This is a genomic window from Larkinella bovis (genome assembly GCF_042655385.1).
Taxonomy (GTDB): Bacteria; Bacteroidota; Bacteroidia; order Cytophagales; family Spirosomataceae; genus Larkinella; species Larkinella bovis.
The window spans coordinates 115344-170901 of record NZ_JBHSMA010000012.1 but is presented as its reverse complement, the minus strand read 5'-3'; the positions used below and the strand labels follow the sequence as shown (position 1 = coordinate 170901).

45 protein-coding genes (1 of these 45 running past the window's edge) are annotated in these 55558 nt (G+C 54.6%); 17 read left to right on the top strand and 28 right to left on the bottom strand.

What is annotated here, in order from left to right:
• Positions 1–69: 69 nt before the first annotated feature.
• On the bottom strand, positions 70–1257 hold the full coding sequence (locus ACFPMF_RS24210) for a pyridoxal phosphate-dependent aminotransferase (protein ID WP_379849977.1): 1188 nt from the start codon (positions 1255–1257) through the stop codon (positions 70–72).
• A 394-nt stretch (positions 1258–1651) separates the two neighbouring features.
• Here ACFPMF_RS24210 and ACFPMF_RS24205 point away from each other — a divergent pair, with 394 nt between their 5' ends.
• Both ACFPMF_RS24205 and ACFPMF_RS24200 read left to right on the top strand, forming a co-directional pair.
• The gene (locus ACFPMF_RS24205; RefSeq protein ID WP_379849974.1) at positions 1652–2554 is read left to right on the top strand and encodes an ABC transporter ATP-binding protein; all 903 of its coding nucleotides are present in this window, start codon (positions 1652–1654) and stop codon (positions 2552–2554) included.
• A 100-nt stretch (positions 2555–2654) separates the two neighbouring features.
• Positions 2655–6287, top strand: a complete 3633-nt coding sequence (locus ACFPMF_RS24200; RefSeq protein WP_379849972.1) for an ABC transporter permease/M1 family aminopeptidase — start codon at positions 2655–2657, stop codon at positions 6285–6287.
• Between the two features lie 158 nt (positions 6288–6445).
• Here the strand turns inward: ACFPMF_RS24200 and ACFPMF_RS24195 are convergent, their stop codons facing one another.
• The 4 genes from ACFPMF_RS24195 to ACFPMF_RS24180 all read right to left on the bottom strand — a co-directional run bounded on the left by ACFPMF_RS24195 (position 6446) and on the right by ACFPMF_RS24180 (position 9323).
• On the bottom strand, positions 6446–6910 hold the full coding sequence (locus ACFPMF_RS24195; RefSeq protein ID WP_379849970.1) for a hypothetical protein: 465 nt from the start codon (positions 6908–6910) through the stop codon (positions 6446–6448).
• Between the two features lie 203 nt (positions 6911–7113).
• Positions 7114–8481 carry a M28 family metallopeptidase gene (locus tag ACFPMF_RS24190; RefSeq protein WP_379849968.1) on the bottom strand — a complete coding sequence of 456 codons (1368 nt, stop codon included), beginning with the start codon at positions 8479–8481 and terminating at the stop codon, positions 7114–7116.
• Positions 8482–8502: 21 nt separating this feature from the next.
• The gene (locus ACFPMF_RS24185) at positions 8503–8805 is read right to left on the bottom strand and encodes a hypothetical protein (RefSeq protein WP_379849966.1); all 303 of its coding nucleotides are present in this window, start codon (positions 8803–8805) and stop codon (positions 8503–8505) included.
• Positions 8802–9323, bottom strand: a complete 522-nt coding sequence (locus ACFPMF_RS24180) for a hypothetical protein (RefSeq protein ID WP_379849964.1) — start codon at positions 9321–9323, stop codon at positions 8802–8804. The genes ACFPMF_RS24185 and ACFPMF_RS24180 overlap by 4 nt, the downstream gene beginning before the upstream one ends.
• A 143-nt stretch (positions 9324–9466) precedes the next feature.
• Here ACFPMF_RS24180 and ACFPMF_RS24175 point away from each other — a divergent pair, with 143 nt between their 5' ends.
• Positions 9467–10090, top strand: coding sequence for a hypothetical protein (locus tag ACFPMF_RS24175; protein ID WP_379849962.1), 624 nt, complete (start codon positions 9467–9469; stop codon positions 10088–10090).
• Here ACFPMF_RS24175 and ACFPMF_RS24170 read toward each other — a convergent pair.
• The 5 genes from ACFPMF_RS24170 to ACFPMF_RS24150 form a co-directional block, all read right to left on the bottom strand.
• Positions 10085–11605 (bottom strand): GH3 family acyl-acid amido synthetase, encoded by a 1521-nt coding sequence (locus tag ACFPMF_RS24170; protein ID WP_379849960.1) that lies wholly within the window; start codon positions 11603–11605, stop codon positions 10085–10087. The two genes, ACFPMF_RS24175 and ACFPMF_RS24170, sit on opposite strands and share 6 nt — an antisense overlap.
• A gap of 187 nt (positions 11606–11792) precedes the next feature.
• Complete coding sequence (locus ACFPMF_RS24165; RefSeq protein ID WP_379849958.1) at positions 11793–13019, bottom strand: sensor histidine kinase; 1227 nt, start codon at positions 13017–13019, stop codon at positions 11793–11795.
• A 161-nt stretch (positions 13020–13180) separates the two neighbouring features.
• Positions 13181–15181, bottom strand: a complete 2001-nt coding sequence (locus tag ACFPMF_RS24160; RefSeq protein ID WP_379849956.1) for a plastocyanin/azurin family copper-binding protein — start codon at positions 15179–15181, stop codon at positions 13181–13183.
• 9 nt (positions 15182–15190) lie between these two features.
• Entirely contained in the window at positions 15191–15529 is a 339-nt protein-coding gene (locus ACFPMF_RS24155) for a tRNA-binding protein (protein WP_379849954.1), read from the bottom strand.
• A 3-nt stretch (positions 15530–15532) separates the two neighbouring features.
• The gene (locus ACFPMF_RS24150; protein WP_379849952.1) at positions 15533–17293 is read right to left on the bottom strand and encodes a PA14 domain-containing protein; all 1761 of its coding nucleotides are present in this window, start codon (positions 17291–17293) and stop codon (positions 15533–15535) included.
• A 203-nt stretch (positions 17294–17496) separates the two neighbouring features.
• Here ACFPMF_RS24150 and ACFPMF_RS24145 point away from each other — a divergent pair, with 203 nt between their 5' ends.
• Together ACFPMF_RS24145 and ACFPMF_RS24140 are read left to right on the top strand one after the other, a co-directional pair.
• Complete coding sequence (locus ACFPMF_RS24145; RefSeq protein WP_379849950.1) at positions 17497–18861, top strand: PQQ-dependent sugar dehydrogenase; 1365 nt, start codon at positions 17497–17499, stop codon at positions 18859–18861.
• Positions 18862–19048: 187 nt separating this feature from the next.
• Positions 19049–19375: an HI0074 family nucleotidyltransferase substrate-binding subunit gene (locus ACFPMF_RS24140; protein WP_379849948.1), complete on the top strand. Its 327-nt coding sequence runs from the start codon at positions 19049–19051 to the stop codon at positions 19373–19375.
• Here ACFPMF_RS24140 and ACFPMF_RS24135 read toward each other — a convergent pair.
• The gene (locus ACFPMF_RS24135) at positions 19364–20128 is read right to left on the bottom strand and encodes a creatininase family protein (RefSeq protein ID WP_379849946.1); all 765 of its coding nucleotides are present in this window, start codon (positions 20126–20128) and stop codon (positions 19364–19366) included. The two genes, ACFPMF_RS24140 and ACFPMF_RS24135, sit on opposite strands and share 12 nt — an antisense overlap.
• A 253-nt stretch (positions 20129–20381) precedes the next feature.
• Between ACFPMF_RS24135 and ACFPMF_RS24130 the strand changes: the two genes are divergently transcribed.
• A complete protein-coding gene (locus ACFPMF_RS24130; protein WP_379849944.1) occupies positions 20382–21755 on the top strand; it encodes a cytochrome ubiquinol oxidase subunit I in 1374 nt (457 codons plus the stop codon).
• Between the two features lie 89 nt (positions 21756–21844).
• The gene (cydB, locus tag ACFPMF_RS24125; RefSeq protein WP_379849942.1) at positions 21845–22879 is read left to right on the top strand and encodes a cytochrome d ubiquinol oxidase subunit II; all 1035 of its coding nucleotides are present in this window, start codon (positions 21845–21847) and stop codon (positions 22877–22879) included.
• Between the two features lie 79 nt (positions 22880–22958).
• Here cydB and ACFPMF_RS24120 read toward each other — a convergent pair whose 3' ends face one another.
• From ACFPMF_RS24120 to nfi, 5 genes are all read right to left on the bottom strand, one after another.
• Entirely contained in the window at positions 22959–24404 is a 1446-nt protein-coding gene (locus ACFPMF_RS24120) for a S41 family peptidase (protein ID WP_379849940.1), read from the bottom strand.
• Between the two features lie 105 nt (positions 24405–24509).
• Positions 24510–25319 (bottom strand): LytR/AlgR family response regulator transcription factor, encoded by an 810-nt coding sequence (locus ACFPMF_RS24115; RefSeq protein ID WP_379849938.1) that lies wholly within the window; start codon positions 25317–25319, stop codon positions 24510–24512.
• Positions 25300–26346 carry a sensor histidine kinase gene (locus ACFPMF_RS24110; RefSeq protein ID WP_379849937.1) on the bottom strand — a complete coding sequence of 349 codons (1047 nt, stop codon included), beginning with the start codon at positions 26344–26346 and terminating at the stop codon, positions 25300–25302. The genes ACFPMF_RS24115 and ACFPMF_RS24110 overlap by 20 nt, the downstream gene beginning before the upstream one ends.
• Before the next feature lie 171 nt (positions 26347–26517).
• Positions 26518–26862 carry a DUF6567 family protein gene (locus tag ACFPMF_RS24105; protein ID WP_379849935.1) on the bottom strand — a complete coding sequence of 115 codons (345 nt, stop codon included), beginning with the start codon at positions 26860–26862 and terminating at the stop codon, positions 26518–26520.
• Between the two features lie 268 nt (positions 26863–27130).
• Positions 27131–27835, bottom strand: coding sequence for a deoxyribonuclease V (nfi, locus tag ACFPMF_RS24100; RefSeq protein WP_379849933.1), 705 nt, complete (start codon positions 27833–27835; stop codon positions 27131–27133).
• Between the two features lie 129 nt (positions 27836–27964).
• Between nfi and ACFPMF_RS24095 the strand changes: the two genes are divergently transcribed.
• On the top strand, positions 27965–28675 hold the full coding sequence (locus ACFPMF_RS24095) for a hypothetical protein (RefSeq protein WP_379849931.1): 711 nt from the start codon (positions 27965–27967) through the stop codon (positions 28673–28675).
• 9 nt (positions 28676–28684) lie between these two features.
• Here ACFPMF_RS24095 and ACFPMF_RS24090 read toward each other — a convergent pair whose 3' ends face one another.
• From ACFPMF_RS24090 to ACFPMF_RS24080, 3 genes are all read right to left on the bottom strand, one after another.
• A complete protein-coding gene (locus tag ACFPMF_RS24090; RefSeq protein ID WP_379849929.1) occupies positions 28685–31654 on the bottom strand; it encodes a M1 family metallopeptidase in 2970 nt (989 codons plus the stop codon).
• Between the two features lie 111 nt (positions 31655–31765).
• Entirely contained in the window at positions 31766–32905 is a 1140-nt protein-coding gene (locus ACFPMF_RS24085) for a helix-turn-helix domain-containing protein (RefSeq protein ID WP_379849927.1), read from the bottom strand.
• 117 nt (positions 32906–33022) lie between these two features.
• Complete coding sequence (locus ACFPMF_RS24080; RefSeq protein ID WP_379849925.1) at positions 33023–33430, bottom strand: hypothetical protein; 408 nt, start codon at positions 33428–33430, stop codon at positions 33023–33025.
• Between the two features lie 328 nt (positions 33431–33758).
• Between ACFPMF_RS24080 and ACFPMF_RS24075 the strand changes: the two genes are divergently transcribed.
• Positions 33759–36251: a DUF2339 domain-containing protein gene (locus ACFPMF_RS24075; RefSeq protein ID WP_379849923.1), complete on the top strand. Its 2493-nt coding sequence runs from the start codon at positions 33759–33761 to the stop codon at positions 36249–36251.
• Positions 36226–37464, top strand: a complete 1239-nt coding sequence (locus ACFPMF_RS24070; protein WP_379849921.1) for a hypothetical protein — start codon at positions 36226–36228, stop codon at positions 37462–37464. The genes ACFPMF_RS24075 and ACFPMF_RS24070 overlap by 26 nt, the downstream gene beginning before the upstream one ends.
• Before the next feature lie 36 nt (positions 37465–37500).
• Here the strand turns inward: ACFPMF_RS24070 and ACFPMF_RS24065 are convergent, their stop codons facing one another.
• Positions 37501–37968 carry a hypothetical protein gene (locus tag ACFPMF_RS24065; RefSeq protein ID WP_379849919.1) on the bottom strand — a complete coding sequence of 156 codons (468 nt, stop codon included), beginning with the start codon at positions 37966–37968 and terminating at the stop codon, positions 37501–37503.
• A gap of 122 nt (positions 37969–38090) precedes the next feature.
• Between ACFPMF_RS24065 and ACFPMF_RS24060 the strand changes: the two genes are divergently transcribed.
• The 7 genes from ACFPMF_RS24060 (at position 38091) to ACFPMF_RS24030 (ending at position 47339) form a co-directional block, all read left to right on the top strand.
• Positions 38091–38885, top strand: a complete 795-nt coding sequence (locus ACFPMF_RS24060) for a sialate O-acetylesterase (RefSeq protein ID WP_379849917.1) — start codon at positions 38091–38093, stop codon at positions 38883–38885.
• Positions 38886–38904: 19 nt separating this feature from the next.
• Positions 38905–39771: a CE1 family esterase gene (locus ACFPMF_RS24055; protein ID WP_379849915.1), complete on the top strand. Its 867-nt coding sequence runs from the start codon at positions 38905–38907 to the stop codon at positions 39769–39771.
• Between the two features lie 268 nt (positions 39772–40039).
• A complete protein-coding gene (locus ACFPMF_RS24050) occupies positions 40040–40972 on the top strand; it encodes a bile acid:sodium symporter family protein (RefSeq protein ID WP_379849981.1) in 933 nt (310 codons plus the stop codon).
• Between the two features lie 76 nt (positions 40973–41048).
• Positions 41049–42731, top strand: coding sequence for an arylsulfatase (locus ACFPMF_RS24045; protein WP_379849913.1), 1683 nt, complete (start codon positions 41049–41051; stop codon positions 42729–42731).
• Between the two features lie 388 nt (positions 42732–43119).
• Positions 43120–44631, top strand: a complete 1512-nt coding sequence (locus tag ACFPMF_RS24040; RefSeq protein WP_379849911.1) for an ankyrin repeat domain-containing protein — start codon at positions 43120–43122, stop codon at positions 44629–44631.
• Between the two features lie 3 nt (positions 44632–44634).
• Entirely contained in the window at positions 44635–45126 is a 492-nt protein-coding gene (locus tag ACFPMF_RS24035) for a DUF2271 domain-containing protein (RefSeq protein ID WP_379849909.1), read from the top strand.
• A gap of 50 nt (positions 45127–45176) precedes the next feature.
• Positions 45177–47339 carry a PepSY domain-containing protein gene (locus tag ACFPMF_RS24030; RefSeq protein WP_379849907.1) on the top strand — a complete coding sequence of 721 codons (2163 nt, stop codon included), beginning with the start codon at positions 45177–45179 and terminating at the stop codon, positions 47337–47339.
• Positions 47340–47351: 12 nt separating this feature from the next.
• On the opposite strand, the gene ACFPMF_RS24025 is transcribed toward ACFPMF_RS24030, so the two are convergent.
• The 8 genes from ACFPMF_RS24025 to ACFPMF_RS23990 all read right to left on the bottom strand — a co-directional run.
• Positions 47352–48338, bottom strand: a complete 987-nt coding sequence (locus ACFPMF_RS24025) for an FAD:protein FMN transferase (RefSeq protein ID WP_379849905.1) — start codon at positions 48336–48338, stop codon at positions 47352–47354.
• Positions 48339–48546: 208 nt separating this feature from the next.
• Complete coding sequence (locus tag ACFPMF_RS24020; RefSeq protein WP_379849979.1) at positions 48547–49398, bottom strand: DUF2306 domain-containing protein; 852 nt, start codon at positions 49396–49398, stop codon at positions 48547–48549.
• Positions 49399–49403: 5 nt separating this feature from the next.
• Complete coding sequence (locus ACFPMF_RS24015; RefSeq protein WP_379849903.1) at positions 49404–49784, bottom strand: hypothetical protein; 381 nt, start codon at positions 49782–49784, stop codon at positions 49404–49406.
• A gap of 227 nt (positions 49785–50011) precedes the next feature.
• The gene (locus tag ACFPMF_RS24010; RefSeq protein ID WP_379849901.1) at positions 50012–50851 is read right to left on the bottom strand and encodes a zinc metalloprotease; all 840 of its coding nucleotides are present in this window, start codon (positions 50849–50851) and stop codon (positions 50012–50014) included.
• A gap of 206 nt (positions 50852–51057) precedes the next feature.
• Positions 51058–51942: an SDR family oxidoreductase gene (locus ACFPMF_RS24005; protein WP_379849899.1), complete on the bottom strand. Its 885-nt coding sequence runs from the start codon at positions 51940–51942 to the stop codon at positions 51058–51060.
• 99 nt (positions 51943–52041) lie between these two features.
• Positions 52042–52632, bottom strand: a complete 591-nt coding sequence (locus ACFPMF_RS24000) for a Crp/Fnr family transcriptional regulator (RefSeq protein WP_379849897.1) — start codon at positions 52630–52632, stop codon at positions 52042–52044.
• Positions 52633–52696: 64 nt separating this feature from the next.
• Entirely contained in the window at positions 52697–53572 is an 876-nt protein-coding gene (locus ACFPMF_RS23995) for an FHA domain-containing protein (RefSeq protein WP_379849895.1), read from the bottom strand.
• Between the two features lie 16 nt (positions 53573–53588).
• Positions 53589–55558 carry the 3' portion of an FtsW/RodA/SpoVE family cell cycle protein gene (locus ACFPMF_RS23990; RefSeq protein ID WP_379849893.1) on the bottom strand. The gene runs 2008 nt beyond the window's last position, so 1970 of the gene's 3978 nt are visible here — the last part of the coding sequence; its start codon lies beyond the right edge, outside the window; the stop codon is at positions 53589–53591.

Sequence of the window (55558 nt, the reverse complement as noted above, 5' to 3'; positions counted from 1 at the left end):
GAAAAAGGGTGCGTCAGCCAACCGCCGGGCGGCCCCGTCATCACTCTTAACTCTTAACTCATAATTCCTTTAAACTATTTTCTTGAACACATCCATGAACAGGCCCATTTCGTCGACGGTGCCGATGCTGACGCGGCAGAAGGGCTGGTTGTTGTATTCACGGGTGGAGGTCAGAATACCGTTGCTGAACATTTCCTTTTCAAACTGTTTCGTTTTCATCCGAATCGGAAATAAAACGAAGTTCGCGTAGGAAGGCACGTAGTCGTAACCCTTGTCTTTCAGTCCTTTGTAGAGAAGGTTGCTGGCTTTTGTGTTTTCGGTGCGGCAGAAATTCTGCCATTCTTCATCCTGATAGCTGGCAATACCGGCTTTCAGCGTGGTCACGCTTGGGTTCCATTCGCCCCGCGAGTAGTCCTGCAAACTCTCCAGGAATTTTTCGGGACCGATGGCGTAGCCTAGCCGCAAGCCCGCAAAACCGTGTATTTTAGAGAACGTACGGGTCAAAAACAGGTTGTATCCTTCGGCCACCAGTTTGGGCAGGGCCGGGCGGTCTTTCGGTTCCAGAAAATCGATGTACGCTTCGTCGATAAAAACCGGAACCTTCGCCGACACTTCCTTACAAAACGCCACCAGTTCAGCCGCCGGAACAATGGTGCCCGTCGGGTTATTGGGGTTGCAGATGTACACCAGTTTGGTATCCGGCCCAACCTTGCCTTTCATGGCCGCCAGATCAAAACGGTACTCCTTTGTCAGCGGAACCGCGTCGATTTTGGCCCCGAATTTCTTCGCGCAACCGAGCAGATCGTCGTAGGTAAACTGGCTGGTCAGAACCGTCCCTCCCCCGCCTTTGGCCGCACTGCCCGTAAAATAAACCGCCATCGCCGTCAGCAATTCCGACGATCCGGCCGAAAGCATGATGTTTTCGGGCTTGACGCCCTCCTTATCCGCAATCAGTTTTTTCAATTCCTGCCCTTCGAACATGGCGTAGCGGTTTCCGCTTTCAACCGCTTTCAGGATGGCGTCTTTGGCTTTGGGCGACAGACCGTGCGGATTCTCATTGAACGCGATCCGGGCCTTGATCTGGGGCATTGGCTCGCCCAGACGGGCGAATTCGTTAACTAAAGCTTGTTCATGAAGTGCATGGGCAGCAGCCGGATTGAGAAAACCGCTACCGAACGTAGACCGATCAATGGTTAAACCCGCGGTTAACAAAGCGCCGGTTCGTAACCAATTTCTGCGGGTAAGAGGGTGGTCCATGTTGTCGTTCGTTTTTTGTACTAAACTACGATGGTATTTTGTTATATCCGAATTAAACCAAATTCAATTTGGCCATTTCAAAAATATGAAAATTCCACAAAGTAGGTGCCGAATAAAATTACATTTATATTCTTTTCTATATTACTCCAATAAATCACCTCAAACGCAACGTAATTTTCTAAAATTCTGCAAAAATCCTAAAAATCGGCTGTAAATACTACCCTCCCGTTCAGACCAGCGGGCCAATTGAAGATGCGTATTTCCCCGCGAAAAATGCGTAGAAAGATTTACACCCTCTGGCTGAATACTTGCGAATATTTAATATACTTACTTCTTGCACGGACAACACCCTCACCGAACTAGTTTTTAGCGACTTAACCTCCCGAAAATTGAAATGAAACTGACTATTCAGGGTTTGAACAAAACCTATTCCAATGGTGTCCGGGCGCTGCACGATGTCAGCCTGACCATCCCCCAGGGCATGTTTGGCCTGCTCGGTCCGAACGGGGCCGGTAAATCGTCGCTCATGCGGACCATCGCCACCTTGCAGGAAGCCGATAGCGGCCAGATTCTGCTGGAAGATACCGCCCAGGGCACCATCGATGTGCTGCGCCAGAAAGACGCCATCCGGCGGGTGCTGGGGTATCTGCCCCAGGAGTTTGGCGTGTACCCGAAAGTATCGGCCGAAACCATGCTCGACCACATTGCCGGTTTGAAAGGCATCGGCAACAGCCGTGAACGCAAACTCCTTGTGGATGCCCTGCTCGAAAAGGTCAATCTGGCACACGTCAAGAAGAAAAATCTCGGCACGTTTTCGGGCGGGATGAAACAGCGGTTTGGCATCGCCCAGGCACTGATTGGCAACCCCAGCCTGATTATTGTCGACGAACCCACCGCCGGTCTGGACCCCGCCGAGCGCAACCGGTTTCATAACCTGCTGTCGGAGATCGGCGAAAATACCGTCGTGATTCTATCCACCCACATCGTGGAAGATGTCACCAACCTCTGCTCCGACATGGCCATTATCAGCCTGGGGAACGTCATTGCCCAGGGCCATCCCGCCGATCTGGTCGCCAGCATTCAGGGAAAAATCTGGCGCAAAATCATCGAAAAGCCCGAACTGGACACCTACCGCGCCAGCCACCAGGTTATTTCCACCCAACTCAAAGGCGGCAAAACCCAGATTCACATCTACAGCGACAGCCCGCAACTCGGTTTTGAACCCGTCGAAGCCGACCTCGAAGACGTCTACTTCTCCAAAATTACCAGCCACCAGGCAGTAGGAGTTATGAGTTAAGAGTGAAAAATTAAAAGTTAAAAATTAAAAGTATGACGTGTCTGTTAACTGCCCCCGGTGACTCCGTCTTCACTCATCACTCTTAACTCATCACTCCCGTATGTTTTGGAACATCTTTACCTTTGAACTGAAATACCGGCTGAAACGCCCGGCCACCTACCTGTACGGCCTGCTGCTGTTTCTGTATTCGTTCCTGATTCTGATTTACGGCAACGGCCCCGCGTCTGAGAAAGCGAATGTCAACTCACCGTATGCGATTGCCTACCTGCTGATTCTGACCAGCATTTTTGCCACCATGCTGTGTTCGGCGGTGATGGGCGTACCGGTTTACCGCGACATCGAACACAACACCCGCTCCTACTTTTTCTCCTACCCGATCAGCGAGCGCGGCTACCTGCTGGGGCGGTACCTGGGTTCGTTCGTCATCCTGATCGGGATCATGAGTTGCGCCTGCCTCGGTATTGCGCTCGGATCGCTGCTCGGACCGGTTTTTAACCTCGCCGATAACATCGAACGCTACGGCCCCATCCGGTTGTGGGATTACGTACAGCCGATGCTGGTTTACGTGATTCCGACGGTTTTCTTCACCGGAAGCCTCTTTTTCAGCCTCGTCGCCCTGACCCGCAACGTGTTTGTGACGTATGCCGGAAGTCTGCTGCTGTTCATCGGATATCTGCTGGGCGTCACGCTGGCATCGGATCTGGAGAACAAAGACCTGGTCGATCTGCTCGATCCGTTTGCGTTCAATACCTTTACGAATGCAACCAAATACTGGACGCCCGCCGAGCAAAACGAACTCCACGCCGGTCTGACCGGCAATGTGCTGCTAAACCGGCTTTTGTGGAGCGGGATCGGCCTGGCTACGTTACTATACACCCTCTTCCGGTTTGATTTCCAGCGGTTTTTGGCCATCAAACTGGGCAGAAAATCGAAAGCCGCAAAAACCGTCGAGAAAAAAGTCCAACCCGTAAGCACACTGCCTGTTGCCGAGAAAATCTTTTCGACCAGCGCCTATTTCGGCCACCTGCTCCGGCTTACGAAACTCGAATTCGGTAACATCATCAGGGACGTGTATTTTCTGGTGATTCTGATGGGAGGTGTGCTCTTTTTGTTCCTCGACGGCTGGTTTGCCGACCAGATCATGGGAACGCGCTCCCTGCCGACGACCTACTACATGATCGAGGTCAAAGACTACGACTACATCCTGTTCGTTTTTATTCTCATCATTTTCTACACCGGCGAGAGCGTCCACCGCGACAAAGCCGTGCGCTTCGACAACATTGCCGACGCCCTGCCGATTCCGAACTGGGTCTCCTACGGCTCGAAGTTTCTGGCCCTGACGGTCATCTGTTTTCTGCTGGTCAATCTGGTCATTGTCAGCGGGGTGCTGAACCAGACCCTCAAGGGCTATTTTGAATACGATTTTGGTCAATACTTCACCGACCTCTATCTGATCGAGTTTCCCGAATACCTGCAACTGTTGATGCTGGCCTTTTTTGTGCACATTCTGGTCAACAGCAAGTTTACGGGCCACATTATCACGGTGGGTATCTGGGTGGTAATGGTGGCCCTGCGGAATTTTGCGGAGATAGACTACAACCTGTTCTTTTACAGCTACACGCCCGCTTACCGAATTTCGGACATGAACGGTTTCGGGCACTTTCTGAAACCGCTGCTGTGGTTCAACCTGTACTGGCTGGCGTTCGGTTTTGCCCTGCTCGTGATCGGCAATCTGTTCTGGAACCGGGGCAGCGAAGGCGATCTGAAAACCCGCTGGCGGCTGGCCAAACTCCGGCTAAACCGACCGTCGATCACCGCCTTAACGGTCTTTCTGCTCATCTGGGTCGCTTCGGGAGCCTGGATTTATTACAACGTCAGCGTGCTGAACAAATACCAGACCGCCGACGAAACCCGGGAATTGCAGGCCGAATACGAAAAAAAATACAGCCGCTACGAACGCGTCCGCCATCCGAAAATCACCGATCTGAACGTAACGATGGACCTCGTACCGGAAGAACGGAAAGTGACCGCCACCGGTCTTTTCACGCTGGTGAACAAAACCGCCCAACCGCTGGATTCGCTGCATCTGCTGTTCAGTTCCCCGGAGTACAACCACCCCAAAACCCAAAAATTGCTGATCGACGGCCAGAGTCCGGCGATGCTGATGAAGGATACGGTTTTCCGGTATTATATCTACAAACTGCCCCGCACGCTCCAGCCCGGCGACACGGCCCGCATGGAAATCACGATCGCGTCCCAGCCGAAAGGGTTCACCAACGGCGGTTTTAACCGCGAACTGGTCTACAACGGGACATTTTTCGACACCAGCATTTTTCCGTCGTTCGGCTACAATCCCGGCGGTGAACTCAGCAGCGACAAATACCGCAAAAAATACAGCCTGCCTATCAAACAATACCAGCAACCGCCCTATACCGACCCCTGGGGCCGGAGCAACTTCCTCTTTACGCAGGACGGCGACTGGATTACGTTTGAAGGCACCGTCAGCACCGCCCCCGACCAGATTGCCATCATGCCGGGGTATCTGCAAAAAGAGTGGACCGCCAACGGTCGCAAGTATTACCACTACAAAATGGACGCGCCCATTGCCTACTTCATGAACGTCAGCTCGGCCCGGTACGCAGTCCAGCGCGACGTCTGGAAAGGCCCCGACGGCAAAACCGTCAACATCGAGGTCTACCACCACCCCACCCACGGGCGCAACATCGACCGGTACGTGAATTCGGTGAAAGCGTCGATGGACTATTACCATCAGCATTTCAGTCCCTACCAGTTCCGGCAAATGCGCATCATGGAGTTTCCGCGCTACGCCGGTTTTGCGCAGTCGTTCCCGAACACGGTGCCCTACGCCGAGAGTTTCGGCTGGGTGGGCGACTTCCGCGATCCCGACAAAACCGACTATGCCTATTACGTAACCGCCCACGAAGTAGCGCACCAGTGGTGGGGTCATCAGGTCATGCCGAGCAACACGCGGGGTGCCAACCAGATTTCGGAATCGATGGCCGAATATGCCTCGCTGATGGTGCTGAAAAAGACCTACGGCGACAACATCATGCAATCGCGCCTGAAATACAGCCTCGACCGGTATTTGCGCGGGCGTTCGTCGGAAGACAAGTTTGAGGAAACGCTGCTCGACAACGACACGCGGTCCTACGTCTGGTACGACAAAGGGTCGCTGGTGCTGTTTGCCTTGCAGGATTACATCGGCGAAGAGCGGCTGAACCGGGCGTTTAAAGCGTATCTCGAGCGGGATGCGTTCCAGCAGAAAGCGCCGTTTACGACCAGCCGCGAGTGGTACCGCTACATCAAAGCCGCCACGCCCGATTCGTTGCAGTATTTCCTGACGGATAATTTCGAGAAGATCACACTCTACGAAAACCGCATCCTCGAAGCCAAAGCCGAACCATTGAAAAACGATCAGTACAAAGTCACGATGACTGTGCAGACGAAGAAGCTGTACTACGACAAGTCCGGGAAGGAAACCGGCGCGGGCCAGGGAAAAGACCTGATCGAAATCGGGATTTTTGCGGAAGATGCCAAAAACCAGAAGGGCATGACAGAAAAAGTACCGCTGTACCTGAAAAAACAGTGGCTCAGGCCGGGCACGCACAAGCTGGAATTCGTCGTGAAAGGCAAACCCGCCAAAGCCGGTATCGATCCGTACAACAAGCTGATCGACCGGGTGTCGGATGACAATGTAAAGCCGGTGGAGTAAAGTAAGTTGTATCGCAAAGTTTAGAGGAGTTAAAAAGAGTTAATCAGAGGCACCGCTAAATTCTGCGATACAACTTTTTATAGTTTCGGAAGCAACAAAAAACCTCCGATACAAGCTGTGGTTGTGCCGGAGGTTCGAGAAGATCCTAGAAACAGTTTTTATTGCTTGCTAAAGATAATTTGCAACTTATAAGTAACTGGTGTTGCAACGTTCGTTTTTGGATTGATAAGCGTGTCTGGTACAGTAAATTGCTCACCCAGCAATTGAGATTTAGCTGCATCATAAGTTAACTTCTCTTCCCCTCCAGCATCGTACTTAAAGGTTAAATCTGTCCCAGAGTACGTCCACGTTCCATTGAAAGGATCAACTACACCACCTGAACGATCCGTTCCAGCAAACGTATTATCCGTTTTTACCTCAAAATTCACATCAAGTCCATACACCTTTAGGGCATCAATATCCACATTTCCAACCGCAAAATCCCCCGTTAAACCACTACGGCGGATAATGTCAGATTTCCATTTTCCGACAACGGGAGCCGGCTCCGGATCGCTATCCTTGTTACAGGAACTCAGGCCAGCTGCAAACACCACTACGCAAACTAAATAAAGTAATCGCTTCATAATTTTCAGGTTTTTGTGAGTAACAGGTTTCGTGTGAATGGATGAGATGACCGTTGGAAACGAAAGCTACAAAAAAAAAGGTCAGGTTGTAACGTTTCAGGACAAAAGCCGGAATTTTCTCTTCAATTATACGGCAAAAACCGCCATAACGTTGCGCAAAAACCGTATTTTCGCCGAATTCCTATTCACCACCCCAGGAAAAATTACCGCAGGCTGGGCTTCGGAATCACGGGCAAACTCTCGTTGCCGTCTTCGCTAACGGCCTGAACCGCAAAGAAGTAATTATCCTTGGAATACGGCAGCGTCAGCCCGAGCTTCTCGGCGAAAAATTTCTTCTGCCAGAACGGCCAGTGCGTTTCGCGCATCAGCACGTAATAGCCTTTGATCTTCCGGCCCGCCGACGCCCCGGCTTTGGGGGCCTGCCAGAACAGCATCGTCGAATTGGTCAGGCTCCGGGCTTCGACCGTCACGTTCTGGGGCATCGAAGGGGCTTTGGCCAGATTCGCCAGAACCGCCAGATTCATCGCGGTATTTTTACGGAGGTAATCAAAATCCATGAACTTCACATAGTCGCCGTATTCCACGCCGTCCTGCGTCCGCAGATCCTGGTGCTGGTGCGCGAAATTCTCGTTCATTTCCGTAATCCGAACCGCCGGAAAACCGCGTGTCACAAACGGCGTGTGATCGCCCCCGCGCAAAAACCGGTCGTTGCGGTAAATCATCACCACTTCGAGCTGATCGACGTAGCGTTCACCAATCTCTTTGGTGTAGCGGGCCAGCTGCCGCGATTTTCCGTCGTTTTCCTGCCCGTAAAACCGGATGTTGGTCGCCACCGAATCCGTCTGATAGCCCGGCAACCCTTCGCTGAATACCCGGACACGCGTGTTGTCGATAATTCGGGTGTCGGGGCTGTGGTTCGAGCCCACAATGTCGTTGTTCAGCAGGGCTTCCAGGTTCCACTTTTCGTCTTTGGCCCGCTGCGCCAGGTGATTGGCCCCCTGCAAGCCCTGCTCCTCCCCGCTTACGGCCACGAAAATGATGGTAGCCGGAAAGGCGACCTTGCTCATCACGCGGCACAGTTCAATGACGGCGGCCGTTCCCGAACCATCGTCGTTGGCCCCGGGCGCATCGGCCGTGCGGTTCATCACATCGGTTACGCGGCTGTCGATATGGCCGCTGACCAGAAAAATCCGGTCGTCGTTGGGGTCGGTGCCTTTGAGCGTCGCCATCACGTTACCCATTTGCGTCACCTGATCGATCCGCCGGCCGTCGGGTTGCAGCGTCCAGGTATCGATCCGGGCCGTTAGCCGCCCGCCCGATTGTTTGGCAAACTGCTGAAACTTCTTTAAAGTCCATTGCCGGGCCGCATTAATTCCCCGTTTGGGGTCGTTGGGGTTGCTGAGCGTATGCCGGGTTCCGAAACTGACAAGATTCGTGACGTGCGACCGCAGGCTATCGGCCGATACCTCACCGACTAGTTGGGCAATCACCGGGTCGCGGTTAACGGTGGTCTGGGCCTGCAGGCCCAAGGAAGCCAGCAAAAGCGTGATCGGCAAGAAAATGTGTTTCATGCAGGTTGTTGAAGAAGGATGTTAACGGGTTGGCTGACGAAGATACTGCGTCGTGTCGGTTTTACGGTATTCGGCTGGCCGGAAATGCAAATTTTTCCGATAATCGGGAACCGGTTTGGGATGCCCAACCGGGCGCTTGGGCGCATTCAGCGACGAAACGACCAGCGCGACGGACAACACCACCGACAAACCGATTGACCCGAACGCAATCCGGCGCGTGGGCAACTGGAAAACCGGACGAATGAAATCGCGGGTTTCGTCTTCGGAAAACAGGTCCCGAAACGGCAAACCGCGCTGGTCGTCTTCCGGCTCCGAATCGTTCATAACCGTTGGGTTAAGCTCAGGCCAAAGGCGGTCTGGGTGGTTCCCGGGAGCGGTTGTGCCGAAAAACCGAAGCGGGCATTCGCCAGCGACCGGTTGTATTGGGTAACGGCTTTCCGCACCTGCGTATTGCCGACAATGCTCAACCCGAGCGTTACGCCGATGGAGCCAAAATAAACCGCCCAGTATTCGCCGGAACGGGTGTAGGTGCCACGCGGCCGGGTCAGCACGTAGACCAGCGGCACGATAGCCACCGCCTGACCAATGGTCGTCAGCGTCCGGAAACTGCGAAAATGCCGGTTGACGGTGGGATCGTTGAGTTCGTTGAAAGGTATTTCCAGCGAATGCGACGACCGCAGCCGCTTGCCCCCGTAGAAATAGGCCCCATACGACCGCTCGATGGGCTTCAGGTGAACCGGAACGGGACTACCGGGCCGGTAAAACGTAGAATCGGCGGGGCGCTGGGCGCAGGCTATTCCCAGAATACTACAACAAAACAGGAATGAAAGGAGCGATCGCATACCGGATTAACGAACAATTTGTGTATTCTAGCCAATGTTAGGAAAAAGGAGCGAAAAAATGGCAAAACCTTCCATCAAACCAATTGCCATCGGATGGGTTACGTTAAAAGGATCCCGAATCAAAACGGGTTTCCTTCCCTGTTATGCAGACAAGCCCAGACCGTGAAATCCCGCCCGAACTGGCCGAATTTGGTACGCATAAAACCATTCCGGCCGTCATAAAAAAAAATGTGTTAACGGCCCTGTCGTTCTACCCGGAATTGAAAAATACGACCATCCGGTTTTGTTTCAAACAACGTATCCGGTCGTCGGTCATGCAGGCGCAGCCGGTTTTTCGGAGTTTGCTGAACCGGCGCAAAAACCGTGCGTACCGGATTTACATCAGTGCCCTGTTCAAACTAACCCATAGCGCCGTGCCGATTCACCAGCTTCCCGATGCCATCATGATCGGCTGGATCGGGCACGAGCTGGGGCATATCATGGATTACGAACGCCGGAGTACGCTCGGAATGGCCGGTTTTGGCCTCTCCTACCTGTTTTCGCCAGCGTATGTCAAAAAAGTGGAGCGGATTGCCGACCACTTCGCGGTGGAGCGCGGACTGGGCCATTACCTCGTTGAAACCAAGCGGTTTATCCTGAATCATGCCGAGCTTCCCCAGGCGTATAAAGACAAGATTGCCCGCCTGTACGTGTCGCCGGAAGAAATTGTGGAACAGGTGAAAAAGCTGGAAGAAGCCCGGCTGGCCCGGCAAAAATCGGCCTTATGAAAGCCCGTTGACGAAGGTTTCGAAGGCCAGAAAATCCTCCTCTTTCATCACCCGCGGAATTTTCGTCTGTCCGCCGAGTTTCTTGTATTCTTCGCTCCAGCGGTAAAACTTCTCGACCGGAATCACCTCAGTTTCCACCACTTTCAGGGATTTGCTCCGGGCCACCTTGTAGTTTTTGTTGGCTTCGCACAGCGCGCGATCCAGCGAAGCCGCCATCTGCGCCGGGTCCACTGTGCGGTTCGAACCGATGAACCATTTATTGATGTATTCACCATTTTTCTGGATGGCCGCCACCACAAACTCCTTGATTTCCACGTCGAACTGCTGCTGCATTTGCTCCATCGCCTGGTTCATCTGAAACACCGACAGCTGCTCGCCCACGACATTCAGAAAATGCTTTGTCCGGCCGGTGATTTTGATTTCCGAGCGGTGTTTGTCCGTAATCATCACGGTATCGCCGATCATGTACCGCCAGGCGCCCGAAACGGTCGAAATCAGCAGGACATAATTCACGTTTTCTTCGGCTTCTTCCAGCGTCAGCACCTCGGCACCCGGTTTTACCCGGCCTTCCTCATCCATGTTGTCGTCCGTAAAGGGCACAAATTCGAAGAAAATGCCATTGTCCAGAATGAGCGCCATCGACGAGGTATCGGGGCGTTTCTGCGTGGCGAGGTAGCCTTCCGACGTCAGGTACGTATCGATATACGTCAGCGGGCGGGCAAATAATTTTTCGAGGCTTTTCCGGTAGGGTTCAAAGGCCACTCCGCCGGTGGTGTACACCTGCAGATTCGGCCAGATGTCGTGGATGGTGTTCAGGCGGTTGTGCGCAATGATCTCTTTCAGCATCATTTCCACCCAGGACGGAATCCCGGTCAGGCTGCCAATATCCCACTGGGGCGCTTCTTCGGCAATTCTCCGTACTTTTTCGTCCCAGTCTTTGATCGACGCAATTTCAATGCCCGGTTTGTAATACATTCGAAACCAGGCCGGTATATTTCCGGCGCTGATCCCGCTGATTTCGCCTTCCTGATGATCGCCCTGATCGATCAGGTTGACGCTGCTCCCGAGCATCATGATCTGCTTTTCAAAAAAATCGGCGGGGAGGTCGAAATTTTTCAGGCTCATAATCTGCTGAATTCCGGATTTCCGGATCGCATCCAGCATATCGTCGGTTACCGGAATGGCTTTGCTATTGCTGGTGGTACCGCTACTGAGGGCAAAAAACGACTGTCCGCCCGGCCAGGTCACGTTCTGATGCCCTTCCAGCAGGTAATGCCACCAGTCGGCATGCAGTTGATCGTAGTCGTGAACGGGCACCTCCTGCTGAAACGCTTTGACGAAATCCGGGCGGTCCAGCAGGGCACCGAACTGGTACTTTTTGCCAAAAGCGGTCCATTTGGCCTTTTCCAGCAGGTTCTGCAAAACCGTGCGCTGCGCCTTCGCCGGATCGGGTTCCGACGTTATAAAACCGTATACATCGATCGCCTTGCGGATCAATTCACCAATTACTGCCATAAAGTCCCGGTATCGGATAGGATATTTCCCAATAAACCCGATTCTGTGGACTTTGTTCGGCCGATTTAACCGCGATGAAAATGGCCGGCGAGGGTGAATTACCTTTGAAACCAAGAACCGGGGCCGTTGGCCCCTGCCCCGAAAACCGGCTTTTGGTCCGGAATTTCCGGGGTACTTTTCGCTCTTCTCAAACCGCCAGGGGCAACGCTAAATAGAAGCTTGTCCCCACGCCATGCTCGCTTTCAAACCAGAGCCTTCCCTGCTGCACTTCCGCGTACTCCTTGCAGAGAAAAAGGCCCAGCCCAACGCCCTTCTCCTGGTTTGTCCCAAAGGTGGAGCGCGATTTCAGCGAAAAAAGGTCTTCCTGATCAGCCGCTAGAATGCCGATCCCATTATCCTGTACGATGATCAGGCCCTGTTGATTGGAAACCCGGACGACAACCGAAACAACCCCGCCTGAGGCCGTAAACTTAATGGCATTTCCAATCAGGTTCCGGACAATCAATTGTAACATATTGCTATCTGCAATGACGGTTAGCGCAGGATCGACGGAAAAGTCTATCTGTACGCCTTTTTTGGCCGCCAGGGGTTTATAAATTTCAACGATGGGCTTCAGCAAACTGGCCATAGGGATGCGAACGAGCCTGACATTCATGCCATTCATCTGGGTAGCGGACCATGACAATAAATTAGTCAGCATATCCTGCGTATGATTGACCACTACCAGCAGGTCCGACTCGGTTTTTCGCTTCTGCTCCGGGTCCAGCTCGGTTTCCAGAATCACTTCGAGATATTGCTGAACCGAAGCGAGCGGAGATCTCAAATCGTGCGAAATAATCGAAAAAAGCCGGTTTTGCTCCGCGTTAAGCTGTTTCAGAACCATGGACTTTTCTTCGACCAGACGCCGTTCCGCTTTGTACGCTTTCCGGAAAAAATACGCCGTCAGGTAAATCAGAATAACGGCGACAATATAGGTTGACGCGACATCCAGTATGTGGTTTAAACGGCTCGAATAACCGCTGATTACACTCTGCGGATAGAAATATTCAACCGTCAGTAAACTAAAAACAATGATCAGGTTAAATAAAAACCAGAACCTATACTGGCGGGTAGGGGCGACAATGGATAACAGGAAATAAACCAGTAAAAGCAGAAGAAGCGTCGAGCCGACAATACCACCGTTAAAAAAATAATTAACCCCCAGCAACAGACTGATCAGGACCCCACCCGCCGTAATACTGATGTAGAATTTATTCTTGATTCGGGAGAGATAATAGAGAAACGTAAAGACAATGAATAAGACCAGCGAAATGAATGAAGCTTCCCGCAAGCCAATGGAATAATTAAACGCAATGTTATAAACCATCGCAAGAATACCCACCACACAGACCGAATTAAATACACGGCTTTCCAACGTGGTTTTCCCGGGTTCTCCTACTAAGGCAGTAAATACTTTTTGGAAAGAATTGGGCAATTGCGGTTTTTTCAAAGGATCGTGGCTCAGGATACTAACAAGAATAGGTGATTAAAGCCTTGTTTAACCACCTATTCTCACGAAGATATGCAATTACAAGGCTATTTTACAACTTTCAAAATGCCTTGCATCAGGGAAGCATGCCCCGGAAACGTACAGACAAACTGATAATCACCGGGTGTCGTAGGCGCCACAAAATAGAGGGATTCGGCAGTTTCGGGCTGCATCAGGTTCGTGTGGAACAGCACGTTCGGCGTTACCGGCACATACTGCATTTTAGACCCGTTCAGATTCAGGCGCAACGCGGCATCGCCCACGGCATTGGCCGTCGCGGGCTTGACAATCACGCAGTTGTGCAGCATGTCGTCGTTGTTGTTAAAGACCCATTTGATGCGGCTTCCGGCCTTCACTTCCACCTGCGCCTTGTCGAACTTCAGCCCCGGCAACGTACTGAGCGTAACCACCTGATCGGGGCCGCTGGTCCAGTCGGCGGGCTGCTCCGTCACCCGTTTGGCACTGACGGCGGCTTTTCCCTTCGCGCCCGCCACCGGCGGAGTCGCTTTGGTCGAAGCCATCGTCATGCCGGTATGATCGTGTTTAGCAGGAGCCGCAAGGGTCAGTTTCGTGCCCGGTGCAATGCGGTTGAGCGTGTAATACCCGGTATTGTGCAGTAAGGCCAGCCCGGCGGCCGACTTAACCCCCTCGGCTTTTAGCTCGTGCACATAGCCTTCGCGCAGCATCGTATCGGCAACAATGCGGACTTTCAGGCCATTTTCGGCCACCACCACGCCCCGAATCGGCACCGGACGCGCGTCTTCAACCGGGCTGCCGTAAATTTTATGGTACTTGTACGTAAAGCTGCTCAGGCTGTAGGAGGCCGGATTTTCGGCGGTTTTCCGATCAACCGGCTGCGTAAATTCAACTTCAAACCCGTCGGGCATCGAGCGAATGGCTTTCATTTCAAACGGGGTCAGCCCCGTCCAGACCAGCCGCTGAACGCCGAATGGATCTTTGCCGGTGGCCGCCCAGCCCCGGCTGGTTTGCCCGACAAACATCGAACCATCCAGCCCCCAGGCCATCCGCAAAATTCCCGACTGAAAACCCGACCGGAAGGCGAAACAGGCGCCCTGGTAGTCGCCCTCAACCTTTTCGAGGAACACACGCATGATCTTGCTGTGCCCCTGATCGCCCACGAACAACTGCCCGTCGAACGGCCCAAACCGGCTGGCGGTCGTATCTTCCAGAATATCAGACGTTGAAATACCCAGAATGGTGTGCGGAAACCAGATGGCCGGCACTTTCAATCCTTTGACGGTTTTGGCCACCTCGTGCATCGGCTGGCCCGTACTCGGCACGTCTTCCGGTTTCAGTTTGATGGGCGAACCCGGTTCCGCCGACCACCGCAAACCGGCGGGATTACCGGCAAAGTCGCCCAGTTCGAGGTGCGTCATCCGACCCGACCCGACCCAGTCGCCCTGGTTGTCGGTGTAAAAAATGCTACCGTCGCGCAGTTGCCGGAAACTGGATGGCGAGCGCAGACCGGTCGCATACGGTTTCAACTCCCCTTTTTCGGTTACTTTCAGCATCCAGCCCCGCCATTTGGCCAGGCTCGCTCCGTAGCCGATCCAGTCGAGGTTGAGCGTAATGAGCATGTCACCGTCCGGCAAAAACAGCGGGCCGTACGAATATTCGTGGTAATTACCCGACAAGGGCCATTTCACGATGGACTGGTATTCGTTGGCTTCGTCGTCGCCGTCGGTATCGATCATTTTGGTTAGTTCACCGCGCTGGGTAGCATACAGCGCCCCCTGGTGATACGCCAGCCCGAGGGGTTCGTGCAAACCGTAGGCAAACCGCTTGTATTGCGGCTGGCGGCTGCCTTTCATATACGGATTGCTGATCAGCCAGACTTCGCCCCGGCGCGTCGAAACGCCCAGCCGACCGTCGGGCAACACGGCCATCCCGCCCACTTCGAGCTGCACATTTTCGGGAACCGGAACCGTGATCAGCCGGTAATAATCGTCCTCCGTCAACGGGCGCTGCGCCAGGGCGAAAGACGCGGGAAAAAGAAAAAAAAGGAGAAATGAGAGTCTATTTTTCATATGCTTGAACTAGGCAATTCGGGAGCCATTCTCAGTTTTACGTTCCGTTTGCAGCAGGGTCACCTCGCCATCCGGGCCCAGCGCGCCCAACACCAGGCATTCGCTCCGGAAGGTGGCAATCTGTTTGGGCGGGAAATTAATCACCGCCACCACCTGCATTCCCAGCAAATCAGCCGGCTGGTACAACCTGGTCAGCTGGGCCGACGAGCGCTTGATGCCCCGGGGGCCAAAATCGATGGTCAGTTTGTAGGCCGGTTTTCGGGCCTCCGGAAACGCATCGACGGCGATGATCGTACCGGTGGCCATCTCTACTTTTTCAAAGTCGGCCCATGCAATATAATTTTCCATGGACTACCACAAAATTGAATACTGAACCGTTGCCAGACCGCCTTTCATCACAACCGGCACCACCAATTCCTGCCGTCCGGAACTGTTCCGCACCGTGGGCTTGATTTTACCCTCAATCCGGACGTAATACTTGCCATCCACCGAATACAGTCCTTTCGCCACTTCTTCCAGCGACGCCCCGGCCGCCAGCCGGCAATACAAGGCTTCGTTGTCGGGGCCTTTCACCGTCAGCGTTCGGGTGAATGACTTGCTATCGGCATCGGGTAAAACCGCATCCGTTACGTCCAGGTCACGGAGCCGGTACTGCATAATCGGATAGCCCTGTTTGTCCATCGACAAGCCCTTGTATTTCAACTCACTGTCCGACAGGCTATCGGGCCAGTACTGGCTGGCATTCGCCATCAGGGCCAGCGGATTCTGCGCCGACAAAACCGCCAGCGTGCCCAGCGGTTTCAGCAACTGCGGTTCCCCGCGCTCGTACCACATCTCGGTTACGTCGGCAAACGGGCCGCGCCAGACCTGTAATAACGCCCCCTGGTTCAAATCAACCGTGTAGTTCAGGCCCGTCGGGCTGCCGACCGAAATACAATGGGTTTTCTTTTTGGGGCCAAAATTGACAAACGACCGGATGACCGATGGTTTGGTGCCAGGCTCAACGGCGATCTCGCCGACCGGATCGGGTTCGGGCAGCGATGCGCGGGGGTGCAGCGCCTGGAATTTGGTGTCGGGGGCCGAAATGAAGAAACCCAGACCGGGCCGGGGCCACGACCGCCCGAAAAACAGCGTAAACGGATGTTTGCCCGCCGTCAGGTTGATTTTCGCCGTGTTCATATACCCCAGGTCAAGGCGCTGATTGGCGATCACCTCCTTACCGTCGATGTGCAGGGAAGCAAAACCGCCCTGTTGCAGGGCGAGGGTATAAGGTCCGGTTTTATCAACCACCAGATCGCCGGTATAGACAATGCCATGCCAGCGCGGCTGCCCGTAGCTCACCTCGTACGTCAGGGCCGACGTTGTATCTTCTTTCACCAGCTTCAGATTGGCCAGTTCGGCGGGCGAGGTGGTTTCGGTTTTATTCGCGTACAGTTTATACCGAATGTTCATCAGTTTGGCCACCGGCCGATCGGTAATTAGCTGATAGCCCAGATTCCGAACCGCCACCGTGCCGGTTTTTACGGTCAGCGCCACCGTTCCGGCGGTTCCATCCGTTGCGCGCGGCAGCACCAGCGTCTCGTGAATCACTACGCCGTTCAACGTCATTTTTTCCAGCGTAGCGGGTCCTTTGCCACTTCCCTGCCTCTGCACTTCGAGCGTTTGCCACAGGCCCGGCGCTTTCACGGCGTTCTGGGTGGGTAACAAGGCCGCCCCCCCTTCGATGGCCCCGAACGTTCCGGTATTGATCGCCGGTTTGCCCCAGTTGTCGGCCAGCCGGATGTTGGTCGACCCGAGCGATAGCGTGCCTTCGGCCCCCGGCGAGAGCATCACCTCCATTACCAGCCGGACATCGCTGGCATTGGTCAGGAGCGTGACCGGTTGCCCGGGCGTACCGACCAGAACCCCGCTCCCGGTTTTCGTTTTTACCTCAGCTTTAAAAGGATTTGCCTGAACACCAGCCGCCGGTTTCCAGTTCGGCGGAACCGACGACAACCGGTCGGTGAGAAGCGGGGTCAATGACTCGTCAACGGATTGCGCCCAGACCGGCACCGCCCCCACCATGAGCAGAAGGGCGGTTCCCCGGCGGAACCATCGTAGAATGGGATTCATCAAGGAGTAACGTTTCAGTATGTTAAGCAATTAGTTGCAAGTCTGACCGAATGACTGCTTATTTTGCAAAAGGGGAAATCAGCGTTTTTTTTACCCTAAAAGCAAGCCAACCTTTCGGTTCGTCGCGGAGTTGGACTTGTAAAAATAATGGATTCTGGTTTTCTTTTCGTAAATATTTTAGCAGGCCCAAAATCCTTCATCCCATGAAAAAACGATTCCTGTTAAAGACCCGAAACTTCCTGATGGCGGAAGTGGCTGTTGTGCTACTGCTATCGGCCTTTTCGAGTATCACCGGGGTATTTTCTTCCAGAAATTCGGCGATCCTTCCCGCTCCTGACCCCGACAATGGTGGATTAAAACTGACGACCGGTTTTGGCGCGCTGACCGTCGCGGAAGAACTCGGATCGGCCCGGCACATTGCCGTGGATGCAAAAGGGACGATTTTTGTCAAACTCAACAAACTGAAAGACGGCAAAGGCATCGTTGAATTACAGGACACCAACGGCGACGGAAAAACCGATAAAACCACCCTATTTGGCAACTACGCCGGAACCGGTATGGCGATTTACAACGGGTACCTCTACGCGTCGTCCGACACCTCGGTGTACCGCTACAAACTAAGCAACGGCACGGTCGATCCGGCTGCCCAACCGGAGCCGATCGTTGTCGGATTGACGCTGCAACGCCAGCACGCGTCGAAACCACTGGCGTTTTCACCCGCCGGGAAGCTATACGTCACCTTCGGAGCGCCTTCGAATGCCTGTCAGGAAAAAGACCGGCAACCCGGCTCCAAAGGCCAGGACCCCTGCCCCATCCTGGAAAATTACGGCGGTATCTGGGAATTTGACGCCAATAAACCGAATCAGAAGCAAAGTGATGGGAGCCGCTACGCCACGGGTATCCGCAACGCCGTCGCCATCGACTGGAACACGGCCAGCAACACCCTGTACGCTTTGCAACACGGTCGCGATAACCTGAACAACTGGGGCGGAAAGTTCACCAACGAAGTCAGCGCCGAACTACCTTCCGAAGAGTTTCTGATGGTGAAAAAAGGATCGGATTTTGGCTGGCCCTATTGCTACAACGACCACGAACAGAACAAAAAAATGCTGGCCCCCGAATACGGCGGTGATGGCACCAGAATCGATCGCTGCGCCGGCAAAGAAAAACCGATCATGGCGTTTCCGGGTCACTGGGCACCGAACGACGTCCTGTTTTACACCGGCAATCAGTTCCCGGCGAAATACCGAAACGGCGCCTTCATCTGCTTCCACGGCTCCTGGAACCGCGCCCCGCTGAAACAGGGCGGTTATTTCGTGGCCTTCGTACCGTTCGGGAAGGACGGAAAACCGGCGGGCAACTTTGAAGTGTTTGCGGAGAATTTTGCGGGGGTGGCCGAACAGGGCAAGCCCGGTACCCATGTGAATGCCGGCAAACTCGATCTGGCCAGCCCTGGTGATGCCAAACACCGCCCGATGGGCCTGGCGCAGGGGCCCGACGGCTCCCTGTACATTACGGATTCGGTTAAAGGAAAAATCTGGCGGGTGATGTATACGGCCCGGAAGTAAGCCGTTCGTTAGTACAAACGACCCGGTTTGGGTCCAGGCAGAAATCCGCCCGGCCGAAAAATCCGTAGATTTGATCGGTTAATTTGATACGTATGGAGCAGGAAAGTCGGTGGATACAACGCTTTGGGAGTTTTAAGAAAGCGCTGGCTCAACTCAACAAATTCATTGAAAAAGTGAATTAAACGCGTTGGAAGATCAGGGCCTCATCAAAGCGTTTGAATATACCTATGAACTAGCCTGGAAAACCGTACAGGATTTTTTACGCGATAAAGGGTATAACGATATAACAGGCCCCAAACCAGTCATTGAACAGGCCTTTCAGGACGGTTACATCGACGGCTTTGCCTGGGTTCGCATGCATAAAAGCCGTAACCTGACGAACTTGGCTTACGAGGACGAAATTGCCAGGCAATTAGTTGCCAGCATTACGTCCGAACATGTTGACCAGTTGCAAAAATTAGCTTCCCGGTTAGAAGAGGAGTCTGGATTAACGCTCAAACCGTCACTCGTATAATTCGGTCATATCCAGCTTCGCCAGTTCGACCAGCAAACCGCTGATTTTCTGCGTCACATCCTCAAAATACCGCTTGCCTTTTTCCGCCGTGGCGGCTTTGGGGTTGCCGATGCCGGTATCCGCCGTCACCTGCGACCACTTGCGTTCGGCCCAGGCCCAGCCTTCGCGCAGGGCCTGCACCTTCCATTTTTTGGCGGCTCCATCGCCCGCTTCGTCCAGCGGCAGCACCAGATCCGGGCGGAGGTGCAGCAACAGGCTGGTTTCCATCTCGTCGGCGTGGTCGCCCTTGGGCTCGTCGAAATACGTCGATTTATCCAGCGTGTTGAACCAGGAGCAGGTGGTCAGGAACATCTTCGGATACTGAACGCCCAGTTCACGCAGCATGGTTTTGAAATCATTCCCGCCGTGGCTGTTCAGAATCAGCAATTTATGAATCCCCTGCCGGTTCAGCACTTCGATAATGTCGCTCAGAATGGCTTTCTGTGTGCTTGGATACAGGTTGATGTCCAGCAGGATGTCGGTCTGGCCGGTATTGACGCCAAACGGAATTGTGGGCAACACCATCACTTTTGCGCCCTGCTCCCACGCCAGCCGCGCTGATTCGGCGGCAATCGCATCGGCTTCGATGACATCCGTTGCATACGGCAGATGATAATTATGGGCTTCGGTGGCCCCCCAGGGCAGGATCGCCAGTTCGATGGGGTGGTCATGGATGTGTTTCCAGTTGGCTTCGGCAAGGATGTATGGACGCATAGTTGGCGTAGTACGGGTCAGTGGTTTCGCAGAGTTGAGCGGAGATGATCAGAGGTAAGCGGAGGTTTTCTCTGATAAACACTGCGAAATAACTCTTTTTCTTATTCAAATCTTGTCTAAAACCAGCATTTTGTATCCGGTTCTCCCGTACCTTGCCAAAAATGAGTTAGGAGTTAAGAGTGATGAGTTAGATTCGTCCATTAACGCTTAATTCTTAACTCATCACTCTTAACTCCTAACTAACCAACCGGTTATGGACGACGTTGAGTTACTCTCCCGCATTCAGTTTGCCTTCACGATTGCGTTTCACTACATCTACCCGCCCCTGAGTATTGGCCTCGGCGTCTGCCTGGTTTTCATGGAGGGCCTGTATCTGAAGACCAAAGACAAGGTGTACGAAGAACTGACCCGGTTTTGGATCCGGATTTTTGCGCTCATTTTCGGCATTGGCGTGGCCACCGGCATCGTCATGGAATTTGAGTTTGGCACCAACTGGGCGGTATACTCCCGCTACGTCGGCGATATTTTTGGCAGCGCCCTGGCCGCCGAGGGGATTTTTGCGTTTGCGCTCGAATCGGCCTTTCTGGGCATCCTGATTTTCGGCTGGAACCGCGTCAGCCCGCGCGTTCACTTTCTGTCGACGGTACTGGTCGCGCTGGGATCGATGTTTTCGGCGCTCTGGATTGTGGTTGCCAACTCCTGGCAGCAAACCCCAGCGGGTTATCGTATTGAAGGGGAAGGCCTGAAAGCCCGCGCCGTGGTCACCAACTTCTGGGACATGGTGCTGAATCCGTCCTCCCTTGAGCGCTATTCACACGTTCTGATCGGCGCGTTTCTGGCCGGGTCGTTTCTGGTCCTAAGCGTCAGTGCCTGGTACGTTATGCAACGGCGCTACGTGGAGCATTCGCAGAAAGCCTTTACCATTGCCCTCTGGGTGGCCGCCATTTCGTCGCTGGGGCAATTGTTCACAGGACACCAATCGGCCGAAGTCGTGACGAAATACCAGCCTGCCAAGCTGGCTACGATGGAAGGCCATTTCGAACCCTCAGCCCCCGCCGATATGTACCTCTTTGGCTGGGTCGATGCCGAAAAACAGCAGACCACCGGCTTGAAAATCCCGGGCGGTCTGTCGTTTCTGGTGCATCAGGATTTCAAAAAACCGATCCCCGGCCTGAACAGCTTCAAACCCGAAAACCGCCCAACCGCCGTCAATTTTGTGTTTCAAACCTATCACCTGATGGTGGGCATCGGCATGACGCTGATCGGTTTGTGCTGGCTGGCGATCGTTCTGCTTTATCGGAAAAAACTATTCGAAACCCGCTGGCTGATGGCGGTTTTTGTCGGCTCGGTGCTGCTGCCGCAGATTGCCAACCAGGTGGGCTGGTACACCGCCGAAGTGGGCCGTCAGCCGTGGGTGGTTTACGGCCTGCTCCGCACGTCCGACGCGCTCTCGCAGGCCGTCAAAGCCGAACACGTTCTGATTTCGCTGGTCCTGTTTACGCTGGTCTACGTCGTCCTGTTCATCCTGTTTATCTACCTGCTGAACAAAAAAATCCAGCACGGCCCCGACGTTGGGCAGGACGACCCGGAAACGCCACCGTCAAAACTCAATCCATCTCCCATTTAATTGTGAATGAGCGAATGAGTGAATAAGGGCAAGCATCCGGTAGGTTATTCACTCAGTCACTCATTCGCTCATTCACTCATTCAAAAACTATGGACACCATTCTCGGTCTCGACCTTCCCACCTGGTGGTTTTTGCTGATTGGCGCGCTCATCAGCGGGTACGGTATTCTCGACGGTTTTGATCTGGGAGCCGGGGCGCTGCACCTGTTTTTCCGGAAAGAACAAAGTCGTCGGATTGCGCTCAACGCTATCGGCCCGGTTTGGGACGGCAACGAAGTCTGGCTGGTCATCGGCGCGGGGGCGCTCTTTGCAGCCTTCCCGCTGGTGTACGGCACGCTGCTGTCGGTATTTTACCTGCCGTTTATTTTCCTGCTGGTCGCCATTATTTTCCGCGCGATTTCGATTGAATTTCGCAGCAAGGAGGAAATGAAATGGTGGCGCACCCTCTGGGATGTGAGCTACTGCCTGTCCAGCGTCACGATCTCGCTGTTATTCGGCTTGATTCTGGGTAACCTGATCCAGGGCATTCCACTCGACAAAGACCATCAGTTTGTCGGGCGGCTCCGGGATTTTTTCAACCCTTACGCGCTGCTGATTGCCGTGACGGTTCTGTCGCTGTTCATGCTTCACGGCGCGATGTATCTGGCGATGAAAACCGAGGATCGGCTGTACGCCAAAATGACAATATTGATCAACCAGACCAGCAAATTTTTCATTCTGTGCTTCATCACGGCTTCAATGGCCACGCTGATTTATGTGCCGCACATGGAAGCCATTTTTCACCAACACCCGGTGATGTTTGTCCTGCCGCTATCGGCCGTCCTGATTGTGCTGAACATGCGCCGGATGATTGAGCAACGGCGGTACCTGCGCGGTTTCATCTCCTCCGCCGTCACTACGGCCCTGCTGTTGGTGCTGTTCGCGTCGGGTCTGTATCCGAATCTGGTGCTGTCCCGAACCGACCCGCGCGGTCACATCAGCATCTACGAAGCGGCCTCGACCGACGGTTCACTGCGGACGATGCTGCTCTTTGCCGCGATCGGGATGCCGTTGGTGCTGACTTACACGGTTTTCGTCTTCTGGACCTTTCGCGGGAAAGTGAAGCTGGAGGAGACGAGTTATTGATTTTCAAACTATTACCACAGGGTTGATCAGAGAAAATCAGAGTCTATCAGAGGTTCCGCTCAACTCCGCGACATAACTTTTACCTCAAAACCGTGCTCCCGGCACCTTTCGTTGAGAGCAAGTGGAGCGTGTACTGCATCACCCGATCGGTTCCGCTTAGCACGTCCTCGACCGACGGCACCACGACATGATCCGGGATGATGCCCTGCCCCGGTTTCAACGATGGAGGAAGGTTTGCCATCCGAAAGCCGAACATGCCGATGCCCAGATCAATTTTGGCGTGAGGCAATTGGGTGATGGTAAAAATCCCGCTGTTATCACCCCCGTAGCCACCGCCCGTTTCCTGTCCGATAAACGTCGCCCGCTGGTCCGCGTGAACCCGGGCGGCAAACTCCGTAGTCACGGAAAAACTCAGGCCGTTCAGCAGCACATACAGCTTGCCGTGAAAGGCATCCCGCGCCGGTTTTTGCCGTTTCAAACCGGCCTGTTTGGTAAAGACATAGCCATCTCCCTTTTTCTTCACGACCAGCCATTTAAACTTCCGGTACAGCTTCGGGGTCCAGGCCGGAAACGAATACGCTTTCTTCTGCCGCACGCTGATCCGGTCGTAATACCGGAACGGTTTTTCGGCCAGGTACCGGTACAGCCAGACGCCGTATTTCTCCTCTCCCCCCTCGTTATTACGCAAATCGAGCACCAGGCTTTCTACCTGTTTTTCACGCAATTGCCGGAACGATTCGTTGAGGAAGGCTTTAAAATCCTGCTCTTTCTTGTCGTCCCAAAACCGTTCGATGGTCATGATGGCAGTTTGGGTACTGGCCGGGAAAGTCAGCCGGAACGGGAGTTGCCGGGCCGGTTTACGCGCTTCGTGGGAGGCTTTGATCTGCTCGAGGGTGACCGCTGGCAGCGAAGCAGTTTGCTCCTCGTCTCCGACCCGGTATTGAATTTCGTGCGCATCCGGTGCCGCAATGAAGGTGGCGTAATACCCGGCAAAAAAATGATTAAGATCCTCGTATTTTCCGTTGACGGTGTACCCATCGGCAAACGTCATGTTCGGCAACAGCTTTTGGATGATCTCACCAACAGACTGTCCGTTAATCCGCAGCAATTCGACCCCGTCCGGTACGGTTTTAGCCCCGAAACTCCCGACAGCCCACATCCGGTTTTCCACCACGTACACCTTCAGTGGAAACAGTTTATCGGTATGAAACGGGTAATGTTCGTCCTCCCCCGCCGGTATCCACTTAACGTGGCCGTCCTTCAGCGCCACCAGCAGGGGCACCATCGTCACGTAAAATTCCTGCTGCGTCATCGGGCGATTCAGTTGAGCCTGTGCGGCTATCAACAGCGAATCGAAGGCCGGTTTGGGCGTAAACTGGTAGGGTTCCGGATGCACTTCATGGAGCGCGGTCCGAAACCGGGCGAAATCGGTTTGCAATTGTTCCGGCGTCAGCGTCTGGGCGCTTGCGGACGCGAATAAGCCAAAAACAAGGAGGAAGCCTGGGAGCAGAAGACGGAGTTTCATCGGATTTGTTGCCAGAATTGGGTGTCCCAAAGTTCCTTAAAAAAGGCCGCGGCCGAAACCGGATGGACACTGAGGTGTTCCGTTAAGCGTCCGAAACGTCGGAATTCACTCCCCTAACCAACTCTTGAATTCACCGGCTTTTTCGCGGCTGACAATTACTTCTTCGTCAAACACGGGCCGTAGCCCAACTTTCAGTTTGCCGTTGAAATACAGATTCACTTTGTCGATGGCCCGCAGTTCGGCAATGATCTGCCGGTTGAGCCGGAAAAACCGCTTGGGATTCAGCATCGCCGACAGTTCATCCATGGTATAATCGACCATCCATTCGTGCTCGTCGCGGGTTTTGAGGAACGACAGTTTGTTGCGGGAGAAAAAGTAGGCAACTTCATCCAGACTAACCGAAAACAGCCGCTGGCCCTGTTTCACCAGAAACCGGTCGCGGTACACTTGCCCCGCGTTCGCCGTTGGGGAGGCCGAATTTCCCTCCGCCGATGCCGCCATTTTTTGCAGCAGACTGGCCAGGGAAGCTTTCAGGCCATCGGGCTGCTCGAGCAGGGCTTCCCGCATTCGCTGGAGTTTGCCCAGCGCATTCCGCAGGTCATCTTCCTTGACCGGTTTCAACAGGTAATCGATGCTGTTGACCCGGAACGCTTTGATGGCGTATTCGTCGTAAGCGGTCGTAAAAATCACCGGGCTCGTGACCGCCACCCGGTTGAAAATCTCGAAACTCTGGCCGTCGGCCAGTTCGATATCCATCAGCACCAAATCCGGTTTTGGATGCGTTTGCAGCCATTCCACCGATTCTTCCACACTGACGGTGGTGCCCACAACCACTGCCGTTGGTTCAACATCCTGCACCATCCGCCGGAGCCGGCGGGCGGTCGCTTCTTCATCTTCAATGAGTAGTATAGTCATGCTGGGTTGCTGGAATCAAAGGAATCATCACCTGAAAACACTCGTCGGTTTGCCGGACCACGACCTCCGGCTGTTTCAACAGCCGGTATTTGGCCGTAATGTTGGCCAGCCCCGTCCGGCTGGAAACCGCCAGAATGGTCTTCTTCCGCAGGCTGTTGACGACAAACAGATTATTGGCCTCGTCGGTATAAACCCGGATCAGCAAAGGGCGGTTGGGCAGGGCAACGTTGTGTTTGACGGCATTTTCGACCAGCAATTGCAGCGTCAGGGGCGGCAGCAAAAAACCGTGTAGCCGCTCCTCCACGGCCACATCCAGCTCCACACTCCGCCCAAACCGCATTTGCAGCAGGTTGAAATACGCCCGGATAAAATGCAGTTCGTTGTCCAGCGTGGTCAACGGCTGCTCGTTGGTCTGGAGCACGTACCGATACACCGACGCCAGTTCTTCGATAAACCGCTCGGCCTGTTTGGCATCCTCGGCTACCAGCGACGACAGCGTACTGAGGCTATTGAACAGAAAATGCGGATTAATCTGCGCCTTGAGCGAATCGAGCTGGCTTTGCAGGTTTTCTTTCTTGAGTTGTTCGGCTTCGTAATAGGTGGTCCACCACTGGCGATAGAGGTGCTGGCCTTCGTAAATGGCGGCAATGGGCAGCGTAAACAGGAACGAAACCAGCGTCGTGACCCAGTAGGTGCCACCCGGCAACGGGTAGCCCCAGAACTGCGTCACGTCGTACAGATACGTCACCAGCACCCGTTGCAGAATAGTGGCCGTGGCAAACCACCCCAGTTCCAGCAGAATCCGTTTTTTTGTCTGGTTCAGCCGTGGATAGCGCCGTCGGGCGATCAGGATGCCCTGCCGGTTTACTTCCAGCAAAACCGCCCATTCGATCAGGCTAATGAGCAGGCTGTGCAACCACCCGATATCTTCGGGGCCGTTATCGGGCTGGTAGAAGACGAAATTGGCCACCACCGCTACCACCAGAATCCCGATCACTCGCAACCACCTGTCGTTCAGTTTTTCCATCGTTTTGTAAAAATGCGATAAAAGGTACTGAACCGGAAGACAGCCGTCGCCGAAGTGTCGAAAAAGTGTGCCTGAATGCGAAAAATTATTCCGTTTGGGAAGGTACGGATTGGGAAGGCCGCAAGCCTGATTGAAAAAGAAAGCCCAGTTAAAGTAACCGGGCCCCGAAGCTTATTTGAACTCTACTATATCTGCGGTTACAATACAGGTTTTGGTCTGAACAATAAATAGTAAGGAGGTTTTGAAATCTACCGAAACATTAGCCAAGGCCTGATTTTCTTTAAGAGGGTATTTCGCTAGCAGATTCTTTTTCGCATCGGCTACGATAGCGTTCCGGGCTAACCCACCCAGGCCAACTACTTTCAACGTTTTGGCACTGCCCTGAATATTTGATCGGACAATGGTAAAGTTTGGATAAGAAAGACTGGCACTATCAGAAAGGGCGCCATAATGGAAAGCACACGACTGAAATAATACGGATAGAATAACGAACAGTAAAAATGACAATTTTCTCATAAAGTACATATGATATAGTTATAGTTAAATATAGTTATGGTTTTGTATTCGGCAAAACCATTCAAGCGATACCCTGCACAGGGAATACAGTCCGCAGGAGGTACGGTTTCGCATTACCGATCTCGAAAATGTGGCCGCATCCGGGGAGGCTGAAAATTACCAGAAAACTACCCGCTGAAACCCCACGTTTATGGTACATAGACCAGGTCCGGGAAAAAGGAGTTAGAATCTGGTTCGTAAACTAATATGTACCCACTGACAGTCGCCCTTAGTCGGGAGCACGCTCCCCCCGGCGCAGGGCATTGACCAAGTTATGGGTCCGGCGGGTCGGCTCGGGAATCCGGTAGCCGTATCCACGGCGGACCCCATCGCAGCGCAGCGTCAGATCAATCGCGGTTGGCAAATCAATCAGGTGGCCGGGCGAGACGTACACCGGATTGACCCGGTTTTTGGTCCGCAAAGCCGCACCGATCGTTTCGCCATAGTGCGTCATGGGCGACCACGCCCCCCGCTCGGGAGCCGGTTCGTCGTATTTCCCGACTAGCACCGACTTGCCGCAACCGAAGGTGGGGCGGTTCAGGAACAAACCCGCGTGCGAGGCAATACCGATCCGGCGCGGATGGGCGGTTCCGTGCCCGTCGAACATCACCACATCGGGTTCGGTTTTGAGTTTCGACCAGGCTTCGAGCAGCGACGGAATTTCGCGAAACGACAACAGACCGGGGATGTACGGAAACGTAGCCGAACTGATCACGCCCACTTCTTCGATAACCTCCAGCGTATCCAGCCGCAACACCACAATCCCGGCATACACCGTCTCCTCGAACTTGTTGAAGGAAATATCGCAGCCGGCAATCGTCTCGACTGGTTTGGTAAGCGGTTGAATTTTGATCTGGTGCCGGAGTTGCTGTTGCAGGGCCACGGCTTCGGTGGGGGTCACAGTCCAGTCGTGGAGGAGTTGATACGTTGCCATCGGTTGGTTCAGTTGCCACCTTCTAACGCCAGGCGCGGGAGCGATGTTTTCAAATCTGATGGCCGGACGGTATTTTCTGGCAATTAGTTGCTTTTTCAGTAGCTTTAAAACAAACCTTCTGCCAAAACCATGAAAAAAGGAATTCTGACCCTGCTGCTGCTCCCTGCATTCGTCGTGTTTGCGTTCGGCCAAAGTACACCCTCGGCGGACGACGTAATCAATAAATACCTGACCGCCATCGGCGGCACCGATTTTCTGGCAAAAATCAACGATCTGGATGTTCAGATGTCGACCGACATGCAGGGCAACTCGATGGTGATCATGCTGAAGCAGAAAGCGCCGAACAAGTATTCGCGGACGATGATTGCCAACGGGATGGAGGTTTTCAAGATGACCAGCGACGGCACCAAAATCGTGACGGGCGGCCGACGCGGGAACCAGACGCTGGAAGGCAAAGACGCCCAGCTGGGACTGATTCAGGGAACGCTGTTTCCGGAACTGCACCTGGCCGAACTGGGCATTAAAAGCACGGTGGAAGGCACCGAGAAAATCGCCGGGAAAGATGCCTACAAGGTGAAACACACGACAGCCGACGGCGCGGCTTCGTGGACGGATTTTTACGACGCAGCGTCCGGCCTGAAAGTGCAGTCGGTTTCGACCCAGAAAACGCCCCGGGGCGAGATGGAGCAAGCCATCCAGTACGCTGACTATAAAGACTTTAAAGGACTGAAGTACCCGACCTCGATTTCGCAGGGCAACGGCCAGTTTCAGATGCAGATTACGGTCGATAAAGTCAAAATCAACAACGGCGTCAAGGATTCGGAGTTTGTCGTGAAGTAAAATCAGCGGTCAGCGGTCCGAACGGCTGCTGACTGATTGCGGCTCCTCCACTTCGACGTTTACGTAAAACCGGGTTTCGTCCACTTCAAAGTCGTCGATCTCCATGTTTGGCAACACAATCGTTTGCCAGCTGGTTGTGGGCAAAATCCGCCCGAACTGGTCCGGTTTTTTCGTCACCGCAACCGGCATCCGGAAATTCGGCACATCGGCCTTCCAGCGGTATTTGACCTCCAACGACGAGCCTTTTTCCGTCAGTTGTACTTCCAGGGTCGGAATCGTGGTGTAGTTCAGGTACTGGTCGAAAAACCAGGTATAGTCCGTGCCGGTTTTTTCGTTGATGTAACCAATCAAATCGTTGGTGGTGATCGTTTGTAGCCGAAACCGCTGTTGTATACCTTTCAGCATCTCCGCCCAAAGCCGGTCGTTGTTGAGCGCGTGCCGAAAGGTATACAGCACCAGCGCCCCTTTGGAATACATATCCCCAATTTCGTAGTGAATGTGGTTGACATCGCGCACCCCGATCACCGGCTCTTTGCCAATTACCTGCGCTCGCAGGGACGCGATGTACCCCAGTTCACCATTTTCCGGCACCGCTGAATCCAGGTAAAACCCTTCCGAATAGGTGGCAAACGCTTCGTGGAACCACATATCGGCCATGTCGCGGCAACTGACATTATTACCCCACCATTCGTGCGCGACTTCGTGCCAGACTAGTTGCATGTGCCGCAGGGTATCGACCAGCGTCAGCGGACCGGCGCTGTCGTTCGGCATTTTCCCAAAGGAAACCGCGCTCTGGTGTTCCATCGGGTAAAGCGATTCCATCAGCGTAAAACCGTCGCGCGGAAACGGGTACGGACCGTAGTGTTTCTCCAGCGTCGCCAGCATGGGTTTCACCCCGTCGAACACCCAGCGGAATTTTTCCTGGTGGTAGGGCATGCAGTAGAAATCCAGCGTCAGCGAATCCGGGCCGTAGACTTCGCGCCGGTGGGCGTAGTTGCCGATGTTCAGCGTCACGTTATAGTTGTTAATCGGGTAGCTCACGTACCACTCGTAGCGCGTCCAGTTGCCGGGCAGGGCGGTTTTGCTCCGAAGTCGCCCGTTGGAAATGTTCATCAACCCGTCGGGAACCGTCACGCTGATCCGCATGCTGTCGGGCTCGTCGGAAAGGTGATCTTTGTTGGGCCACCACAAACTCGCGCCCGATCCCTGACAAACCACCTGCACCCACGGATTGCCGTCGCGGTCTTTCTCCCACAAAAAACCGCCCATCATCGGTACGTTGAGATCCGGCACCTGCGGTTTTCCGGCGTATTCAATCTCGATTTCCTGCTCGCTCCCGGCTTTCATCATTTCCGGAAACTCAACAAAAACCGCATTGAACTCCCGCGTATAGCGCAACGGTTTTCCGGCGTGTCGAATCTGGTGAATTGGCATGTTTTCGTACAGATCGATTTGGAGTTTATCGAGCGGCTCCAGCACCCGAAAGCGCATCCGGTTTGTGCCGCTGATTACCCGCTGGTCAATGTCGACCTTCACGGCCAGATCGTAGAACGTTACGTCGTAATGGCTGCGGAATGGCGTTAATTTACCCCGCAGCGTATCGGCCCTCGTAAAACCGTTCTGTCGGTTTCCAACCGGGTTGGAAACCGATTTCAGCAGTCGGCTTTCCACCGAATCCGCCCGACCCGCAACCGGATTCTTGCCCAAAACCGTATCCGCCGAAACGTGCTGCCGGGCGCTGTCGTTCTCCCAAAAATCCGGATCGTTCTGGTTGCGGATCAGGTTGTTGATCGGGCTGGGATTTTCGGCGATGTTTCCTTCCGTAAACGGTGGTACTCCTTTCGGTCCGACCTCCGTCACCCGCAAACTGCTGGTCACGGTCCAGGGCCTATCGATCAGCTTCCGCGACTTGCTAGTAATCCGAAAACGATACAGCCGCTCGACATGGCTGACGTGCCATCTATCCCCTGCATCAGCACCATCGGGCAGGCTATACTTCACTACCTCTTTCAGACCGGTAAACTTGAGATCCAATTTATGAACAGCCGACGCCACTTTCTTCAGCAGCCAATCCCGGTTGTTTTCCGCATCAACCGCGGCCTGGGTTGCCTCGTATTCGATCTGAACAAACGCCATCGTCTGGGCATCAATGTAGAGCTTACCGCTACCAAAGGCTTTCCGCTTCCGTTTGCCCGGCTTAAAATCGATCACATATAGCAGCCGGTCGCCCTTGAGGGTGCTCAGCGTAAAATCGTAGTACGGGTAATTCCGTTCATTAATAAGATTCCGTTTATACGATGCCAGCTTGACAAAGTCGGTATATAGCAGCAGGTTTCGCGCTCCGTTGTTTAAATTGATCATGGGCGGCAGTTGATGGATGGCCCGGTCGTATTCCCGTTTCCGACCTTTGATCAACTTCATGCCATCTTTTATCTCGGACTGGTTATAAGCCGCTTTATAAATGGACAGGATGGCTTCACTGGACACAACGGGTTGATCACCAAACGCCTGGTCTTCCCGGAAAAAAGCCGTTAGCTGCAACGAGGTGGTATCGTAATTGCGCGGAATGGCGGCCACGGCTTCGCGCAGAATATCCTCGGCGGTTTTCCGTCGGGCCTGCACCTGCACTTCGTCCAGCGTTACGGCGGCAGTTTTTAAGTAAATAACCGGGTTCGGGTTTTTTACGGCTGAAATCCGTTGCGTAATGGATTGGTAGCCCACACTGGACACTTTCAGGCTGTCGTCCACGAACGTGGCTGGCACTTTCAGCACGAAGGTACCAACCACGTTGGAAACCGTACCTATGCCCCGCCCCACCACCGAGATGCTGGCAAATGGCACCGGTTCGCCGGTTTCCCGGTTGATGACTTTTCCGGAAAGCGTCAGGTAGCCCGTCGACTGGGCGCTTGTGCCAATGGCAAAAGAGGTAAAAAGAAAGCCAACGAGGAATTGCCGGAAGAGATTTGCTGGATACTGCATGGAGCGTGTCATTTGCCCCAAAACACACTAAAAACCGGTCTCCAGTCTGCTCAAATCCGGATTTGAGAGGAATTTTTAACAACAAAAACCCAAAAGAGTTGACGACGTGGATTAGGCCGCCTGCCGGTTCAGATACTCCCTGGGCGAAAAACCGGTCATTTGTTTGAACGTCCGCTGGAAGGTGGCCTGCGAATTAAAACCGCATTCGAACGCAATGCCGGTCAGGGTCAGGTTCGAGAAGGCCGGGTCATTCAGCCGTCGTTTGACTTCTTCGAGCCGGTATTCGTTCACGAATGCATTGAAGCTTTTGCCGAGGTGCTGGTTCAGCACCGCCGAAATCGTTTTGGCCGGTAGCTGCAAATGCCGCCCGACTTTCTCGACGCTTAGTTCGGGATCGCGGTAAAGGCGGTCGGTTTCCATCGCTTTGCGCAGTCCGGCCGACGCTTCCTGCACCAGTTCATCCGGCAAAACCGTCGCAACGGTTTTCCGAACCGGTTCGGTTTCGGCCACCGTCGTGCGCGCATACAGGTAGCCGCCCAGCCCAATCCAGTAAATCATGATGGCAATCGGAATATAGAGCGGATACCAGCCAAAGGCATCCAGCAAGGCATTGCTGGTCGCCGGAATAATATACGGAATCAGGTGCAGTAACCAGATGGTCTGAAAAACCAGAAAGATCATCAGGAGCTGACGGAGCCAGCGCAGAGAAACCCGTTGTTGCGCCGTCATCTCGTCCGTTTGGCTCCGAAACCGGTGCAGCCAGCGGGCGGTCACGACCACATAAAGCGTTACCGAAAGCCACCGCGGAATATCGGCGTACTTATCATACTCATCCATCAGCCAGCCCACTTTCTGGCTATCCGAATGCCTGAAAACACCCAGCAGGAGCCCGAACAGGAACACCCAGGCCATGAGTCGGCTGCCGCAGTCGATGATGACCGGCCAGAAATGCCTTTTCTCCCGTTTCCCCAGCCGAAAGTCGGGGTCCAGTACCGAGCGGGTGTAAAAATACACCAGCGGCCCAACCGGCATGATGATAATCAGCGGCACGAAATCGACAAACAGATTGATCCAGGGGTTCAGGATCGGAATCCCGACCGCCAGACTCGCCGACGCCAGCAGCCCCACCAACGCGGCCAGCAGCCGGTTCGACACGCGGTTACCTTTGCGGTTAAACCACAACAGAGCGGCCAGGATAAAGCCCTGTGCGGTGCCCAGCAAAAGAATTAAATCCAGGGGTGGAAGCGTCATACGGCAAATTACCGAAAAGATCGACACCACTCAAGAGGCTCTGAATCCGTTTCGTCCAAAAAGAAACCCCGCCTTCTGCCAGTGCGAAAGCGGGGTTGAAAACGAATGCAGGCCGAATTACCGGCGGCCATACACCGGACCGCGATGATTGCGCGTAGACTGTTGAAAAGCAATCCATTTCTGCAATTGTTTTTTATTCAGCACATCCAGCATTTCCTGCTGTTTCTGGGCCTGCAAACGCTGGTATTGCTGCGGATTCCAGCGTTGCATCGCTGCCGTTTCCATTTTATCGTAACGGTCTTCGATGCGTTTCAATTCTTTTTCCTGTTTCCGCGACAGATCGACGATGGCATCCAGTTTATCGATCTTGATATCTTCCTTAACGTCGTCGAATCTCGACCCCGGTTTATTGTTGTTGAACGGAGCGTTCGGACGGTTGGCATTCGGGTTATATACGCGTTGAGCCATGGAAACACCGGTGCTTAAGAGGGCTACAGTTGCGAGGGCGAAGATTGTCTTTTTCATGATCGTACGTGGTTTATTGGTGCGTAACTGATTCTTAGAGGACGGTTTAAGACCTGCGTTTAACCGGTTTTCCGGCCATTCGACCGGGAGACGGTTTTTACCGATCAGCCGGTCGGTTTTGCCGATCAACGCCCTGGGAGTTGTGCATCGGAAGCGGTGACTTGTGCATCCATTCCCACCACTTGCCAACTGGTAATAGTTACGCCGGCACCCATTCGGCAACTTTACCTTGAAAAGGCTTGTCCCACGCACCCGCTTCGTGTAACTTACGACGTGTATACAAGTCCATAAAACCGACTTCACTCCACCCCTACCTGCCGACCGCTCTATGGAAGCGTTTCTGTTAGTCATCGTCATTGTCCTGATTCTGATCGGGTTTAGTCGATTCAGTGATATCAAACAACTGGTTCAGCGACAGAACGAAGAACTGGGCCGTCTGCGGACTGACGTCACCGGAATCCGTAGCCTGCTCGAAGCCGATACCCGACCGTCGACCACACCCACGATGCCGGACGAACGCGGAGCGGTGATCGACGTCGTGGAAGAATCGGCTCCGCCCGTGGCTGTGCAACCCGAGCCGGAACCGGTTCCCGAACCGCTTTCCATCGAACCACCGGTTTTCAAGCCGGAGGGCGTTTTGCCCCCGCCCATTCCGCCAGTGGTCGCCGAACCGGCCCGACCGGTGCTGCCCGCGCCCGTCAAGGTACCCGCCGAACCGCAACTTTCGTTCTTTCAGCGGTTTCTGCGCGACAACCCCGACCTGGAGAAATTCATCGGCGAAAACCTCATCAACAAAATCGGGATCGGGATTCTGGTGCTGGGCATCGGTTATTTCGTCAAATACGCCATCGATCAGGACTGGATCAACGAATTGGGGCGGGTGTTCATCGGCATTCTGGCGGGCGGGGCGCTGATCGGTGTGGCCCACCGGCTGCGGAATTCGTTCGGGGCGTTTAGTTCGGTACTCGTCGGTGGTGGGCTGGCGGTTTTGTATTTTACGATTGCCATTGCGTTTCACGATTACCACCTGTTCAGCCAGACGATCGCGTTCGCGCTGATGGTCGTCATCACCGGTTTTTCGATTTTACTGGCGATCTCGTACAACCGGGTCGAACTGGCCGTGGTGTCGCTGGTGGGCGGTTTTGCCACCCCGTTTATGGTCAGTACGGGCGCGGGCGATTACCGGGTGTTGCTCACGTACATTCTCCTGCTGGATGTCGGGATGCTGGTGCTGGCGTATTTCCGGAAATGGAATCTGGTGCACGTCGTGGCCTACGGTTTTACGGTTTTGCTCTACGGTGCCTGGCTTTCGGATGTAATGATAGACCATAAACTGCCGACCACGGGCGCGTTTGTTTTTGCGGCCCTGTTCTACAGCGTCTTTATGGCGATGAATCTGATCAATACCCTGAAAGAAAAAAGCCGGTTTTCGGCACTGGAAATCGCCCTATTGCTCAGCAGCACCGCCTTCTTCTTTGCCGCCGGAATGGTCATTCTGGAAAATAGTATTTACAAAGCGTTTCAGGGTTTGTTCACGGTGTCGCTGGCCGTGGTCAATTTCGGACTGGCCGCGTTGCTCTACCGCCGGGAAGCCGTCGACCGCACCCTGATCTACCTGCTCATCGGGCTGGTCATTACGTTCGTCAGCCTGGCCGTTCCGGTGCAGCTGGACGGCAATTTCATCACCATGTTCTGGGCGCTGGAGGCCGTGTTGCTGCTGTGGCTGGCCCAGCAATCGGGCTTGCGGTTTGTGGCGGCTGCGTCGGTGGTGGTGACGGGACTGATGCTGGTGAGTTTAATCATGGACTGGATGAGCCTGTACGGCCCGGCTTCCACGCAGGCCCTGCCGGTCGTGTTCAACAAAGCCTTCATCACGGGTTTGATTGCCGGAGCCGGTCTGGTCGGCACGCGCTGGCTGCTGAAAAACCAGCCGGAGCCCATCCGGTTCTGGATCGGCGACTTACCCGCCGACGCCTACCGACTGGTGCTGACGTATGGTACGGGAGCCGTCGTTTACCTGACCGGGTTGCTGGAACTAGACTATCAGGTAGCGGGGCACTTCGGTTTTGGGGCCAACTATACGATCCTGCTCGGCTGCTACAACCTGCTTTTTGCCGCCGGGCTGGTTCTGTGGGGACAGCGGATCGGCAGCCGCAGTAGCTACTGGAAAGCCGCTGGCGTGGGTCTGATCGGCATTATTGCCTATCTGAGCACCTACAGCCCGGCCACGATGAGCCTGCTCGACGATTATTTTCTCCGCGACGAACCCAGCCTGATCGGGTTTCCGCTGCATTACCTCAGCCTGCTCGGAACGCTGGTCATTCTGTGGCTCATCGACCGCCACAAAAACCGGCTCGAACCGCTGCCCGCCGTCCTGCTGCGGCTCTGGCCCTGGTTCATGAGTTACGTCATCGTCTATATGGCCACTTCCGAACTGTTCGCGCACGTCATTTATTTCAGTTTTTCGGGATCAAAAACCGGCGGGTTGGCAAGTCCGGCCGCGCTGGCCCGTTTCGACAACCTGCTGATTCAGATCAATAAAGTGGGCCTGCCGATTCTCTGGGGCCTTTGCGCCTTTGCGTTCATGTGGGTGGGCCTGAACCGTAAAAACCGCCAGCTCCGGATTGTGTCGCTCAGCCTGTTTGCGCTGACCATTGCGAAGCTGTTCCTGTACGATATTCAGGGTATTTCGGAGGGCGGAAAAATTGCCGCCTTTATCTCGCTGGGTGTCCTGCTGCTGGTCATTTCGTTTATGTACCAGAAAATCCGGAAGCTCATTCTCATCGACGACGCCCATGCGACGCAGAATCCGATTGCTTAGTCTGACGGTTTGGGGGCTGGTAATTGGTGCCAGTAGTCTTGCCCAGCATTTTCAGTTCCGGGCCGAACTACCCGCCGTACCAAAAACCGGTTATTACCGCATCGAACTGCCCCCTTCGGTCACCGGCCGCCTGAAAGCCGACCGGTCCGATCTGCGGCTGTACGACGAAAAAAACCGGGAAGTCCCGTATCTGCTCACGAAAGACCAGCCCGTTCAGCAAACGCAGTTCAACGGCTACCAATTGGTTCAGAAAACCGTCGTGCCGCGCGTGGGAACGACCCTCGTGCTGCGGAATCCGGCCAAAAGTCCGATCAACTCGCTGGGCCTGATCCTGAAAAATACGAATATCCGCAAAACCGCCCGGCTGAGCGGGAGCAACGACGCCCGAACCTGGTACGGTATTGAGGAGGATTACCGACTCGAACCCGTCACCAGCAGCGCGACGACCTCGGAAGCGAAAATGCTCGATTTTCCGCTGAGCGACTACGAATATTACCGACTCGACATCAACGATTCGCTGAGCGCCCCCCTCAACATCCTGCGGGTCGGGTATTACACCAAGACGGTCCGCGCGGGGACTTATTCAGAAATTGCCGGGATTTCGGTTACGCAACACGACAGCGCGGATCGGAAAAGTTACGTCCGTATTGCCTTTCCGACGCCGTTGCGCCCGGAAAAACTAACGATTTCGGTGCAGTCGCCCGCCCAGTACCGCCGGAGCGTCGAACTCGCCCAGCTTCGGTCCCGAAAGCGGAAACGTGGGGCTTCATCTCCTTTCTTCGAAACCGTGCAGGCTTTCAAACTCAACTCGAAAGACAGCCTGCATTCGGTGTATGTGACCAACTTACTCACGCAAGAATTATACCTGATCATTGATAACCAGGACAATACACCCTTACGGATTGAAACTATCAAAGCCTATCAATCAACTACCTACCTGCTGGCCGGCTTAAAAACCGGCGAATCCTACCACCTCGCATTTTCCGACCCGCTCGTCGAAAAACCGGCTTACGATCTGGTGTATTTCAACGATAAAATACCGGCCAACCCGCCCATCATACAACCCAAAGCACCCGCCCCCACCCGACCTGCCGACGCGGCTTCCCCGCCTTTTCTCACCAACCGCTGGCTGATCTGGAGCGCGCTGGGCCTGGTGATGCTATTGCTCGGTTTTCTCTCCTACCGCATGTTAAACGAGATGAAAAGCCGTTAGCCAACCGCCCGCGACTTTTCTCCCTTTACCGGTTTTTCAGTGGCTGGTGCGTTCCCACAACCGGTAGACCGCAGCCGCCACCAGCCCCCCAACCAGATACCAGCCTACGGTCATGGCAGCCGTAGCCGGAGTGCGGGCACTCGGTTCGGTACCCAGCCTCAGCGGACCGGGCAAGGCAACGGCTCCGAGTCCGGCAACGGCCCCGAGCGCCGATCCCAGCAGCCAGGCATTCCTGGGACCGCCAACACCTACCAGGCTATAATACAACGAATTGGCCACGATATCGCCCGCCAACGCCAGGGTATGGAGTTCGTCGTCGGGCGGTGGTTGGTGACCGGTGGCCCGTATGCCTTTGGCAAGGGCCCGCATGCCCAGCAAATCGGCGCGGGGCGCATCGGCGACCAGCCGACGTGCTGATTCGTGCAGGGCCGTTAAAGCAACGGCCCCGGCTAAACCACTTCCGAGCGATTGAGCCACGTTTTCGGACGTCATTTTTTCGTTCATAGCTTCTTTAAAAGTTTATCATTTATAACCGCATTTACCGCCGGAAGTTGAGATTATCCGTATTTTTCCAGCCTGTAGAGTAAATCGAACCAACCGGCGGGTTTATCCCTAAACTAAAACCCATGAAACCCCTTATCAAAGTCGCCTTCATTGCCCTGCTCGTTGGTGTTCTGTTCGGTTTTCAGCAGGATAAACCGCCCCGGCTGCAGGTGTTTCTGCTCATCGGCCAATCGAACATGGCCGGACGCGGTATCCCCGAAGCGGAAGACCAGCAACCGAATCCGCGCATCTGGATGTTGACCAAAGAGGAAACCTGGGTTCCGGCCCGGGATCCGATGCACTTCGACAAACCCAAAGTCATCGGGGTTGGACCCGGTTTTCCGTTTGCGAAACGGTTGGCCGCAGCCTATCCTCGTCTGAACATTGGGCTGGTGCCCTGCGCAGTGGGCGGTTCGGGTATCGACGTCTGGAAACCGGGAGCGTATTACGAACCCACGAAATCGTATCCGTACGACGATGCCCTGCGCCGGGCGAAAAAAGCGCTCGAGAACGGCGAACTGGCCGGTTTTCTCTGGCACCAGGGTGAATCGGACTCGCATCCGGAAAAGTCGGACGTTTACGGCCAAAAGCTGGCGGAACTGGTGCAACGGTTTCGGAACGATCTGAATGCCCCCCATGTCCCGTTTGTGGTCGGTACGCTGGGTGACTTCATCGTCAGCCGGAATCCGCACGCGAAAACCATCAACGAGACCTTGCAGCAAGCGACTAAAACCATTCCCAACAGTTATTTTGTACTGGCCTCCGGTCTGACGCACAAGGGCGATAGCACGCATTTCGATACGCCTTCCGCCCGCACCCTCGGCCAGCGGTATGCCGAGGTATTCATTCAACGCAAACTCCTGAAAACGAAACCCTGACCGTTCTTATTCTCTTCGTATGTCCCGTTTTTTCACCATTCTGCTTGTTCTGGTAACCGCCGGAAAAGCCCAAAGCCAGTTGCTAAGTGATTCCGTTTTGATCGAAGGCCATTACCGGACGTTTCATTTTCTGAAACCGGCCAAACCCAATGCCTCGCTGTTGTTTGTACTCCACGGGTCGGGCGGTACTGGAGAAAGCACCCGGAAGGGTGCCGGAAAACTGGAAGAAATTGCGCCCGCCGAAAACATCCTGCTGGTGTATCCCGACGGCTATAAACGGTACTGGAACGAGTGCCGCAAAACCGCCCAGTCGGCGGCCAACCTGGAAAACATCAACGACAATACGTTTTTTGACGAAATGATCGGGTATTTCCGGAAAAAGTACCGGATCGACACCCGGCGCGTTTTTGCGGTCGGCACCTCCGGCGGGGGGCACATGGCGTATAAACTGGCGCTGACGATGCCCGAAAAATTCCGGGCCGTTACGGCGCTGATTGCCAACCTGCCCGATACCAGCAACCTCGACTGCCCGGAAAAACGGGTGGCCGTTCCGGTACTGATCGTCAACGGAACGGCGGATCTGACCAACCCGTATGACGGGGGGGAAGTGAAGGCCAATGGCATCAGCCTGGGGCTGGTGCGCTCGACCGACCGGACGTTCCGGTACTGGTCGGAACTGGCTGGTTATCAGCAAAAACCGACAAAAGAGCTGCTGCCCGATACCGATCCTACCGATGGCAAAACCATCGAACGCTATACCTACAAGACAAAAGGCAAACCCGAGGTGACGCTGCTGAAGGTGCTGGGCGGCAAGCACGATTACCCCAACGACATCAATGTGTATCTGGAAGCCTGGGCTTTTTTCAAACGGCAGCTGCGGGAATAAAGGGAAATCAACCCGAGTCAACAGACAGGAAGTGGAATCATTTAAACGACCGGGTCGTCTGTATTTCGGTACCCAAATTAGGTACCTTGGTCCGCTTCCCTGTTTTGCCGAGTAACACGGCGATTTGCGTTGCCCGCTCCTTACGACTCCGCGCAACGCTGCAAAATAATCCATCAACCGGATTGATCTAACGTTTGTGAAAACCGAATCCACTCCTTTTACCTCCGTCAAAACGCTGGCCGCCCGCGCCGGGATTGACTGGTTTTTAATGGCCCTGCTGGGCATGATCGGCCTGGCCTATCTCTGGCCCGAACCGGGTATTCAAAAGGGGCCGTTTTCGCTGGATAATCTGGCGAATATCGGCGTGTCGGTCATTTTCTTTTTTTACGGCCTGCGGCTCAGTGGCGATAAACTGCGGGTGGGTCTGAGCAACTGGAAACTGCACCTGACCATCCACCTGACCACCTTCGTGCTGTTCCCCCTGCTGATTCTGGCGGGGATGGCCGTGTTTGAAACCGACGAAAACCGCCTGTTGTGGCTGGGGGCGTTCTACGTCGCGGCTCTTCCCTCCACGGTTTCGTCCTCGGTCGTGATGGTTTCCATCGCGGGCGGGAACCTGCCGGCGGCCATTTTCAACGCCAGCATTTCCAGCCTGATCGGTGTGTTTATCACCCCCTTGTGGATGGGCCTGCTGTTGTCGACTAGTTCGGGCGATTACGACCTGGGCAGCGTGATCGCCAAGCTGTCGTTGCAGGTGATTGCGCCGGTAGTGCTGGGCATTCTGCTCAACCGCTGGCTGGGCGCCTGGGCCGAACGCTACAAGAAAGCATTGGGTACGTTTGATAAAGTGGTGATTCTGATGATTGTCTACACCTCGTTCTGCGACTCCTTCGAACGTCGAATGTTCCAGGGCCTGACCTTCTGGGATTTACTCGAATTGGGCGGCTATATGCTCGGCTTGTTTTTTCTGGTTTACGGACTGGTCAACCTGGTCAGCAAATGGCTCGGTTTTAACCGCGCCGACCGGATTACGGCCCTGTTCTGCGGCTCTAAAAAGTCGCTGGTGCAGGGCAGTGTCATGGTCAATGTACTGTTTCCGGGTAACGTGGTTGGCATTGTGCTCTTGCCCATCATGATGTACCACGCCCTGCAATTAATCGCGGCCAGCGCCCTCGCACAAAGCCTCGCCCGGCGAACCTGAGCCCTAACACCCGACCTCGCTGGATTTTTTGCTTGTTTATTGCCTTGATCGAATCCGTCTTAAACGCATCCTGCCAGTGAAACGTCTCCCCTACCTGCTGACCATTACCACCGTTTTTCTCCTTTCGTTCAGTGCTCATCGGATCGGACTACCGATTTCCCATTTACCCGTCCAGGCCGCTACAGAACCGCAGCCGAAAGCCGCTCCCCGGCCCAACATCGTCCTGATTATGGCCGATGACATGGGTTATTCGGATCTGGGCTGCTACGGTTCGGAAATCCCGACGCCCACCCTCGACCGACTGGCCAGTAACGGCGTCCGGTTTACCCAGTTTTACAACACCGCCCGCTGCTGCCCCACCCGGGCGTCGCTGATGACGGGCCTGTTCCAGCACCAGGCCGGGATTGGCCACATGACCAAGGAGCCGAATAATGCCGTTAACTTCGATTACGGGGTGTACGGTTACCGGGGCGAAATCAACCGCAACTGTGTCACCCTGGCCGAAGTGTTAAAATCCGCGGGCTATCATACGTACATGGCCGGAAAATGGCACCTTGGTTCCTCGACACCGGATTTGCGCCCCCGCCAACGGGGTTTCGACCGCTATTACGGGCTCTTGTCGGGGGCCAGTAGCTACCTCGACCCGGTGCACCCGCGGGGTATCTGGCAGGATAACGAACCGCTGGCGAAAGTAACGCAGCCGTTTTACACCACCGATGCTTTTACCGACCACGCCCTTGCATTTCTTCGCGAACAGAAGGATGACGAGCCGTTCTTCCTGTACCTGGCGTTTACCGCTCCGCACTGGCCACTGCACGCTCTGGAAAAAGACATTGAACAATTCCGGGGCCGATACCAGCAGGGATGGGATGCACTCCGGGAGCAGCGGTTTCGGAAACAGGTAAAAGCCGGTCTTGCCTCCCGGTCATGGGGGCTTTCGGAACGACCCGAGATCTATCCGGCCTGGGCCGAACTGGATTCGGCCAAACGGCAGGAAATGGATTACCGGATGGCGGTTTATGCCGCGCAGATTTCCCGTATGGATCAAAATATTGGCAAAGTCGTTGATTACCTCCAGAAAACCGGGAAACTCGACAATACCCTGCTGGTCTTTCTGTCCGACAATGGCGCTTGTCAGGAAGGCGGGGTTCTCGGGGGCGGCAAGCCCTCCGACATCAACGACCCGGCCAAAGGCGGAGCGATTTCGTACGGAGGAGTCTGGGCCAATGCGTCCAATACGCCTTTCAGGGGTTTCAAACACGTTTCGTACGAAGGCGGTATTTCAACGCCCCTGATCGTGCATTACCCGGCTGCGCTGGCCCGGCAAAAAGGTAAAATCACGGCAACCCCGGGCTACCTGATCGACATCATGCCCACCGTTATTGACGTCAGCGGAGCGACCTACCCGACCGTAGCCAACGGACAGCCCATTCAGCCACTGGAGGGAAAAAGCCTGATTCCGGTGTTGACCCGAGGGGTCCGCCAGTTGCACAAGTACATGTACTGGGAACACGAAAACCACCGGGCCATCCGGTTTGGCAAGTGGAAAGCCGTGGGCATGATCGGGCAGCCGTGGGAGTTGTACGACCTGGAAACCGACCGGACCGAGCAGCATAACCGGGCCACCGAACTGCCGGAACTGGTCAAAAAACTCGATTCCCAATGGACGACCTGGGCCAACTCGCACCACGTTTTTCCAAAAGGTACCATGAAGGCCGACTTCCGGAAAGCGTGGAATTTCTTCCGGGTGACGAACTAGTGGTGCCCGTAGTTCGGACCATCTGTCGAAAAACGTCTGCTTCACTACCGGCTACGGTTAGAAGGTTAGGCGGTATCCTGAACTCCCGAACCTTGCCCACGAGCCGAAGTATAGCGTTTCCGGGCACCAACGCATTCACCCCACGTCCGACCATTGAGCTTCACGGTAGCGTACATCGCTGAATGAATCCAGTCCCTTACCCTATTCCTGCCTTCCACTCCAAGGAAATAGCGCAAAACAAAGAATTTGTGCTATTATTTAAAGAGTAGTAAATTTTACCGCTACCCTTCCGCTTATTTAGACTGAATCTTATTTAATTTGCAAGCTATTGCGTCGCCTTTCGCATCTAACCAGTTTGCTTAGTCAGTCGTTCAACACGTATATCGGCATGAAAAAACTATTCGTCACCCTTCTGGTCGGCCTTGGCCTTTCCGCCCAGGCGCAGAAAAATACCCTCCTGGAATCGTCGTTCTGGCAAACCAAGCCGGACGTGAGTCAGGTTAAAGCAGAAATTGAAAAAGGAAATAGCCCATCGCAATTGAATGCAAATAGTTTTGATCCCGTTGTGATGGCCATCAATGCTCAGGCTCCCAACGAGACAATCAAATATCTGCTGGCGCAACCCGGCAACGACGTCAATAAGGTCACCCACGATAGCCGTATTTACCTGCACTGGGCGGCTAGCCGGGGGAATGTGGAGTTGATGGAATACCTGCTGGCGAAAGGTTCCAAAGTCAACGTGGAAGACAGCCACGGAATGACGCCCCTAAATTTTGCGGCCGGGGGCGGTCAGCCCAACACCCAGGTGTATGACGTATGCCTCCGGAACGGAGCCAATCTGAAAAAAGACCTGAATCATGACGGGGCCAATGCCTTGCTGATTGCGGTGGCCAATGATAAGGAACTTAAGCTAACCGATTATTTTATATCGAAAGGACTGGATCTGAAAAGCACGGATGCGTCCGGAAACAACGCGTTTAGCTATGCGGCCCGGGGTGGGAATCTGACGATTCTGAAAGCCCTGCTGCAACGGGGTGTACCGGCTACCGACCATGCGCTGATTATGGCCAGCCAGGGCGGCCGTCAGGGCGGGAACTCCATCGAGGTGTTTCAGTACCTGGAAAGCCTGAACCTCAAACCGACCGTGACCAATAAGGCGGGGGAAAACGTTCTGCATGCCCTGGTTCGCCGGCCCAAGCAGAATGAAATCATTCGGTATTTTCTAGCCAAAGGCGTCGATGTCAACCAGGCCGACGACGAAGGCAATACGGTTTTTATGAATGCCGCAGCGGCCAATCGCGACCTGGCGGTGCTTGACATGCTACAACCGAAGGTTAAAAACATCAACCAGGTCAACCACAAAGGCGTGTCTGCCCTGGCGATGGCGGTACGGGGTAATTCGTCCGACGTGGTGGCTTATCTGCTAGCCAAAGGGGCCGACGTGAAGGTAACGGATAAAACCGGTGATAACCTGGCTACGTACCTGGTGCAGTCATACTCCTCCAACAACGGTCCCCGACCGGACGGTCCCCGGCCTGGTGGCTCGCCAGCCGATGAATTTGAAGCAAAACTGAAACTGCTTCAGGACAAAGGCCTTGATATCAAAGCCCCGCAGCAAAACGGCAACACGCTCTATCACCTGGCGGTGGTCAAAAATGACCTTTCGCTGGTGAAACGGCTGGAAACGCTTCAGCTTGATGTGAACAGCAAAAACAAGGAAGGCCTCACCGCTTTGCACAGAGCAGCGATGATTTCGAAGGACGACGCTATCCTGAAATACCTGCTGTCGATCGGCGCTCAGAAAGATATTCCGACCAACTTTAAAGAAACTGCCTTCGATCTGGCCAGCGAAAATGAATACCTGGCCAAAAACAAGGTTTCCGTTCATTTCCTGAAATAACCTATGTCTTATTCCCTGAAAATCAGTTTACTCGCATTGATAATCGCCGTTTCCCGACCAGCGGCTTCGGTTGCTCAATCGGGTTCCTCTCAATACAAGTGCATGATCCAGATGACCAATTACATGGGAGAAAAGGCCTATATCGCCGTTTCGCTCATTAACGGAAAAGGCGCTTACGAGAAAACCCTGTACGTACTCGGTTCTGATAAAAAATGGTATCCGGACGTCAAGGCCTGGTATAAAGCTCTGGGTAAGAAAACGCCCAACATCAGTGCCATCAGCGGGGCGTCGGTGGCCGGTGGCGATCGCAGCGTGATCGTGCTGGAAATCGACAATTCAAAGCTCAACAAGGATTACAAACTACGGTTCGAAAGCTCTGTGGAGGATAAGGAGGATCACGCGAAAGACGTTGAAATTCCGCTCACGACGGAAGGACTTTCCACGAAAAGTGAAGGGACGGGTTTCATTCGTTACGTACGCTTCAGCCCCAATTAACAGCGGCCTGCTTTATGACCATTTCTGTCTGGAGATACAGCCACTTAGCGTTGGCTGTATCTTCTTTTCTTTTATTGGCCCTGGCCGCCCTTACGGGCATCATTCTGGCGTTCGAACCCGTGTTGCAAAAAGTCCAGCCCTATCGTACCGACGGCTTTACGGACCTGACGCTGGCCCAGACCCTGCCAGTTCTGAAAAAAAGTTTTTCGGAAATCAGTGAGCTGAGTGTCGACGCCAACCAGTTTGTGCGGGTTAAAGGGATTGATGCCGATGGGAAAAACCGGACCGCCTTTGTGGATCCGCAGACAGGCGACATTCTGGGAACGCCTACCGAACAAAGTGAATTCTTTCAGTGGGTGACGGCCTTGCACCGCTCGCTGTTTCTCCACGAACTGGGGCGTTTTTTCATCGGGTTAACCGCCTTTCTGCTGCTCCTGATTACCATTTCGGGTACCCTGCTGATCATCCAGCGACAACGGGGCATCAAGCGGTTTTTCACCCGAATCGTGCGGGAGAACGTTGCTCAGTATTACCACGTGGTGCTGGGGCGGCTGTCGCTGATTCCGATCATGCTCATTGCCCTCTCTGGAACGTACCTTTCACTGGCGCGCTTTGGCCTGGTTGCCACGGAGAAAATTTCGCCCCAAATCGATTTTGACGCCATTCAGTCAAAACCGGAACGGAAACCGGCGGATTTTGCGGTTTTTCAGAACACCCGGCTATGCGAAGTCCAGACCATCGAATTTCCCTTTTCGGACGACGTTGAAGATTACTACACGCTGAAGCTCACGGATCGTGAACTGGCCGTTAACCAGGTTACGGGCGAGATTCTTAGCGAAAACCGGTACCCGACGGCCCTTTTACTGACCAACCTGAGTCTGGACCTGCATACCGGTCGCACGAGCGCCGTCTGGGCCATCATTCTGGCCGTTGCCACCGGCAATATCCTGTTTTTTATTTATTCCGGTTTTGCCATTACCTGGAAACGACTGGCGAATCGCGTCAAAAAGAATGTGTATTCCGCCGACGAGAGCCGGTTTATCATCCTGGTCGGCTCGGAAAACGGGAGTACCTTCAAATACGCCCAGCTCATTCACCAGCAACTCCTGAGCCGGGGCGAGAAATCCTACCTGACCGAATTCAATAATTACACGGTTTTTCCCAAAGCCGAATACCTGCTGGCAATGACAGCCACGTACGGACTTGGCGATGCGCCCACCAACGCGAAGAAATTTGCGGCTCTGCTCGATCAATACCCGCAATCCCAGCCCATTCGGTATTCGGTTCTCGGCTTCGGGTCCCGGTCTTATCCCGACTTCTGCCAATTTGCGTTTGAGGTAAACCACCTGCTAGCCCGGCACGCGTGGGCGAAGCCGCTCATTGATATTCATACCGTCAATGACAAGTCTCCGGCAGATTTCCAGTTATGGGCCGAAACCTGGTCCGATCAAACCCATTTGCCCCTAACGGTATCGGCCGACCAGTTGAACGCTCCGGCTTCTGAGCTTGACACCCTGGTGGTCACCAGCCATACGCAAACCACGCAACCCGATGGCACCTTTTTAATTCGCTTTCAGACCAGCCAGCGGCAGGAGGTTACCTCGGGCGATTTGCTGGCCATTTATCCGGCCAACGACCACCGCGAACGGCAGTACTCGATCGGGATGGTGGACAACGAGCTGCAATTGAGTGTCCGGCTTCACCCCGGCGGATTGGGGTCTGGTTATCTTCATGGATTACAACCGGGCGAAAGCATAAAGGCCCGCCTGGTCAGGAACGATCAATTCCATTTCCCGGACAAAGCCCCGGTGGTGGTCATGATCGCCAATGGGACCGGTATCGCCCCCTTTCTGGGGATGATCAGCCAGAATAGCCAGAAAGTCGTCTGCCACCTGTATGGTGGGTTCCGGGAACGATCGTCGTTTGAGCGGTATCGGGATTTTCTGGAAAAGAGCCTGTCGACGCAACACCTCACCCGGTTGCAGGTGGCTTATTCCCGGGAAGGCGAAAAACAGTACGTCAGCACCCTGCTGGCCCGCGATACGGATTTTATCGCCAACGTACTGGCAACGAACGGCGTCTTGATGATCTGTGGCTCACTGGCCATGCAAAAGGACGTCTTTGACCTGCTCGAAACGATCTGTCAGACCAAACTGGGCAAAAGCGTCAGCATTTATCAGTCGCACCGGCAGATCCTCACCGACTGCTATTGACCCGGGCCGACCTTACAGCTTGGTCGTTTGAAGGTTCAGGCTGGGCGACGAAAACACCTGGCCGTCGTCTGTAATCAGGATATACCTGTATTCCGGGTACTTTTTTAATAATTTCAGACCGGCTTCTTTTCCCAGCACCATGAGCGAGGTACTGAATCCATTCGCCGTTTCGGCACTGGGGCCGAACACCGTCACACTGCATAATCCCGTCGCCGGGTAGCCGGTGGTGGGGTTAATAATGTGGGCATACCGCTTGCCATTGAATACGACAAACTTCTCGTAACTACCGGACGTTACCACGGCACTCTGCCGCAGCGGGACAATCGCGAGTAAGGTGTCGTTACGCAGGGGATTCGTGATGCCAACGATCCAGTCACGTCCGTCGGGCTGCTTTCCCCAGGTACTCATATCGCCGGAACCGTTGACAATTCCGGCTTCAATTCCTTTGGCCTTCATCAGGTCCCGGCAGCGGTCGGCTGCGTACCCCTCCCCCAGTGCGCCGAAGCCGATTTTCATTCCTTTCCGTTTCAGGAAGATCGTCGAACGCGCCCGATCCAGCACGATATTTCGATAACCGACCTTCTCCACCGATTTTTTAACCGCTTCCGGACTGGGCATCTCCGTCATCGATCCGTCAAACTTCCAGATCCGGTCCATGGCCGCGAAGCTAATATCGAAAGCGCCCTTCGTAATTTTGGAGAAATGCAGCGCCCGTTCCGTCAGGGCAAACACCTCGGGGTCGACCCGGACCGGAGCAATACCCGCCTGTTGGTTGACACGGGAAATCTGCGAGTCGGTTTTCCAGTCGGAGATCAAATTCTCGATTCGGGTCACCTCCTGAATCACCATGTCAATATGTTGTTCTGCCGCTAACGAATCCGGAGCGACAATGGTAATATCAAACCGGCTGCCCATCAACTTAACCGTCCGTTTTCGCAGCACCTGGGAGGTTGCGCTAAACCCCGATAGCAGCAGGAAGAGCAATACGAATTGTTTCATGGCGGTGTCGATCGACCCTCCAGCGTGGACGGCCACAGCTGGGGTGCGGCTCGTTCAGCCAGTTATGCCGACTGACAAAGATAAAGGGTCCGGCGCTGGAATCGTGTACCGGGCTCAATTTTTGGGTAGCCGACGAAAAGACAGAAAAAACGGAACGGAGTTTACCCCATAACAACCGGGAAGCCGACGAAAAAGACAAACCTCCTGGTTACGACCCCGTTACCCAACCCACAATGGCTGGCCCCCAATAATACAGCGTGAAATAGTACGTACCAATCAGCAGAAAACCGGTGGCGGCCAGCAAAATAAGCGACGACACGATGCGCAGAAATGGCGAAGCCTGGTAAGAACGGGCCCGGATGAACGCTTCAGCGACCACCAGATTGGGCAAATAGAAAAAGAAAGCCATGACCCGGTCGAACGGCCCCGAAAACGACGAAGTATGCCCCAAGCCGTCGGCCAGCAGCAGCCAGAAACCGTAGTCCATGCGGTACAGCCACGAGCCAATCGCCAGCGCGTAAAGCCGCAGCGCCCAGGCCCGGTGTTCATCCAGTTTTCGGGCCACGGCGTACCGGTAGGTCTGAAGACCCGCCACCAGCATGAGCAGACCGTACAGCGAAAAACCGGCATCCATCACCCAACCGCCGATGGTTCCTTTCAGGGCGATGAATACCAGTCCGCCAATGGCCGCCAGCAGTGACGAAAGCACATACAGCCGACCGATCCAGCGGTGTACGGCCGGAAATCGAACCCGAACCGCATCGATGAGCTGAATACTGCCCAGCACCAGAATTATACCGCCGGTGGCAAAATGCAGACCGATTCCGGTGGTTGCTGCGGTGGTGGCCGGTTCGTACAAGCGGGGCAGCACCTGGTTCCAGCGCGCCATGTTGCCTTCATACAGGGCCGCTGCGTAGAACGCCAGAATGTATAAGCCGAAGAGGGCGGCACTGGCCCAGACTGTTGCAACCAGCATCCGGCTCGACCACCGCAGCGCCGTAAAACTGAAACGCACCAGCGGTTTGGCGGCCCTTACCGGCGGAATGGAGTCGGTCAGCATCTGGCTCACGAGAGCAGGTCATTACTGATTTCCAGATGATTTCCGGACTTGCTTCTCCGGAAAAACCGGAAAGCCGTCACCAGATACCCCCCGCTCGCCAAAGCGTAGGCAAACGGCAGGGCCTTTTTGCCATCGTGAAAATACAATCCACTGACAAGGCCGAGCACCACGGCTTCGGCCAGAAAGACCAGGGCATCGAAGCTCCGCACCCGATGCGCCAGCCGGTGATGAAAAAAGTTCATCACCACGATGGCCACGCCGATGAACCCCAGAATGCCCCCCGTCAGGACGTGGCCGTGCTCTGCTTTATCAAACGCTTTAATCAGGATGATGGCGCCCGCCAGAAAGTGCGCCAGTTGTTTTTTCGTTTCTTTCGAGATCGCCATTGAAGTGCGGTTTTTGTACTTACCGGAGTTAATCAGTGGGGTGTAGATCGGCCATGGGAAGCTCCTCAAGTTAGCAAGAAAATCGAAGAAAGGGAAGCCTCGTAAAGTAAAAACCGGCTCCGGTGTCCTAAAACCGGACAACGGGCGGGTTGGGATATCAGAAAATGAACCGCATCGGATAGAATTCCTTAAAAATCAGGCCGCTAGCCCGGGCAAACAACCGGCCATCAACTCTTGCTCATGTTCGTCAGCGCAGTGCTCAGCAGTTGCAACTGAAACCGGGAATACATGGCATGTTCCTGTACGTTGTCATAATCCTCATCCATGAGGGTGCCCGGGATGTGGGCCAGCCCCAGCATATGACCGAGTTCGTGCTTCAACACCTGCAAGAGTCGTTGGGGCCTCCTGGCCTGAACAATGTTAAAGACCACCCGGTCGATTTTAATAACGCCCAATTTCCGGCAGATGTGCTGCACCCCGTCCGGTTTGAAATAATTCCCGGGAATGCCCAGGCCCAGGGCGGTTTCATTGCCGACAAATTCTTCAGCGGCTTTGTACGTAGACTGGTTTCCCGCTCCGTCCGTGATAAACAAGGTTACCGGAGGCAGTTCATCCGTGAGCTGTTTCGCCACAAACGCTTTTTCCGGGATTTTATGAAAAACCAGCAGTTCTTCCAGCGATCCAGTCGTAATCCGGGAAGGCCCCTCGGTCGATTCGAAATAAACGGGAAAGTCCATCACGGCCATATCCTCCCGTTCCTGCTTTGTCGGGTCCCGATCGAAATAGGAAACCGTAAACGTGAATGTTTCCAGAATCTGTTTGACGGCGGGCAAAATGGTCGGGGTGCTGGCCATTTGCCGAAAGAAGGCTTCCAGTTGCGTCTTCAGCGCCAACGCGCTCAGGCCAGTATCACCGAGTAATCCTTTCCGGTCGAATAACCGGATGGCCACGGCCTGGCTCCCTTTGTTCGGCGAACAAGGGACAAATATCTTCGGAACCTCCTTCCGACCCAGCCCCATAAGCCAGCGTGTCGTACTGCCCATCTTCCGCTTTCCTGATGTATCCACGTTCAAGATACAACCCGGTTTTCATCCATCCACTGTCTTCTTCGCCCTTTTGAGCGAACGGTAAGCCTGTGATTTACAGCCTACAATACCTCACACCGATCAAACACCAAGCCTCCCGAGCGGTTGATCGGGGTGGTTATCCCGAGCATCACAACCCCCGGATACGATGATGAACGTTACGTATCCGGGGGTTACCAATGCGTAAATCAACGGCCGAAATAATGCCCCATCCGGAGGTCGTCCAACAAGCTGCGGTGCGTGGGTTGCCAGCCCAGTAGCGCCCTTGTTTTTTCGCCGGAAGCCGGGCTATCGAACTGAATAAACCGGCTCATCCAGTCGAAATGCCGGGTCACTTCCTCGGGCGCGATCGAGACGACGGGCAGGTTCAGTTGCTGGCCGATGACTTCCGCGATGTCCCGCACAGCAACGCCTTCATCACCGATGGCATTATACCGCACCGCACCGGCTCCTTTCTCCAAGGCCAGTCTGAAAAGCCGGGCCGCATCAAGCCGGTGTACGGCGGGCCAGCGGTTTTTACCATCGCCAACATAAGCCGACACACCTTGTTGCCGGGCCGTGTTAATCAGAAACGGGACAAAACCGCCATCGCCCGCATCATGAACCGAAGGCGGCAACCGAACAACGGATGCACGTACCCCCGCTTCCGCCAACGAAAAAGCGGTTGCTTCGGAGGCCCGTGGAAAGCCGGGGGCCGGATCGTCTTCGGTAATCACACCGCCATCGGTTCGCAAGCCGATGAGGCCGCCGGTCACCACCAGCGGGCGGTCCGAACCAGCCAGAACGGAGCCAATCGCTTCAATGGCCCGTTTATCCGTTTCGGCTGCCGCTACATAATTCGAAAAGTCGTGAATGAAGGCCGTATGGATGACGCCATCGGCTCCGTCGGCCCCCTTTTTCAAACTGTCCAGGTCGTCCAGGCTCCCCCTCAGAACAGTAGCCCCGGCCCGGGTCAGCGACTCGGCGGAAGCATTGGAACGAGCCAGCCCAAGCACCTGATGACCGCCCCGCGTTAATTCCTGTACAATGGCAGAGCCGATGAAGCCGGAGGCTCCGGTTACAAATACACGCATCGTTTTCAATGATTTAGTTAGCAATCGGGTGCCACCGCACCCACGAATTCACCGGGCAAAATTGATGAACGAAGAAGCAATAAAAGAGGACATTTGTCCCTATTTCACGGACCGTTGCGCTTGGGCCTGCCGGATCCGGGTCAGGGTTTTGAGCGAAACACCCAGGTAAGAAGCCACCATGCGTAAGGGAACCCGTACCAGAATGCCGGGGTAGGTGTTGATGAAATCCTCGTATTTCTCCGCGGGCGTGGCACTGATGGCGGTATACAGGCGGTTTCGGCTAAAATAAAGGTTTCGGGAAATGAGCCGCTCGGAAAAATCCTTGAGAGCCGGTATCTGATCAATCAGGGCGTCAAAGCGGTTTTTACGCCATACCATTACCTGACTATCTTCCAGCGCATCAATGTGGTAGGCCGACGGCGTACCGTTGGCGTAACTTTCGCCTTCGGTTGTCCAGGAAAGTTCCGGGGAAAACTGCATGAGGTGTTCGCTGGCGTCCGGTCCAATCCGGTAGGTCCGCAAAAAACCGGTAACCACAAAGATCTTATACCGGCAAACCTCACCGGCGGACAACAAAACCTGTTTTCGACGAAGGGTTCTTTCCTGGGCAGCCGCACCAATCAGCCGAATTTCATCGTCCGACAAGCCGGTGTTCTGCGCCTTGATGTATGTTTCGAAACCGGCAACCATTTCGTTTTTCAATCCTGAAAAGGACACTAACAGGAATGTCTACACCCCTGCGAATCCCGCAGGCTCAGTCGATAAGTTCAAACAACAGGGTCACTTCCCCACCCAGTTCGATCTGATCCCCCGATTGCAGCGGATACGTCATCCCGGCAATATCGGCCCGTTCGATGGTGTCGTTCGGATGGATAAGCTTCGTTTTATTACCACTGGCGGGCAGACCGCCCGGGTCTACCAGCAGCCGGTAGCTTCGTTTGGCCGGATCGAATTGAATCGTAGCGTGGGCGCGGCTAACGGCCCGGTTTCCCACCCCGATCTGGGGATCAAACGCCGGGTCATCCTCGTGCAGAATCACAAGGTCGTTGGTCCGGACCCGGCCCGAGCTGGTCTGGCTCGTCCGGCCCCGGCCCATGTAAAAAATCGTCTTCTGCTCCGGATCGAGCAGATACGCGGGCTGCTCCGCCTGCCCAACCAACACCGTAACTCTGGCCCGTCGAGCGGGTCCTGCCGACCGGTGGGCATCCAGCACAACCAGTCCCAGATTACCCTCCCGGAAGGTACAGGCAGGCAGTTGTTCCCGAAAAAAGGCACACTCGAATTGCCAGTCTTTCGGCAGATTGACATAATGATCCGCCAGTTGCCGGTTCAGCTCGTTCTGAAACCTGCCGGGCTGACTGGCCCATACCGCCACCCGGTACACTTCTTCCTCCTCCGGATTTCCGCACAAAACCAGCACCTGCAAACCGACGGGCGCGTTGGCGGGCTCATTCTGGTAAATCCGCAGTTTATCGATCACAAACCGGATGACCTGATCGCGTCGCTGGGCGGCTGGTGGCGGTCCCGTTTGTTGCCGCTGGTGCGGTTTAGGAATGGATTCTCCCTCCTCCGGAAGAACCGTAGAGGAGCCAAAGCCAAATAAGTTTTTTACGGTTTCCAGAATACCCATCACCTCGTGTTTTTAATCAAAAGCTCCCTAAATAACCCCGTTTTTGTAAGATCGGGGCAACGACGGTATTCGCCAGCTTGACAGCGTCCGCCGACGAATCACCCAATTCAATCCGCACGCAAACGACCGTATGCGAACGGCCATCCGGCGTTGGCGCAAAGAACACGAACCAGCCGTCGTTTTCCTGTTGTCCGAGCACAATCCGCTCGGGCGTCCCGGTTTTGCCCGCCACCCGAACCGCACTGATTTTAGATCGTCCTCCGCCTGGATTGGACTGTTCAATCATGAAATCCGTCAGTTGTTCCGTATAGTCCGGTTTTCCAATGGCCTGCCCTGCCGGTATCGCCTGCGGTTGCCCGGCCCGACTCAGCACATAACGGGAGGGCTGCAAAATGCCCCGATTGGCAATGGCCGAAGCCATGCGGGCCATGGCTCCCGGCGTAGCCGTCAACTGGCCCTGCCCCCACGCCAGGCCCGAAAACTCACTCCGATACCGCCGGGGATAGCGATCGCTCAGGTACAGTTTCCGGCGCACCACAAACGACGAATCACGCCAGTGTTCCCGAATGGCCGCCCGCTCCGCTTCCGTATGCGTATCGGCGTACGAATAGCCCCCGATGTAATCGACGTTCATACCGGTTTTCAGGTAAAGATCGGCCAGTTCGTTATCCAGTTTCTGATCGTTGGCCAACCGGATAAAATAAACGTTGCTCGACCGGACGATCGCTTTCCGCATATTCACCGGCTCCCCGCAGGGCTCCGATTCGTAAGTTCCCCGCCGGATGATCTCCTGACAGCTTATCGGGTAGCTGACCGCCGAAGCGGAGATCCCCAGTTTGTTAAACGCAGCCATGGCCGTCAAAATTTTAGCCGTGGATCCCGGTGCCGTCGGGAAGGTCATGCCCAGATCCCGTTCTGTTACCAAATACGGCAGCTTCATCCGATCCCGGTCGGGCAACAGCATGGGTTCCGGCGTTTTCAGATTCGGCAACGGATGCATCGCCGACGCCAGCACATCGCCCGAAGCGGCATCGAGCACGACGGCCGAAAGCCGGTGGTTCCGGTAGTCGGAAGTCGCCAGCGCTTTTTGCAGGACCACCTGTAATTCGGCGTTCACACTTAGCTGTACATCCCGGTTTTGGGCTTTGCGCCGGTCCACCTCGCGGCTGTCGATCCCGGCCCGCAGGGCGGGAGCCAGTTCGCGGTAGTCATACACGGTTAACGTACGGTTTTGTTCCACCGGCGGGCTGAAGCGGTCGGCCCGGTAACGAGTCGTCACCAGCGTTGTTTTGCGCGGGCGGCTGTTGAAACCGCGCAGTTCGCTATAATGCGTCGCTTCGGCAAAATACCCATTGCTCTGTCCCCAGAATAACTGCGTATTCAGATCACCGACCCAGAAAAACAGGTGCTCATTGAAGGGGTAATAGCGTCGCAGTCGCTTCTGCTTCAGTTCGTTCAGGGCCCTGGACTCAAGGCCGGTTTGCTGTAAACGGGCCGTCTGTTTGGCCACGACCTCCGGCGAACTGGTGGCCAGCACCAACCCATTCCGGTCGTAAATCGTGCCGGAGGCCAGCTCCCGGGTAAGCCGCTCGATGCGGGGATTGTAGCTATAAACCGGATCGCCATTCCGCGTCACCACCCGAACCGGCCGCACAATGTATTCCTCCCCCCGCCAGCCAATGACCGGCAGTAAACGACCAATCAGGATCAAAACGCCGATCAGAAAACCGGCAATGCCGGCCATCAAAACCGGATCGTAGTGTTTTTCCAGGTATGCCCGCTGGCTGAGCTGGCCGGGTCGGTGCGCCACACTGAAAACCGCCCCCAGCGCCGTCAGGTTGAAAATGAGCGCTATTTTGCCGTAACTCAGAAAAGGCACACTAATACCGGTTAGCGGTAAAAGGCCGATGGAACCACCCGCAATGATCAGAAACTGCACACCGGTGGCGATCGCAATTCCGGCTACCAGAAAAAAACTGAACGGTT

Excerpts from the sequence above, each read along its gene's own strand:
- ACFPMF_RS24210 (WP_379849977.1), bottom strand. The coding sequence starts at position 1,257 with ATGGACCACCCTCTTACCCGCAGAAATTGGTTACGAACCGGCGCTTTG.
- ACFPMF_RS24205 (WP_379849974.1), top strand. The coding sequence starts at position 1,652 with ATGAAACTGACTATTCAGGGTTTGAACAAAACCTATTCCAATGGTGTC.
- ACFPMF_RS24200 (WP_379849972.1), top strand. The coding sequence starts at position 2,655 with ATGTTTTGGAACATCTTTACCTTTGAACTGAAATACCGGCTGAAACGC.
- ACFPMF_RS24195 (WP_379849970.1), bottom strand. The coding sequence starts at position 6,910 with ATGAAGCGATTACTTTATTTAGTTTGCGTAGTGGTGTTTGCAGCTGGC.
- ACFPMF_RS24190 (WP_379849968.1), bottom strand. The coding sequence starts at position 8,481 with ATGAAACACATTTTCTTGCCGATCACGCTTTTGCTGGCTTCCTTGGGC.
- ACFPMF_RS24185 (WP_379849966.1), bottom strand. The coding sequence starts at position 8,805 with ATGAACGATTCGGAGCCGGAAGACGACCAGCGCGGTTTGCCGTTTCGG.
- ACFPMF_RS24180 (WP_379849964.1), bottom strand. The coding sequence starts at position 9,323 with ATGCGATCGCTCCTTTCATTCCTGTTTTGTTGTAGTATTCTGGGAATA.
- ACFPMF_RS24175 (WP_379849962.1), top strand. The coding sequence starts at position 9,467 with ATGCAGACAAGCCCAGACCGTGAAATCCCGCCCGAACTGGCCGAATTT.
- ACFPMF_RS24170 (WP_379849960.1), bottom strand. The coding sequence starts at position 11,605 with ATGGCAGTAATTGGTGAATTGATCCGCAAGGCGATCGATGTATACGGT.
- ACFPMF_RS24160 (WP_379849956.1), bottom strand. The coding sequence starts at position 15,181 with ATGAAAAATAGACTCTCATTTCTCCTTTTTTTTCTTTTTCCCGCGTCT.
- ACFPMF_RS24155 (WP_379849954.1), bottom strand. The coding sequence starts at position 15,529 with ATGGAAAATTATATTGCATGGGCCGACTTTGAAAAAGTAGAGATGGCC.
- ACFPMF_RS24150 (WP_379849952.1), bottom strand. The coding sequence starts at position 17,293 with ATGAATCCCATTCTACGATGGTTCCGCCGGGGAACCGCCCTTCTGCTC.
- ACFPMF_RS24145 (WP_379849950.1), top strand. The coding sequence starts at position 17,497 with ATGAAAAAACGATTCCTGTTAAAGACCCGAAACTTCCTGATGGCGGAA.
- ACFPMF_RS24135 (WP_379849946.1), bottom strand. The coding sequence starts at position 20,128 with ATGCGTCCATACATCCTTGCCGAAGCCAACTGGAAACACATCCATGAC.
- ACFPMF_RS24130 (WP_379849944.1), top strand. The coding sequence starts at position 20,382 with ATGGACGACGTTGAGTTACTCTCCCGCATTCAGTTTGCCTTCACGATT.
- cydB (WP_379849942.1), top strand. The coding sequence starts at position 21,845 with ATGGACACCATTCTCGGTCTCGACCTTCCCACCTGGTGGTTTTTGCTG.
- ACFPMF_RS24120 (WP_379849940.1), bottom strand. The coding sequence starts at position 24,404 with ATGAAACTCCGTCTTCTGCTCCCAGGCTTCCTCCTTGTTTTTGGCTTA.
- ACFPMF_RS24115 (WP_379849938.1), bottom strand. The coding sequence starts at position 25,319 with ATGACTATACTACTCATTGAAGATGAAGAAGCGACCGCCCGCCGGCTC.
- ACFPMF_RS24110 (WP_379849937.1), bottom strand. The coding sequence starts at position 26,346 with ATGGAAAAACTGAACGACAGGTGGTTGCGAGTGATCGGGATTCTGGTG.
- ACFPMF_RS24105 (WP_379849935.1), bottom strand. The coding sequence starts at position 26,862 with ATGAGAAAATTGTCATTTTTACTGTTCGTTATTCTATCCGTATTATTT.
- nfi (WP_379849933.1), bottom strand. The coding sequence starts at position 27,835 with ATGGCAACGTATCAACTCCTCCACGACTGGACTGTGACCCCCACCGAA.
- ACFPMF_RS24095 (WP_379849931.1), top strand. The coding sequence starts at position 27,965 with ATGAAAAAAGGAATTCTGACCCTGCTGCTGCTCCCTGCATTCGTCGTG.
- ACFPMF_RS24090 (WP_379849929.1), bottom strand. The coding sequence starts at position 31,654 with ATGCAGTATCCAGCAAATCTCTTCCGGCAATTCCTCGTTGGCTTTCTT.
- ACFPMF_RS24085 (WP_379849927.1), bottom strand. The coding sequence starts at position 32,905 with ATGACGCTTCCACCCCTGGATTTAATTCTTTTGCTGGGCACCGCACAG.
- ACFPMF_RS24080 (WP_379849925.1), bottom strand. The coding sequence starts at position 33,430 with ATGAAAAAGACAATCTTCGCCCTCGCAACTGTAGCCCTCTTAAGCACC.
- ACFPMF_RS24075 (WP_379849923.1), top strand. The coding sequence starts at position 33,759 with ATGGAAGCGTTTCTGTTAGTCATCGTCATTGTCCTGATTCTGATCGGG.
- ACFPMF_RS24070 (WP_379849921.1), top strand. The coding sequence starts at position 36,226 with ATGCGACGCAGAATCCGATTGCTTAGTCTGACGGTTTGGGGGCTGGTA.
- ACFPMF_RS24065 (WP_379849919.1), bottom strand. The coding sequence starts at position 37,968 with ATGAACGAAAAAATGACGTCCGAAAACGTGGCTCAATCGCTCGGAAGT.
- ACFPMF_RS24060 (WP_379849917.1), top strand. The coding sequence starts at position 38,091 with ATGAAACCCCTTATCAAAGTCGCCTTCATTGCCCTGCTCGTTGGTGTT.
- ACFPMF_RS24055 (WP_379849915.1), top strand. The coding sequence starts at position 38,905 with ATGTCCCGTTTTTTCACCATTCTGCTTGTTCTGGTAACCGCCGGAAAA.
- ACFPMF_RS24050 (WP_379849981.1), top strand. The coding sequence starts at position 40,040 with ATGGCCCTGCTGGGCATGATCGGCCTGGCCTATCTCTGGCCCGAACCG.
- ACFPMF_RS24040 (WP_379849911.1), top strand. The coding sequence starts at position 43,120 with ATGAAAAAACTATTCGTCACCCTTCTGGTCGGCCTTGGCCTTTCCGCC.
- ACFPMF_RS24035 (WP_379849909.1), top strand. The coding sequence starts at position 44,635 with ATGTCTTATTCCCTGAAAATCAGTTTACTCGCATTGATAATCGCCGTT.
- ACFPMF_RS24025 (WP_379849905.1), bottom strand. The coding sequence starts at position 48,338 with ATGAAACAATTCGTATTGCTCTTCCTGCTGCTATCGGGGTTTAGCGCA.
- ACFPMF_RS24020 (WP_379849979.1), bottom strand. The coding sequence starts at position 49,398 with ATGCTGACCGACTCCATTCCGCCGGTAAGGGCCGCCAAACCGCTGGTG.
- ACFPMF_RS24015 (WP_379849903.1), bottom strand. The coding sequence starts at position 49,784 with ATGGCGATCTCGAAAGAAACGAAAAAACAACTGGCGCACTTTCTGGCG.
- ACFPMF_RS24005 (WP_379849899.1), bottom strand. The coding sequence starts at position 51,942 with ATGCGTGTATTTGTAACCGGAGCCTCCGGCTTCATCGGCTCTGCCATT.
- ACFPMF_RS24000 (WP_379849897.1), bottom strand. The coding sequence starts at position 52,632 with ATGGTTGCCGGTTTCGAAACATACATCAAGGCGCAGAACACCGGCTTG.
- ACFPMF_RS23995 (WP_379849895.1), bottom strand. The coding sequence starts at position 53,572 with ATGGGTATTCTGGAAACCGTAAAAAACTTATTTGGCTTTGGCTCCTCT.